Here is a 54981-nt window from a genome sequence, read left to right on the forward strand (position 1 = left end):
TAGCGTGGGCCACGGAGACCTCCGGTTGGGAAAAGCGACGTCAGACATCGCCACTCCTTCCGGAGGTCTCCTTCGTGATCAAGCCACCACGCCGACTGTCAACAACGTCCGTGGTCGCGACACCTAGCGCGCCGGGGCCTCCCGGCCCTGCGGACGGCGCCGAGGGACGAGCTCGGGGGTGGACGGGCGTCCGGGGTCAGATCGTCAGCAGGCCGTTGGGCTGTTCGGTGAGCTTGCCGCGGTCGATCGCTGCGGTCAGCGCCTTCTCCAGCACCGCGGTCACCGCCGGCGAGCGGCGCTTGTGCCCGAACACCGCCGCGGTCTGGGTGAGCAGTTCGCCGCGGCCCATCCCGGCCGACGACCGGCAGAGCGCCGCCATCGCGTTGGCGATCTCCTCCGGCGCCACCTGGTCGATCGGCCGGTCGGTGCTGGACACCTGCCGACGGAAGCCCTCGTAGGTCTCCGGCGGAACGCCCTCGGGCCACAGGTGCTCGCCCTGCACGGCCGACGGCGGCAGCAGCGACAGCAGCATCGACCTCCGCGACTCGGTCGCCCGGTTGAGCCCGAACGCCCCCACGGTGAGCTTGGCCAGCCGGTCGACGTGGATCGGGCCCTCGGCCTTGATGCCGGCGGCGAGCACCCGGCGCACCACACGGGCCGCCTTCGACGCCGGCAGCTCGTCGAGCACCGACTTCTCCCCGGCGACCTTTGGGATCCACGGCACGAAGGCGGTCTCGCCCTCCATGACCACCGGCCCGGCGGGCTTCGGCGCGACCGGCTTCACGGGGGCCTTGGCCGCCGCGGTCGTCGGCAGGGCCACCGACGCGGTCACCGACGAGCGCAGCGCGGCCACGCCCTTGAACGACTCGAGCGCCGCCGTCGGCAGGGGGATGGGCGCGGGGGCGGTGGCGGACGGGGCCGGTGCGGCGTCGACCGCCTCGACCAGCCGGTCGATCACCCCCGACGGGCGCAGCAGCCACGAGGGCAGCCACACCCGCTCGACGACCGGCCAGCGCAGCAGCCCGCCCAGCACCTCGACCGGCAGCCCGTCGCGGTCGCCGACCGTGCCACGGCGGGCCCACGCGGGGCCGTCCAGCAGCACCGCCGCCACCGGGGTCTCCGGGTCGACAGGTCGGGAGATCGACAGGTCGACACGGAACTCCGACAGCCCGACGTCGGTGCGCACGACCAGCCCGCGGTCGCGCAGGACTGCGGCGATCTCCTCGCGGTGCCGGTCGACGACGGCGACCGACCGCGGCGAGCGCGGCAGCACGTCGGTGCCCCGCTCAGCCATGTCGAGGTAGGCGCGCAGGTGCTTGATGCCCACCGAGCTGGTCTCCTCGGCCCGCAGCTGCGCCGGGTCGAAGGAGGAGAAGACGACGACCTGCCGCCGGGCGCGGGTGATGGCGACGTTGAGCCGCCGCTCGCCACCGCTGCGGTTGAGCGGGCCGAAGTTCAGCGGCAGCGTGCCGTCGGCGGTCGGGGAGAAGCCGGTGGAGAAGAAGACGACGTCGCGCTCGTCGCCCTGCACGTTCTCCAGGTTCTTGACGAACAGGCCCTCGCCGTCGGTGCGGTCCAGCGCCGCGGCCAGCCGCTCGTCGTCGGCGTCGCGCAGCAGCGACTCGATGTAGGAGCGCTGCTGGGCGTTGAAGGTGACCACACCGATGGAGGGCACCGCGTCCACGCCGTCCCACTTGGGCACCGCGTCGAACCGGCGGCGGATCTCCGCGACGATCGCCTTGGCCTCGATCGGGTTGGTGCGCAGCAGCCGCCCGGCGCCGGACCGGTGGAAGGTGCCGGGCACCCGCACCAGCGAGACGCCGCGGCCGTCCGGCTCCGACGACGCACGCCCGTGCGTGGGGGCGGGGAACGACGACAGCCGGTTCTCGTAGTACTGGGCGTTGGAGAACGCGATGAGCGACTCGTCCTGGCTGCGGTAGTGCCACGACAGCCAGTGCCGCGGCACCCGCGCCTGCACGCACTCGCTGAGGATCGACTCCTCGTCCTCGACGGCGGTCTCCACCTCGACGACGTCGTCGGAGACCGAGGCGGTCGGCTCGAGGAAGGACGTCGGCGGCATCTGCTTGGAGTCACCGACGACGACGGCGGCCTTCGCGCGACCGAGCGCACCCACCGCGTCGGCCACCCGGATCTGCGAGGCCTCGTCGAAGACCACCAGGTCGAACTGTGCGGCGGCGGCCGGGAAGAAGCGGGCCACCGAGTCCGGCGAGACCAGCACGCACGGCATGACCGAGGTGATCAGCTCGCCGTACTGCGCCAGCAGCTGGCGCACCCCCAGCCCGCGGCGCTGCTTGGCCAGCTCGCGCTGCAGCGCACCCACCTGGCCGGCACCCGCCGCGGCGTCGAAGGGCCGCGAGGCCAGCACCGCCGCCGGCAGGGCCTGGGTCAGGTGCTCGCGCACGGCTCGCGAGGCGGCGGTGAAGCGGGCGATCGCCAACTCATGCATGCCCTCGTCGAACAGGTCCAGGCCGGTCGCGTCCAGCCGCTCGGTGACCGAGGCCATCGCCATCCCGCGGTCCAGCGCCCGGACGGCGTCGTCGGCCGGGATCGCGCCGGTCACCAGCAGGCGCCGGGCGTCGAACAGCCCCGCGTAGCGCAGCGGCTCGAGGGTGTCGAGGAAGGTGACCCAGCGGCGCAGCGACATGAGCACCGAGCCGGGCCCGCTGGACCCGTGCGGAGCAGTAGAGCCGCGCTCGGGCCGGGTCATCGACCAGCGCAGCGTGAAGCCGTCGTCCCCGGTCCAGGCGGCGAGCTGGTCGGCGCTCGCACCGCACACGGTCAGCAGCGTCGTCACCGAGTCGTGCAGTCGGGCGACGGCCGCGGCCGCCTCCGGGCCCACCGGCATGCCGGCGACGATCAGCTTGCGCAGCGCCACGTGGAAGGACGACGACCCGTCGACCGCCTGGCCCGCCCGGCGCAGCCAGGTGACCTGGCGCTCGGGCTCCTGCGGGTCGACGAACGGGTTCCAGTCCTCCGGCGCCTCCATGCCGGGGAGCGCCGAGACCCGGCCGGCGATCTGCTGCACCGCCGTCTGCACCCGCCACAGGTTCTCCACCAGCGCGGGGACGTCCTTCGGCTTGACCGTGGCGTCGGCGCGCAGGTGCGGGGCGAGCCGGTCGCGCACCGCGATCAGCCGGCGCCGGCGGCCCCACCAGGACGAGGCCGCGGCGGTCTGCGCGGCCACGTAGATGTCGGCCAGCGGCAGCGCGAGCACCTCGGGGTCGACCAGCTCCATGCCCGGGTGCCGGAAGGCGAGGAACGCCGCGATCTCACCGAGGACCGCGCCGGTCGCCGTCGTCCACCGGCCGGAGAACGTCTCGTCGAGGACGTCGAGACCGACGGCCGGACCGGCGAGCAGGTGCCCGAGGGCGGCGAAGTCCTCCGGCGTGCGCGCGTGCCGCAGCACCTGGGTCAGCTCGGGGTGGCCGACGACCGCGCGCACCGCCGCGTCCACCGCGGTGGCCGCGGCCTGCGTGGCGGGCAGGTCGATGGCGGGCGAGTCGACGAAGGCCCAGGGGTGGCGCAGCGAGGGCCGGGTCAGGTCGGCGATCTCGGGCAGCAGCGCCAGGGCGCGGCGCAGCTGGGTGAGCACCTCGGCGGGTGCGTTGGCCACGAAGGGCAGCGGGATCGGCAGGGGCTCGACGTCGGTGCCGGCGGTCAGCTCGGCGGTCCGGGCGGTGTACAGCGACAGCCCGGCGGCGTTCTCGGTGTGCAGCCGGTCGGCGTAGCGGGCCAGCAGGCGGCGGGCCGAGCGCAGGTTCTCGGAGTCGGCGGCCAGTCCCTGCTCGTCGACGGCGACCGCGTGCTCCAGCGCCAGCCGGATCTGCGCCCGCACCATCGAGGCGCGGCTGCCCTTGTCGTGCAGGTCCAGGGCGAACATGCCCATGCCGACGGCGTCCAGGCGGCGCGCGACGACGTCCAGGGCTGCCCGCTTCTCCGCCACGAACAGCACCCGCTTGCCCTCGGCGACCGCACGCGTGAGCAGGTTGGTGATGGTCTGCGACTTTCCCGTCCCGGGCGGGCCCTCGAGCACGAAGGTGCGCCCGGCGCTCGCCTCGGCGATGGCCCGCAGCTGCGACGAGTCGGCGGCGGCCGGCAGCTGCCCCGCCAGGTCGTCGAGGTCGACGAAGGCGCCGGTGTCCAGCGCCGGGTCGACGAAGGGCTCGGTCGGCGCGTGCACCAGGTGGGAGACCAGCGGGTTCTCCGCGAAGTCCGCCCAGTGCTCGTCGAGGTCCTTCCACAGCCGGTACTTCGCGAACTGGAGGACGGCGAGGTCCGCCGTCGCCTCCACCCGGTAGGGCAGCCCGTGACCGACCAGCGCGACCCGCATCGCCTCCAGCGCCGCCTCGACGTCCATCGTGCCGTCGGCGGTCTCGGTCAGCGTCGGGATGCTCAGCCCGTGCAGCTGGCGCAGCTTCTCCAGCAGGCAGTGGTTCGGGGTGCTCGTGCCCGACTCGTCCAGCGCCAGCCGGTAGGAGCCGGTGCGGCTCAGCGGCGTCAGCGTGACCGGGATGAGCACCAGCGGGGAGCGCAGCGGCCGTCCGTCGAGCTCCCACACCAGCGAGCCCAGCGCCAGGTACAGGTTGTTGGCGCCGGTCTCCTCCTGCACGGTCTTGGCCCGGTAGGCGAGGTTGCGCAGCCGGGGCAGGTAGCCGCCGGTGGTGACGTCGGCGTGCACCTCGCGGCGCTCGACGAGGAGGTCGGCCAGCTGCGCCGAGGGCAGGTCGCCGGCGTCGGCGAGGCCGCGCTCGGTCTGGACGGCGGCCAGCAAGGCGGCGGGCAGCAGGGTGATGGGGGTGCCGTCGTGGACGAACCGCTCCAGCACCGGCAGCGAGCCTTCCGGCACGGTCAGCGCCAGGCCGGTGCGGTCGGTGTAGTTGATCAGCCGGTTGCGCAGGCTGAGGTCGAGCAGGGCGTTCTTCCACTGCTGCACCCGGGCCGGCGCCTCGGGCCGGGGCGCCGACGTCGTCGTCGCCTCGGGAGGCGCGGGGACGCTGTGCACCGCGGTGCGGTACTCGACGACCTGCAGCACGCCGTGGCTGTCCCGGGCGCGCGCCGGCAGCGGCACGATGCCGTCGCGCCGGGCGCGGTGCACGTCGGTGACGCCGACGATCCGGTCGAGCTCGCCGGTGAGCCAGCCGTCGTAGGCGGGGCGGTGCAGGTCGGTGCCCGGCTCACCCATGCCGGTCAGCAGGGTGGTCTCCACCAGGCCGATCAGCCCGAGGTCGACCAGGTTGACCAGGCCGGCGGCGTCGGTGGTGGCCGCGGACTCCGCGCTGCGCTCCTCCCGCCAGTACCCGAGGAAGGAGTGCCCCTCGGCGAGCCACAGCAGCGGCCGGATGCCGGCCTGCTCCAGGGCCGCGGCCAGCAGCACCACGGTGTCCAGCGGCGTGCCGACCTTCCAGGTCAGGACGTCGCCCGGCGTCCGCACCTGCTGGCCGACGTCGGACCAGGTGGCCGGCGGCTCGCTGTAGCGGAGGCCGCGGCCGCGCAGCGTGTCGGTGATCGCGGTGACCACCTCGTCGACCCGCTCGGCGGTCGCGGCGTACCCGACCAGGGCGCCGCTGCCGGTGCTGGCCTCGAGGTGGTCGGCGGCCTCGGCGACCAGTGCGGTGACCGCGGGGTGGTTGGGCATGACGTGCGCGGCGAGCATCTCCAGCGCCAGCGGCAGGGGAGAGGCCAGCCACTGGTTGGCCGCCAGTACCTGCACCGGGCGGAAAGCCTCGCCGGCGAGGACGGGACCCTCGCCGTCGTCGCCGTCGACCAGGACCTCGACGTCGATGACGCCGGGCCGCTGCTCCTCGACCTGCAGCATCGCGGCCGGGTCCATGACCAGGCCGACGTCGGCGAGCACGGTCGTGCGGCCGGCGTCGATGTCGGCCAGCAGCTCCACCGGACGGGCGATCGGCCCCTCGGCGTCGCGCACCGACAGTCGCACGGTCGCGCCGCGGACGGTGCGGTCGGCGGTCAGCGCCAGCCGCGGGACGACGGGGATGCCGTTGTGCGCCAGGGCGTAGCTGAGCACCGGCGTGGAGGTGATCTCGATGGAGATCGCCGCCGTCTGCGGCGCCACGGCGTCGCGGAGGTCGAGATCGGCAGTGCTCTCCATGTCACCTGTCTACCGGGTAGGACGGAATGGTCCCTCCATGCTCCCCGACGGGTGGGGCGCATGTGACACCTGCGTCGACAAGCCGGTGGGAATCACAGCGGTGGGCCGTCCGTGGCTCCGGGTCGTTCCGGAGCGGGGCGTTCCGGTGCGACGATGACGGCGACGGCGACGTCCCCGATCCGGAGGTGGCATGGCGCACGCACCCGAGCTCCGGGCGGGCGACGCCGACCGGCAGTCCGCAGCCGACCGGCTGCGCGCCGCCCACGACGAGGGCCGGCTCGACCTGGCCGAGTACGACCGGCGGCTGGCCGAGGCGTACGCGGCGGTCACCTACGGCGACCTCGACCGGCTGTTCACCGACCTCCCGGCGCGCTCGTCGTCACCGGTGCCGGCGTACTCCATGGCGTCGGCTGCGGCTGCGGCTGCGGGGGTGGCCCGGGCGGCCGGCGCCTCGGTGGTCCGGCGCCCGGCCGGTTTCCCGCTGGCGCTCACGATCCTGTGGACGATCTGGGCCAGCGTGGTGGCGATCAACGTGACGGTGTGGCTGCTGGTCAGCTTCGCCGCGGACGACCCCGTGCACTTCTGGCCGATGTGGCTGGCCGTGCCGGGCGTCGCGCTGGGCATCGGCACGGCGATCACGATGCGGGTGCGCGGCACCTCCGACTGAGACGCCGGTCGCCCGTCAGCGCCGACGCAGGTGGCGGCCATCGGCCAGGCTGCGTCCGCTCAGCAGGGCCACCAGCTCGCCGGTGTCCGCGCGGATGGGTTCGCCGTCGCCCCAGGACCAGTCGGCGTCGGCGGCCTCGAGTCGTAGGCCGGTGAGGTCGATGCCGAAGAACGCCCCCTCCGCGGCGGAGAGGTGGTCGAGGACGGCGGTCACTGCCTCGGTCGGTGCGACGGGCGGTCCGTCCATCGGCAGGGCCACGTCCAGCGAGTGGATGACGGCGTGGCTCAGGGCGCCGGCCGCGCCGCCGCCCGGTGGCTGCCACGCGTGCAACGCGGGGGAGCGGAGGGCGTTCTCGAGGTCGGTGGTGGGGAGAGCTGCGTCCCGAGCGGCCACCGTGTCGGAGAGCCGGGTGAAGTCGCCACCCGCCGCCGCCAGCTCGGCGCCGAACTGCTCCGGCGTCAGGTGTACGGGCATCGTGACGTGGGCGACGACGTGCCGGACCTGCCAGCCTTCGCAGAGCGTCGGGGCGTCCCAGATGTCGGCGGGGCCGTCGGCCAGCAGGGCGGCGAGACCCTCGTACGTCTGCGCGACCCACGGCTGGAGGTCGCGATCGGTCCGGTCGTGCCTGGTCCCGGTCATCGCATGCCCTTCCGTGTGCGCCACCGGTCGATGGCCGTCGTGACGTACGCCGTCCTGACGTAGACGCCCCGCGGCGCCGGAACTGATCTCCGGCCGCGGTGTCGGGACGGATCGCCGGCTGTTCGGCACCTCAGGTGACCAGGAGCCGCTGTGTGCCAGGCAAGCTCATCCGACAGTTGCGGCCGGCAGCGTAGCGCCCACGGTGCTCGATCCGGTCCGCTTGCGGAGCCCTGACTGGAGCCCCCTCGGGGACGGGTTAGCACGGGACGACCGCGCGCGGTGGAGTCTGCGCAACTCTGTGAATACGCCTGCGACCTGGGGATTCACCCCGGCAGACGACCTGTCGGAGCGGTAAAATTCGTACATGTGTTCGACCGACTGCGAGACTCCGCTGACGTGCCTCACCGGCGCGCTGGAGGCGCTGGCCGGGCAGGACCTGAAGTCGTCGTTCGGGCCGGCGATGCTCGAGCGGTCCGGTGTGCTGGTGGTGGCGCGGAACAGGCTGGATGCGGAGCTGACGCGCACGGTGCGCGAGGGTGAGCTGACCCAGGCCGCCGAGCACGACGGCAAGGCGTCGATGGCGTCCTGGCTGCGCGGGCACCACCGGCTGTCCAAGGCCGAAGCGGGCCGGCTGGTGCGCACCGGGCGGGCACTGGAGCAGCTCCCGACGCTGGCCGCGGCGGCCGCCGCGGGCGCGGTGACCGCGGAGGCGGTGAACGCGATCGCCCCGGTCGCCGCACCGGAGACGCTCGCCGCCGCCGACGCCCAAGGCGTCGATGTCGCGGAGATCGACGCGGCCCTGACCCGGGCGGCGATGACCGCACCGCACGCCGACCTGCGCCAGGCCGTCGGGCACTACCTGGCCCGCCTGGACCCCGACGGCCCCGAACCGGACCCCACCGAGTGGCGGTCGCTGACGATCACCCGGCACACCGACGGGTCGGTGTCCTTCCACGGAACCCTCGATGCCGTGGGTGGGGAGAAGTTTCAGGCCGCGGTCGAGTCGATCCGGCAGGCCGACCGCCCCGCCGGGGACACCCGCACCCGCGCCCAGCAGGGCGGCGACGCCCTCGTCCAGCTGGCCGACAACGCACTGGCCGCCGGCAGCCTGCCGACACTGCGCGGGCACAAGCCGCACGTCGTGGTGACCATCGACCTGGCCGACCTCGTCGACCCCAACGCCGGGACCGGGGCCGGGCGGACCGGGTTCGGTGGCATCATCTCCGCCGCCCGCGCCCGCTGGCTGGCCTGCGACGGCAACATCACCCGCATCGTCATCGGCCCCGACAGCCAACCGCTGGATCTGGGCCGCAACACCCGCCTGTTCCCACCGCACCTGCGCCGCGCGGTCGAGACCCGCGACCGCCACTGCGTGTTCGCCGGCTGCGACGCCCCATCCCACTGGTGCGACGTCCACCACCTCGTGCACTGGATCGACGACGGCAACACCGACCTCGACAACTCAGCCCTGCTGTGCGAACGCCATCACACCAAGGTCCACCACGGGTTCCGGGTGGAGCGACAACCCGACGGCCGATGGCGCACCTGGCGCCCCGACGGCACCGAGATCGTCGTCTTCGAACCGTTCCTCGTCTCCGCCTGACCGGCGCACGGCTGTCTGCGCGCACGGCTGTCTCGGGCGCGCGGCTGTCTGCTGCGCACGGCTGTCTGCGCGCGCGGCTGTCTGCTGCGCACGGCTGTCTCCTGCGCGTGGAGGGTGCGGGCCCGGCAGTGCTGGCTGCAGCCGGGACCGGTACGAATGGGCCGTGAGCGAATCGCAGCGGTACGAGTCGGGTCTGGTCGTGGAGAACCGGGGGCACGTCCGCGTGCTCACCCTCGACCGGTCGGAGCGGCGCAACGCGCTCTCCTCCGACGTGCAGGCCGACCTGGTCGACCAGCTGCTCGACGCGGGGGAGGGCGGCGAGGTCCGCGCCATCGTGCTCACCGGCAACGGCCCCGCGTTCTGCGCCGGCTTCGACCTCAAGGAGATCCGCGAGAAGGACGAGCGGGGGGAGCGGTTCCGCCCGCCGATGAACCGGCCCGGTCGCTCGCTGTTCGAGGTGGTCACCGAGACGCCCGTGCCGATCGTCGCTGCGCTGCAGGGGCACGCCGTCGCCGGGGGGTTCGAGCTGGCGCTCGCCTGCGACCTCCGCGTGGCCGCACCCGGGATCAAGCTCGGGCTGCCCGAGGCGACCATCGGCATGGGCGCCAACTTCGGCTCCGTCGTGCTGCCCAAGCGCATCCCGATGGGCATCGCGCTGGAGATGCTGCTGGTCGGCGAGTACGTCACCAGCGAGGAGGCCGCCCGCTGGGGCCTGGTCAACCGCATCGTCGCCGCCGACGCCGTCCTGCCCACCGCGCTCGACCTCGCCGAGCGGATCGCGGCGAACGCGCCGATCAGCGTCCGCCGGATGAAGGAGACGGCCGTGAAGGGCGTCGACCTGCCGCTGTGGCAGGCCCTGCGCCTGGACGTCGGCCCCAACCCCTACCTCAGCGAGGACCGCCGCGAGGGCATCGCCGCCTACCTGGAGAAGCGCCCTCCGGAGTGGCGCGGCCGGTAGCCCCACCACCGTCGCGCAAGGATCGTCGCCTGTCCTGGGAGCCGTCGTCCGGTCGGTGGTCCGGGATCGCTGACGCGGCCGGTGAGCTGGGACGAGTGGGGCGTTGTGCCCCGGGCGGAACGGCGTCGGCGAACCGCCCGACGGGTTCTGGTGCGGCGTGTGCCGGTCCCCTAGGTTCCGCGCCGACGCCGGAAGTGCCGGTGGCATAGACAGGAAGCGGGCGCATGTCCACGCCAGGCAGTTCCTCAGGTCCCGACTACGGCCAGCCGTACCCGGGCGCGCAGCCCAGCCAGCCCTACGGCTACGGCGGCCAGCCCATGCCGAACGCCCCCGTGCACGCGCAGTACGCCACGCCGCAGGGCCCCGTCGGCACGGTGCGCCCGACCGGCATCGCGATCCTGCTGTTCGTCGTGACCCTGGGCTTCTACAGCTGGTACTACGTCTACGTCACCCACGAGGAGATGAAGAAGCACAGCGGAGAAGGCATCGGCGGTGTGCTCGCCCTCGTGCTCGCCGTCTTCGTCGGCCTGGCCTCGCCGTACCTGCACAGCCACGAGGTGGGCAACCTCTACGACCGTCGCGGCCAGGCCAAGCCGGTCAGCGCGATGACCGGTCTCTGGGTGTTCCCGGGCATGTTCATCCTCGTCGGACCGATCGTCTGGTTCGTGAAGAGCAATGGCGCGCTCAACGACTACTGGCGGAGCCTCGGCGCTCAGGGCTGAGCCGCCCCGCGCACCACCTCGACCGGCCGTGTCGTCGCACCCGACGGCACGGCCGGTCCGCGTTCCGCGGGGCGCGCGCAGACGGAGAGGTCGAGCGGCGCAGCGCTCGAGCGGGCCAGAGGTCGAGCGACGCCGGTGGTGGAGCGGCGCCCGTGGTGGCGCACCGGGGGCCGCGCGCCGGCGGCGGTCCGGCGGCGATCTGGCGCCCCGCCCGGCAGAATCGCCCGGTGCCGAGGACCAGCGCCGGGATCCTGCTGCACCGGCCGGCACCCGTCGGCCGGGAGGTGCTCCTCGGGCACATGGGCGGTCCCTTCTGGGCGCGCAGGGACGACGGTGCCTGGTCGATCCCCAAGGGCGAGCACGGGTCGGATGAGGACCCACTGGCCGTCGCGCACCGCGAGTTCGCCGAGGAGCTCGGCTCGCCGGTCCCGGCCGCCGACCTGCTCCCGCTCGGCGAGCTGCGCGCCTCCGGCAAGGTGCTCACCGTGTGGGCGGCCGAGGGCGATCTGAATGCGGCCGCGTGCACCAGCACCACCTTCGAGCTGGAGTGGCCGCCCCGGTCGGGGCGCATCCAGGAGTTCCCGGAGATCGATCGGGCGGCCTGGTTCGGCATCGAGGATGCCCGCAGCAAGCTGGTCCGGGGGCAGGTGCCGTTCCTCGACCGGCTGCTCGCCGCCGTCGGCGGACGCTGACCCCACCGGGCCGCGAGCCGGCGCCACCGCTCGCCGCCGTCCGGCGGACGCTGACCGCACGGAGCCGCGAACCGGCGCCGCTGCTCGCCTCGCCGCGGACCCCGACCGCACCGGGCCACGGACCGACTCCGCCGGTCACGCCCGGCGCGCACCGACCGCGCCCAGCCACGGACCGACTCCGCTCCGTGCATGACGGTTCGATTACTAGTAGTCCCACCTCGCCCGGAACGGCCCGCGGCGACTCCAGTCCTGCCAGTGTTCGGCGTCCGGTTCCACCAGGCCCAACGGGGAGGCATCCATGACCTGCACACACTGCGAAGCGATCGAGCAGCGCGGCCGGTTCTGCGTCGGCTGCGGCAAGCGGCTGCCGCCCTCCCCGCTGCCGCCCCGTCGGCAGCGGCTCGCGCCGCAGCACCTGCGCGACGACGACACGCAGCCGGTGCTCCGCTTCAACGTGACCCCGCGGACCCCGCTGGAGCGACAGCAGGGCGCGTTCGTCTGATCGCGTGGCCGTGGAGCCGCGTCGCGGCCGGGCGGCCGTGACGGGCCTCACTGCTAGCAAATCGCTTGCAAGAGTTAGCACCCCGCCGGATCGGGGCATGACCAGAACAGTCAGGTCATCCCCGATCCCACGGAGTTGTCTCAGTCATGACCGACACCACCACGAAGATCCAGAACCAGCTGCGCGCCCTCGTCCTGCTCACGCAGACCGAGGAGCAGGTCGCCCGGACGCGGATCTCGCAGGCGCGGACCGACGCCGTCCGGCGTGAGCTGACCCAGAACGCCGACAACGCGGCCGCCCGCACCATCGAGATCACCGAGGCGCTGCGCGCCGCCGGAGGAGTCCCCGACGTCGTCACCCCGGCGATCGGCCGGCTCTCCGCGACGCTCAAGGCGACCTTCGAGCAGGCCGCCCCGCTGGAGGAGGCGCTGCTCACCGACCTGCTGCTCGAGCACCAGCTGCTCGACCGGGCCACCTACGTGAAGGTGCTGGCCGAGAAGGCCGGCCAGACCACGGTGCAGCGGCTGGCCGAGAAGCTGATCGACGCCCACAAGGCCACCGTCGAGTGGCTGACCGTCGTGCTCGCCGAGGAGGCCATGGGCGGCCCGGCCGCGCTGGTCGCCACTCCGCTGCAGAAGGTGGCCGGCACCGTCGCCCGCGCCGCGGGTGCCCCGGTGCGCTTCGTGCACAACACGGTCAACAGCGCCGTCGACACCGTGCAGCACGCCGGCGAGGAGACCACCGAGCGCCTCGGTGCCGTGGCCGACCGGGCCGCTGCCCTGACCGGTGCGGTGCGCGAGACGCTGATCGTCAGCCGGTCCGCCGGCCTGCGCCGCGCCGAGCGGATCGCCGAGCGCGAGGGCAACACCCAGGCCGCCGACGCCGCCAAGGCCGCCCGCGAGGAGCTCGGCGACGTCACTGCCGACGAGCTGCCGATCAAGGGCTACGACTCGATGGCGGCCACCGATGCCGTGAAGGCGATCAAGCAGCTCTCGACGCCGCACGACATCAACGTGATCATCCGCTACGAGGAGACCCACAAGAAGCGGTCGAACGTGGCCAGCGCCGCGCAGACCCGCCTGGCCGACCTGGCCAAGGAGGCCGTCGGCGTCTCCAGCTGACCGGTTCCCTCGAGGGCCCGCATCCCGTCGAGGGGTGCGGGCCCTCGGCACGTGCGGATCGTGCACCGGCGACGCCGGTCGGGTGACATGCATCCCCTCCCGGTTTGCCACGCCGGGGCAGCGGGGGACTCCCGGACGATGAGCATCACCCCCGAGGCCCTGGGAGCGGAGTTCACGCTGACCACGGCCGCCACCCGACTCGACTTCCTCAGCCGCCGCGACAACGGCGATACCGCGCTCAACACCGTCCAGGACGACGGCGAGGACTCCTGGGCGTCGTTCAAGGACGCCAGCACCCAGCTCGACGTGCACGAGTCCCTCGAGCTGCTCGCCCTCGGCGAGGTCGTCGCCCGCAAGGCGCACGACAGCCGGCTGGTCGGCATCCGGGCCGCACTGCGCGGTGGCGCCGACTGGGAGCAGATCGCCCAGGCGCTGGGCGTCACCGCCGAGCAGGCCTGGGACACCTTCCTGGGTTCGATCGACCGCCAGCTCGACGACGACGCGGCCGCAGCCGCAGCCGCGCGCGAGCTGGCCGGCACCCGCCCCGGCCGCTGAGGCCGGGCGCGACGCACCCGATGGACGCCCCGAGCCGGGACGCCCCAGCCGGGGAGGACCCAGCCGGGGGTCCTACCAGCGCAGCGGCTGGATGGAGCGCGAGTTCGCGGTGTGGCAGGGCCGGCAGTGCCCCCAGGTGACGATGTGCACCGGGGTGGCCGGGCCGCCGCACTCGGGGCACTCGACCGGGTCCTGTGCCTTGGCGCGGGCCTCCGTGATCTCCACGGAGCGCTCCTCGTGGATCGCGGCGTCCCCGCGGCAGGGGCACCCGAGGTGGGCTTCGGCGCATCGTCCGTGCTGAGCGGGAACGGGGTGCCTCCTGGACGCCGACCGCAGCGGAGGACCGTGCGGACTGAGGCCAGGATACCGACACGTAGCGGCACAGGAACCCGTGAGTGACGACAAAGCTGGTGGGCATGACCCCATCGGGGTCCCGCCGCCACTGCCGGACCGCCCGTCACACCCCGTCGACCCGACGGCGGAGCCGCTTCCGAGGAGTAGCCATGTCCACGCCCGCACACGACCCGCACGACGACGCCGACCAGCCCACCGGGCGTTCCACCGAGGAAGGCCGCCGACGCGGCCGGCTGCTCATCCCCGGGATCTTCGTCGGCGCGATCGTGCTGATCTTCCTGTTCATCCTGCTGGTGAGCTACTTCGCCGGGTGACCCCAGAGCCGGGGGCGCCGTTACGCCCCTGGCTCAGCGGTGCAGCAGGGCGAACGTGGCGACGGCGTGCCCGATGGCCTCGCCGCCCTGCTCCACCTCGGCCTCGCAGACGGTCAGGTGCTCGCCCCGGGTGCGCAGCCGCCCGGTGACCACGAGCGGCCCCGTCGTGCCGGGCCGCAGGTAGGTCACCGTCAGCTGGCTGGTCGCCGGGACGTCGTCCTCGCCGGTGGCGCTGCGCACCGCCGTCCCCATCGCGGTGTCGACCAGCGTCGCGAGCACGCCGCCGTGCAGGGTGCCCGCCGGGTTGAGGTGCTCGTCGGTCACCTCGAAGGTGATGCGGGCCGACCCGTCGTCGGACGCCTCCACCCGTGCGCCCAGTCGTCCGGCGAACCCACCCGATGCCCCGTCGTCAGCCATGGGGCGCAGCTACCCCGCCGGCACGCCGGCACACCCGCGGCCGGCGGTCACGAGGCCCGGCGCACGCCCTCGAGTGCCGAGCGGTTCCCGGCCTTGGACGAGGAGATGACGCTCAGCGAGCCGTCGGACTCCAGGACGACCGCGGCGATGTCGGCGAGGTCGCCGCTGCCGGTGGAGCGCACCGCCTGCCGGACCTCGTCCTCGGTCACCCGTTGCTCCTGCAGGGCCTCGGCGAGCAACCGGCCTTCGTCGACCAGCAGGGTGGGCCGCGCGGTGACGATCGACCGGCCGCCCGGGAGGTGGGTCGTGGTCCAGGCGACCGCGAACTGCAGGCAGGCCAGCAGCGCCAGCGCGGTCGCGCCCTCGGCCCACGAGACGTCGCTGCTCAGCAGGATGGTGGCCAGCGTGGAACCGAACGCCACGCTGACGACCAGGTCGAAGGCGTTGAGCTTGCTCAGCGTCCGCTTGCCGGTGAGCCGGAGGACCACCACGAGGGTGACGTAGGCGGCGGTGCCCACGGCGAGCACGCGGGCGATGTCGAACCAGGAGTCGAACCACATGCCCACAGCCCTACCCCGTCCGGCCGGATCACCCCTCCTTTGGCAGGGTGATCGGAATGGTGTTGCTGGACTGGTCGATCACCGCGCTGGGCGTCCTCGTCGTCCTCGTCGCGCTGCGGGACATCTTCCACACGTTGTGGCACCCCAGTGGACGAGGCTCGATCAGCTCGTGGGTGATGGGGACCGTGTGGCGGCTGGGCCGGCGGCGCCGGGAGCGCGGCGCCGGGGGCGTCCTCACCGGGCCCACCGCCCTGCTGCTGGTGATCGTCGTCTGGATCACGCTGCTGGTGGGCGGCGGCGCCCTCGTCTACGCACCGCACATCCCCGAGGGGTTCGTCTTCCAGAGCGGCCTGGACGTCAGCGAGCGCAGCGACGTCCTGGACGCGGTGTACCTGTCCACGGTCACCCTGGCGACGCTCGGCTTCGGTGACATCGTGCCGGCCAGCGGCTGGCTGCGGGTCGCGATGCCGGTGCAGGCGCTCGTCGGCTTCGCGCTCCTGACCGCCTCGGTCACCTGGGTCCTGCAGGTCTACCCGGCGCTGACCCGGCGGCGGGCGCTGGCCGTGCGGCTGGCGCTGCTGCGCGCGGTCCCGCGCGAGGAGCTGCTGCACGACCCGCACTCCTCCGCGGCCGCGCCGCTCCTCACCGACCTCGCGGTCGCGCTCGCGCAGGCGCGGGTCGACCACACCCAGTACATGGAGACCTTCTACTTCCGCGACGGGAGCGAGGAGGCGTCGCTGCCCGCGATGCTCGGCGTCGCCTCGGACCTGGCGGCCGCCGGGCGGACCGCGCCGCGCACCGACGTCCGGACCGCCGCGGTGCTCCTGAGCAGGGCGCTCGACGACCTGGCCGTCGTCGTCGACGCGCAGTTCCTGCACGTCGGTGGCAGCACCGACGACGTCCTGGCCGCCTACGCCCGGACCCACCACTACACAGGTCAGGACCGGTCGCCGGCCTCCTGACGCTCGACCGCGCGGCGGTAGAGGACCCGCCCGGGGGACGCGGTGACGCCGTGCACCAGCGTGCTGGCCGCCACCACCATCGTGCCCGCCGCCAGCACGACGGGGTCGATGCTGCCCAGCCGCTCCGCCTCCATCGCCAGGTAGAACAGCGCGGAGACGCCGATCGGGCCGAACCACCCCAGGTGGACGGCGTCGGGCACCCCCAGCCCGAGCGGCCGGCGCAGCAGGAGCAGCACCGGGAGCCGGCGGAGCAGCAGGACGGCCACGGCCAGCGCGGGGCCCTGCCAGCCGAGCTCCGCCCAGGCGGACCAGGGCAGGGCCGCCCCGATGCCGATGAACAGCGGCACCACGAGGAACCGGTTGATCGCCTCGTCGATCGGCACGTCGGTCGTCCGGTCCGACCCGGTGGCCACCAGGTTGAAGGCGAGCCCGCCCACGAACACCGCGAGGATGCCGTCCACGTGGATGAGCCCGGAGAGGCCGAGGACGGCGAAGGCGAGGACGACGGTGAACAGCGCCTGGGGGCCCGGGTCGGTGGCGCCGTGGTGCTCGCCGTAGCGCAGCGCCCTGGCGCCGAGCCACCCGAGCGCGGCACCGACGGCGATCGCACCGAGCACCGCCCACAGCGACTCCAGGACGGCGTCGGTCCCGCTCAGGGGACCGGCCACCGCCACGGCGACCAGGACGAGCGGCAGGGCGAGCCCGTCGTTGGCCCCCGACTCGAGGGACAGGATCTGCCGGTCCCGGGCGGGCAGGTCCTCCTCCGCCGGCGTGCCGGTGACGACGTTCGACGCCAGCACCGGGTCGGTGGGACACAGGGCGGCACCCAGCAGTGCGGCCGCACCCACGCCGACGCCCAGCAGCGCCGCGGACAGCCCCGCGGTGATCAGCGCCATGGCGGGCATCACCACCGCCAGCAGCAGGAGGACCGGACGCAGCCGGGACCGCGCCTCGCCGAACGGGAAGCGCAGGGCGATGGCCATCACCGAGACCGCCAGCAGCAGCCGGGCCGCGGTGTGGACCCAGGTGTGGTCCTCGGTCAGCGGGGCCACCTCGAGCAGGTCCAGGAGCTCCGGGCCCAGGGCGATGCCCGCGAGCAGACCGACGAGGGGTTCGGAGATCGGCAGCCGCCGCAGCCGCGTGGACAGCGCCGCGATCCCGATGCCCAGGAGGCCGGCGACGACCAGCAGGAGGTCGATCATCATGCGACCGCCCTGCCCGGCGGCGTGCGGGATTATTCCGCCGGTCGCTCGGACGTGGGACGGTTCCGGTCCAGGAAGTACGCCCCCAGGGCCCCGGCCACCGTGGCGAAGACGGCCACCGAGTAGACCGCGAGCAGCACGTCGAGAACGCGCGCCGGACCGCTGTCGGCCGACAGCGGCTCACCGCTGACCGTCGCGAGCGCGGCGTCGTACAGAGCCACGGCGTAGTCGTCGTAGTCGCCCAGCACGTACAGCAGCTGGCTGGTGGCGAGGACGACGACGCCGGTGACCGCGGCCAGCCAGCCGATCCGTCCGGACAGGAGCCGGCCGGCCGACCGGGAGCCGCGGACGGCCGCGGAGAGGACCCCGCCCACCCGCGCGACCCGCGCCACCCGCAGGAACGCGAGCGCACGGAAGAACCGGAGGAAGGGCACGGCGAGGAAGATCAGCTGCCACCAGTTGCGGGTCCAGAACCGCCGCTTGTCCCGCGCGGACACCGCGCGGTAGGCGAACTCGGCGACGAAGACGGCCCACGCCAGCCAGCCGAGCACGGTCAGCGTGGTCACGAGCCAGGGTTCCCGGGCGAGTGACTGACCGAGCACGATCAGCACGAAGACGAGCCCGAGGACCCCCATCGGCTTGTCGAGCCGCCGGGCCAGTCCTTCGGCCTCGGGGGTCTCCTCGTGGACCGTCTGCTGCTTCTCCATGGGGTGCGCCTACCCCGCGGGAGCGCTTCGGCAAGTTTTTCCGTGGTCGTGTCGATTCCGGCGCGGCCCGATCGACGGAAAGGTGTGGCGGGGCCGCGCCGGTCGGGAGGACCGGCCTCCGCTCCACTGGACAGGAGAACTCCGATGCGCTTCATGGTGATCGTCAAGGCGACCGAGGACAGCGAGAAGGGCGTCATGCCCAGCCAGGACATGCTGGCGGCGATGGGCGCCTACAACGAGGAGCTGGTCAAGGCCGGCATCATGCTCGACGGCGACGGGCTGCGGCCCAGCTCGCACGGTGCGCGGATCCGGTTCGACGACACGGGCGAGACGACGGTGATCGACGGCCCGTTCGCCGAGACCAAGGAGCTCGTCTCGGGCTACTGGGTCTTCGAGGTGTCCTCCCGCGAGGAGGCGATCGAGTGGGCCCGCAAGGCACCCTTCCGCGGCGGCGAGCTGGAGATCCGTCCCTTCTCCGTCCCGGAGGACTTCGGCGAGGCGTTCACGCCCGAGCTGCAGGAGCGGGAGAACCAGCTGCGGGACACGCTCGGCGCCCAGCGCGAGGCGTGACCACCCCTCCGCCCCCGACGGCGTCGGCGACCGCGGACCTGCACCGCGTCGTCGACGCCGTCTGGCGCATGGAGTCCGCCCGCATCGTCGGCGCGCTGGCCCGGGTGACCGGCGACGTCGGGCTGGCCGAGGAGCTGGCGCAGGACGCGCTGGTCGCCGCGCTCGAGCAGTGGCCGGACACCGGCGTGCCCGCCAAGCCGGGTGCCTGGCTGATGGCCACCGCCAAGCACCGGGCCATCGACACCTTCCGCCGGGCGCAGAACCTGCAGCGCAAGACGCAGGAGCTGGGCCGCTCGCTGGTCCAGGACGAGAGCGCCGAGGAGGACTGGGCCGCCGCGCTGGACGAGGTCGTGGAGGACGACGTCCTGCGGCTGGTGTTCATCTCCTGCCACCCGGTGCTCTCCCGCGAGGCCCGGGTGGCGCTGACGCTGCGGCTGGTCGGCGGCCTGTCCACCGACGAGATCGCGCGGGCCTTCCTGGTGCCGGAGAAGACGCTGGCCCAGCGGGTGGTGCGGGCCAAGCGGACCCTCACCGCCGCCCGGGTGCCGTTCGAGATGCCCACCGGGACCGACTTCACCGCCCGGCTCTCCTCGGTGCTCGAGGTGCTCTACCTGATCTTCAACGAGGGGTACGCGGCGACCGCGGGGGAGGACCTGACCAGGCCCGCGCTCTGCCAGGAGGCGATGCGGCTCGGGCGCATCCTCGCCGGTCTCGTGCGGGGGGAGTCGGAGGTGCACGGCCTGGTCGCGCTGCTGCAGCTGCAGGCGTCGCGGTTGGCCGCCCGGATCGGCCCTGGCGGGGAGTCGGTGCTGCTCGCCGACCAGGACCGCGGCCGCTGGGACCGCGTGCTGATCACCCGGGGGCTGGCCGCGCTGGAGGAGGCGGAGCGGACGGCGCGGGACGCACTCGGCCCCTACGCCCTGCAGGCGGCCATCGCGGCCTGTCACGCGCGCGCCCGCAGCGTCGAGGAGACCGACTGGGCGCGGATCGCCGGGGCCTACGAGGCGCTGGCGGCACTCTCGCCGTCGCCGGTGATCGAGCTCAACCGTGCCGTCGCTGTCTCGCGCGCCTACGGCCCGGCAGCCGGCCTCGAGCTGGCCGACGCGCTGCTCGGTGTCCCGGCGCTGAGCAGCTACCACCTCCTGCCCGCGGTCCGCGGCGACCTGCTCCACTCGCTGGGGCGCGACGCGGAGGCCCGGACCGAGTTCGAGCGGGCCGCCGGGCTCACCCGCAACGAACGGGAACGGGCGCTGCTGCTGGGCCGGGCCGCCGACTGCGGCGGGTCCGCCGGGCTCCCGACGCCCTGACGCGACGGCCGTCCCGGCGCTGCCGTGGTGCCCCGCTGCGGCGTGGAGGGGCCCCGGGCGCCGGCGGTTGCACGGGCACGTCATGCTTAGGTGTGCCTTGCCATACCGACAGGGTGCCGGGCCCGATGCAGGAGGACTTCCACACGTGACCAGGCCGCGCCGGGCGCTCCCCGCTCTGCTGACCTCCGCCACCATCCTGTCCGCGCTCGCCGCCTGCGGGAACTCGCAGGCGTCGGACGCCGAGACGCTCACCGTGTACAGCGCCCAGCACGAGAGCCTGGTCCGGACGATGCTCGAGGGCTTCACCGACGAGACCGGCATCGAGCTGGAGTTCCGTGACGCCAACGATTCCGAGCTGGCCAACCAGATCGTGCAGGAGGGCGACTCCTCGCCGGCGGACGTGTTCCTCACCGAGAACAGCCCGGCGATCGACGTCGTCGACCAGGCGGGGCTGCTGGCGCCCATCGACCCGCAGACCCTGGAGCAGGTCGAGGCGGCCTACCGGCCCGAGTCGGGCAACTGGACCGGGTTCGCCGCCCGGTCGACCGCGCTGATCCACAACCCGGACGAGATCGCCGAGGACGAGCTGCCCGCCTCGATGCTCGACCTCGCCGACCCGGAGTGGGAGGGCCGGGTCGCCATCGCGGCCGGCGGCGCCGACTTCCAGGCGATCGTCAGCGCAGTCCTGGCGCTGGAGGGCGAGGAGGCCACCCGCGAGTGGCTCACCGGCCTGGAGCGCAACGCCGAGATCTACGCGAGCAACACCGCGATCATGAAGGCCGTCGACGAGGGCGAGGTCCCGGTCGGCATCACGTACCACTACTACTGGTTCCGCGACCAGGCGCAGGACGGCCTGGTCGGTGACGACGCCGAACTGCACTACTTCCGCAACCAGGACCCCGGCGCCTTCGTCAGCGTCTCCGGTGCCGGTGTGCTCGCCTCCTCCGACCAGAAGGACGACGCCCAGCGCCTCGTCGAGTGGCTGACCGGGACCGAGGCGCAGGAGCGGCTGGCCGAGAGCAGCGCCCTCGAGTACGCCGTGGGGGTCGGGGTCGACTCCGCCGACGCCCTCCCGCCGCTGTCCGAGCTGCAGGCACCCGACGTCGACCCCGGCTCGCTGGACGCCGAACGGGTCACCGAACTGATGCAGGAAGCCGGACTGCTCTGAGCACACCCACGCTGCCTCTCCCGGGCCCCGGGGCGCCGATCGTCCCGGCGGCCCGGGGTCCTCGGCCGTCCCAGGAGCAGGGGCGCCGGCTGCGCCGGTCCCCGGTGACCCTGGCGCTGGCACTGGCCGTCGCGGCGCTCGCGCTGCTCCCGCTGGGCTACATCGCCTGGTACTCGGCCGACCTCGGCTGGTCGGGCATCCGCGAGCTGGTCCTGCGTCCCCGCGTCGGTGAGCTGCTGTGGAACACCGTCCGCCTCGTGCTGGGGACCGTGCTGTGCTGCGGGGTGCTCGGGGTGGGCGCCGCCTGGCTGGTCGAGCGCTCGTCGGTGCCGGCCCGCCGGACGTGGCACGTCCTGCTCGTCGCGCCGCTGGCCGTGCCGGCGTTCGTGAACAGCTACGCGTGGATCTCGCTGCTGCCCGGGCTGGACACCTATGCCGGCGCGCTGCTGGTCGTGACGCTCTCCTACTTCCCCTTCGTCTACCTGCCGGTCGTCGCCGCCTTCCGCGGGCTGGACCCGGCCCTCGAGGACACCGCCCGCGGCCTGGGGCTCTCCACGTGGGCGGTCTTCCGCCGGGTACAGCTGCCCCAGCTGCGGGTCGCACTGCTGGGCGGCAGCCTGCTGGTGGCCCTGCACGTCCTCGCCGAGTTCGGCGCGCTGCAGATGCTGCGCTACCCGACCTTCACCACCGCGATCTACGACCAGTACCGGGCCACCTTCAACGGCCCGGGCGCGACCATGCTGGCCGGCGTCCTGGTGGTGCTGTGCCTGGTGCTGCTGCTGGCGGAGATCCGGCTGCGCGGGCGGCGTAGCTACGCGCGCAGCGGTCGTGGTGCGCCGCGCCCGCTGCGGCCGATCGCGCTCGGACGGCTCACCGCGCCGGCGTTGCTCGCGCTCGGGGCACTGGCCGCGCTGGCCGTGGCGGTCCCGCTCTGGAGCCTGGGCTACTGGATGGCGCGCGGTGCCTCCTCCGCGCTCGACTGGGCGGACCTCACCTCCACGACGTCGACCACGCTGGCGCTGGCCGCGGCCGCGGCGGCGATCACCACCGCGATGGCGCTGCCCACCGGCTGGCTGGCGGTGCGGGCCCGCGGGCGGACCGCGACGCTGCTCGAGCGCAGCACCTACCTGGGCAGCTCCGTGCCCGGCATCGTCGTCGCCCTCGCCCTGGTGACGGTGAGCATCCGGGTCACCCCGTGGCTGTACCAGACCGTGCCGGTGCTCCTGGCCGCCTACGCGATCCTCTTCCTGCCGCGGGCCATCGTGACCGTCCGCTCGGCCGTCGAGCAGGCCCCGCCCCTGTTCGACGACGTCGGGGCGTCGCTCGGCGCCTCGGCTCCCGACCGCCTCCGTCGCATCACCCTGCCCCTGCTGGCTCCCGGCATCGGCGCCGGCGCCGCGCTGGTCTTCCTCGCCGTCGTCACCGAGCTGACCGCCACCCTGCTGCTAGCGCCCACGGGAACGCGCACGCTGGCCACCGCGTTCTGGGCGGCGAGCAGCGCCGTGGAGTACGGCGCGGCGGCCCCCTACGCCGTGGTCATGGTGCTGCTCTCGGTGCCCGCCACCGTCCTGCTGTCCCGAGACGCCCGACGAGGTCTGACCCCATGAGCTCCCTGACCGTGACCGGCCTGGCGAAGTCCTACGCCGTCGGCGTCCCCGTGCTCGGCGGGGTGGACCTGCACGTGCCCAGCGGCAGCTTCACCGCGCTGCTGGGCCCGTCGGGCTGCGGGAAGACGACCCTGCTGCGGCTCATCGCCGGGTTCGAGGACCCCGACGCCGGCACCGTCGTGGTGGGGGACCGGCTGGTGGCCGGCGGCCCGGGGCGCAGCGTCCCCGCACGCCGGCGCGGCATCGGCTTCGTGCCGCAGGAGGGCGGGCTGTTCCCGCACCTCACCGTGGCCGGCAACATCAGCTTCGGGCTGCCCCGGCGCCAACGGCGCGAGGGCAGCCGGGTGCGCGAGCTGCTCGCCCTCGTCGGTCTGGACGGCGCGCTCGCCGACCGGTCGCCGCACCAGCTCTCCGGCGGCCAGCAGCAGCGGGTGGCGCTCGCCCGGGCCCTGGCGCCCGAGCCGTCACTGGTGCTGCTCGACGAGCCGTTCTCCTCGCTCGACGCGACGCTGCGGGAGGAGACCCGGCTCGCCGTCTCGGCCGCGCTGGAGGCGACCGGCGCCACCGCGGTGCTGGTCACCCACGACCAGGCCGAGGCGCTGTCGATGGCCGACCAGGTCGCGGTGCTGCGGCACGGGCGCCTGGTGCAGCTGACCGACCCCCGCACCCTCTACCGCAGCCCGCAGGACCTCGACGTGGCGGCGTTCGTGGGGGAGGCCGTCGTCCTCGATGCCGAGGTGCGGAGCGGCACGGCGCACTGCGCGCTCGGGGCGGTCCCGGTCGAGGGCGGGTACCCGGACGGGCGGGCGCGGGTGCTGCTGCGACCCGAGCAGCTGCGCCTGTCGGACCCGTCGGCGGCGCCGGGGGCGGTCGTGGCGCGGATCGGCGGTGTGGACTTCTTCGGCCACGACGCCCGGGTCCGGCTGGTCCTCCCCGAGGCGGGCACGGTGAGCGCGCGGCTGGTCGGGGCGGACCTGCCCGCGCCCGGCGAGGAGGTCGCCGTGACGGTCCGCGGCCCGGCCCAGGCCTTCCCGCCGGCGGCGACCGGCGAGCTGCCACGGCCGGTCGTTCCGGCCTGAGCGGCCCGTCCCCGGCACGGCGGCGCACCGGCCCGGCTTAGGCCAACCTAAGCTCACCCGCGTGGACCTCTTTCTCTTCTCCGTCGATCCCCAGTGGGGCGGCGAGGTCGTCGCCGCAGGAGCGGCCGGGATCATCGTGGACTGGGAACGGCGGGGCAAGGAACGGCGGCAGCTGGGCGAGGGCACCCAGATCAGCACCGACACCCCCGAGGACCTGACGCGGATGCGGTCGGCCACCGACGGCCGGCTCATCTGCCGGCTCAACGGCTACGGACCCTGGACCGCGGAGGAGGTCGAGGACGCCGTCGCCCGCGGCGCGGACGAGTTGCTGCTGCCGATGGTGCGCACGGCGGAGTCGGTGGACCGGACCCTCGACATGGTCGCGGGGCGGTGCGGCCTGGGCGTGCTGATCGAGACCCAGGACGCCGTCGACGCGGCCGCCGCCATCGCGAGCCGGCCGCTGTCCCGGGTCTACATCGGCCTCAACGACCTGCGCATCGACCGCCGCTCCGACCAGCTGTTCCGGCCCCTGGTCGACGGCACCGCCGACGCCGTCCGCGCCACGGTCTCCCAGCCCTTCGGCGTCGGCGGGCTGACGCTGCCCGGCGGGGGCTTCCCGGTGCCCAGCGAGGTGCTCGCCGCCGAGCTCGTCCGGCTGCGCACCGACTTCACCTTCCTGCGCCGGTCCTTCATCGCCGACATGCAGGGCCGCGACCCGGAGGTGGAGGTCCCACGGCTGCTCGGGTACCTGGACGACGTGCGGCGCGCCGACCCGGCCGTGGCCGAGGCGAACCGGCAGCGGCTCCTGGCGGTCACCCGGCCGGCCGTCGCGGCGCCGGTCGGGGCGGGCTCCCCGGCGTGAGGGCGGTCGTCACCGGGGGCGGCGGCTTCGTCGGCCGTCACCTGGTGGACCGGCTGCGGAGAGAGGGCTGGGACGTCGTACCGCTGGGTCGCGGCCAGGTGGACCTGGCCGATCCGGTGGCGGCGTCGGCCGCCGTGCGCGCGGCCGACCCGGACGTCGTGTTCTCCCTCGCCGCGGGGCGTGCGAAGGCGACGGCCGGGGAGCGGGCGGCCACCGTCGCGGTCAACACCAGCCCGTGGCTGGTGGACGCCCTGCCCGACCGGTGCCGCACCGTCGTCCGGCTGGGGTCGTCCACCGAGTACGCCGCCTCCGCCGCGCCGCTCACCGAGCAGGCCGCCCTGGAGCCGCGGGGCTTCTTCGGCGCGACGAAGGCCGCGGGCTCCCTGCTCCTGCAGGCGGCGGCTGCCGAGCGCGGGGTCCGGGCGGCGGTGCTGCGCGCCTTCCAGGTCTACGGCCCCGGGGACCACCCGACCCGGCTGGTCCCCGTCGTCCTCGAGGCGGCGCGCACCGGCGGGACCGTGGCCCTGCCCCCGCACGTCAGCCGGCGGGACTGGGTGTGGGTGGGCGACGTCGTCGAGGCCTGCCTCCGCGCCGCCGGGCAGGAGGACCTGCCGCCGGGCGTCGTGCTCAACATCGGCACGGGGGTGCAGACCAGCACCGAGGAGCTGGTCGAGACCGCCTCCCGGGTCACGGGCCGGCCGATCGCCACCGCCCCCGGCGCCCATCCGGGCCGGCACTGGGACACCGCGGACTGGGTCTGCGACCCGTCCGCGGCACGCCGGCTGCTCGGTTGGGCGCCCACGGTCGACCTGGCCGGGGGGCTCGCCCGCACCTGGGCGGAGTCGTGACGCCACGGATCGCCGTCGTCGTGCCGGTGTACGGCAACGCGGCGACGCTGGACCCGCTGGCCCGGCGGGTGGCCGCGGCGCTGGAGGGGCGGGACTGGCGGCTGCGGCTGGTCATCGACGCCTCGCCCGACGACAGCGCGGCCGTCGCCGGGGCCCTGGCGGCGCGGGACCGGCGGATCTCGGTCAGCGGTCTCACCGTCAACGGTGGCCAGCACGCGGCGATCGCCCACGGGCTGGCCGCCGAACCGGACGCCGATGTGTGGGCCTGCCTCGACGCGGACCTGCAGGACCCGCCCGAGGCCCTGCCGCTGCTGCTCGACCGCCTCGCCCGGGGCGACGTCTCGGCGGTCTTCGCCGGGCGCCGGGGCCGTTACGAGTCCGCGGCCCGGCGGCTCACCGGCGGCCTGCACCGGTGGGTGGCGGCGCGGCTCACCGGGCTGCCGGCCGACGCCGGCGCCTTCCTGGCGATGGATCCGGCGGTGCGCGAGGCCGTCGTCACCGCGGTGCGCGACGAGGGCGCGCCCAGCGTCGTCCTCGCCGTGGCCCGGGCCGGTCGCCCGGCGGTCAGCGTCCCCGTGGAGCGGGACCTCCGCACCGAGGGCCGGTCCGCCTGGACCGGCCGTGCGCGGCTGCGCCAGTCGCTGCGCTCGCTGAGCTGGGCGCTGCGGTTCCGCCGCTGAGCCGGTCGCTCAGCCGGCGTCCTCCCAGCGCTGCAGCACCAGGCGGGTCTGCGTGCCGCGGAAGGTCCGCTCCTCGACCAGCCGGAGGCCGGCGGCCCGCAGGATGTCGTCGTCGTCGGTGGGCACGGGCACCCCGTCGATCAGCCGCCGGACCAGCCACACCCGGTCGGCGTCGGTCGGCGCGTCGTCCGGCGGCAGCACCACGTCGGCCCGCAGCCGCGGGGCAAGGGTGCGCACGTAGTGGTCCAGCCCGATGGCCGCGCGCTGGTCGGCAGCCACCACCGGCTCACCGGCGACCTGGAGCTCGGCGAGCGTGCGGACCAGGTCGTCGGCGCGCTCCCGGGGCGCGCGGTCGGCGAGGGACACGCTGCTGAGCAGGGCGCAGGCCAGGAGCAGCCCGGCCAGCGGTGCCCGGGCACCGCGCGGCGCCGCCATCGCACCCGCGGCGGCCAGGACGCCGAGCCCGAGCAGGCCGGCGAGGAGGTAGCGCGGGTGGTAGACCGGCCGGAGGAACTCGGCCCCCACCAGGAGCAGCAGGGGCACGCAGGTCCACGCCAGCCCGAGCACCCGCAGCTCCCGACCCCGGCGGCCGCCGCCCCGCACCGCGCCGATCACCGCCAGCCCCACGGCGAGGACGAGCAGCGGCGTCCGCCCTCCGGCCCACGCCTCGATGGCGTAGCCGACCAGCCGGCCGTCGGTGTCGTCCAGGTGCTCGGCGTTGCGCGACCCGGTGCCGTTGAGCACGTTCAGCCCGACCAGCAGGCACGCCGGCAGGGCGGCGGCCGCGCCGATGAGGACCACCGGCAGGGCGCGGCGCCCGCGCAGCACCGCCGCGGCGACGACGAACGCCGCGAGGACCGTGACCGCGTACCAGTGGCCCAGCCCCATGCCGGCGCCCGCGAGGCCGAAGAGCACCAGCCCCCGGGGCGGGTCCTGGAGCCAGCGCACGAGGCCGAGCGCGGTCGCCCCGGTCGCGAGGACGGTCAGCCCGTAGCTGCGGGCCTCGACCGAGTGCACGACGAGCAGCGGGCCGGCGGCCAGGAGCAGCCCGGTGAGGACGCCGGTCGCCGCCCCGCCGAGCCGGGTGACGGCCCGGGTGATGAGGGCCAGGCCGCCGGCGGCCGCCAGGAGCGAGAGGACCCGGAGCGAGGTGTCACCGCCCAGACCCGGCACGGACATCCAGGCGTGCACCACCACGTAGTACGGCGCGTTGTACGACGGCGGGACGCCCTCGAGGTAGCTGGTCACCCCCTCGCCGCGCACGATCGCCGTCAGGATGTCCCCGAGCGGCAGCCGGCCGACCTCCGCGGTGAACAGCTCGTCGAACCAGAGCCCGTGCCCCGGGAGCAGCAGCAGGACGCCGAGCGCCACCATGAGCGCGGGCGGGAGGAGCTCCACCGGGGACCAGCGGGTCGGCCGGCCCCCGTCGATCGATGCGGGCGTCGCGGGGGCGAGGTCCTCCCGGGTCGCCGTCACGCCCCGAGGTTAGGCGACGACCGGCCGGCGCCCGGGCAGCACGGGGCGGTCGTCTCAGGCGGGAGGCGGGCCGGCGGCGGCGCCCAGCCGCTCCAGCGTCGTCCGCATGCCCTCGCGCAGTGCGGCCTTCCGGTCGCCGGCGCGGAAGACCCGCTCGATCACGAACCACCCGACCCGGGTGACCGGGCGCTCGACGTCGTAGCTCTCGGTCACCCGGGTGCCGCCCGCCACGGGTTCGAAGCGGTAGCGCCACAGGATCGTGCCGGCGAAGGGTTCGGTGCGGGCGAAGGCGAACTCGCGGCCGGGGTCCGCGGTGCGCACCACCGGGCGGTTCTTCCACGTCCTGCCCTCCGGGGTGGTGTTCACCGCCTCGAAGCGGGCACCCGCGGCCGGGCCCGTCGCGCCCCCGAGCCATCGGCAGCGGACGACGTCGGGACTGAACTCGGGGGTGCGCGTGACGTCCGCGACCAGGTCGTAGACCTGCTCGGGCGGGGCGGGGACGACGAGGCTCACCTCGTCGTGCTCGAGGACCTGCACGGCGACTCCTCGGGGTGCGGTGCCGGTGCGGCGAACCGTCTTCCCCCTGGAGGGTGCGAGCCGTGTTCGTCCCGGTCAAGGGGATCGCACCCGGCGCCCGACACCGGGTAGGGCGGTCACGGCAGGCGCGCGGCCAGGACCCGGGCGACATCGAGGGCGGTCGGGTGCACGGGGCCGTCGGCGGCGGCCGCCCGCAGCCATGCCGCCAGCGGAGCGGCGAGCGCGGGGGAGAGGGCGGTGATCCAGCACGCCGACGCCGCCCGGGCCTCGGCCACGTGCTCGGTGCCGCCGTCGGGACCGTGCGCGACGACCTCCGGCCGGGAGGCCAGCAGCCCGGCCGGCCGCCAGTCGCCCGCCGTCGTCCGGGCCGCCAGGCCCTCGAGCCGGTCGGCCACCGACCGCAGCAGCTCGGCGTCGGTCACCGGGCGTCCGGCTCGCGGCGCATCGGCACGTGCGGGATGCCGTCCTCGTCGTAGCCCGGACCGCTGCGCCGGAAGCCGAAGCGCTCGTACCAGCCCTCCAGGTGCGCCTGGGCGCCGAGGGTGAGCGGGACGGCGCCGTGGTCGGCGATGCCCTGCTCGATCAGGCGGGCGGCCAGCCCCGCGCCGCGGAAGGCCGGTGCGGTCACCACCCGGCCGATCGCCTTGGTGGCCCCGTTCTCCAGCACCCGGATGGTGGCCGCGACCTCGCCGTCGGCCTCGAACCACAGGTGCTCGGTCGAGGGCTCGAGGTCCCGGCCGTCCAGCTCGGGATAGGGGCACTGCTGCTCCACGACGAAGACGTCGACCCGCAGCCGGCACAGCCGGTACACCTCGAACGGGGACAGGTCGGCGAACCGGGCCCGGCGCAGCCGTGGCGCAGCATCACGTGGAGCGTTGGACATCCGGCCATCCTTCAGGGTCCCGCGCCGAGCCTGCGAGGCGTGGGGGGAAGGGTGGTCCTTCCTCGGCTGCGGTTGCCGTACCGCCGCACGGTCAGCGGCCCGAGCACCGCCACGAGCAGCGCCGACCAGAGCAGCACCATGCCGACGTCGCCGGCCATGGCCTCCCCGTGCATCAGGCCGCGCACCGCCGTCACCAGGATCGTCACTGCGCCTCCTGTGCTCGTGCGCCGGCCGCCAGGCCGCACGGGAGCTCGGACGGAGGAGGGCGGGACAACTCATCGGCCGGGGCGGCAGGTGTCCGGCGGGTGACGGGATGCCGAACGGTGGGCCGCGTGCGCGCATGACCCGCGCGGCGTGGGTAGTGCGAGGCCATGTCGATGTGGACGCCGATGGAGCCGAACCTGGGAAAGCCCGACGAGGGCATCCCCGCCGCCGATCCGGGAGCCGGTGCGCCGCCGCCCGCCGAGGGGTTCGGCGTCGGCGGGGAGGAGCCCGACCGCCCCGAGGACACGTCGTCGGACGAGGCGGGGGAGGGCGTCGCCGGATCGTCGGAGGACCCGCCGTTCCGGACGCCGGACCCCGACGAGGTCGGACCGGCCTGAGCCGCGGTAGGGGCTATCCGCCGAGCGCGGTCGTGACCTTGTCGACCAGCTCGAAGTGGCCGACTGCCCAGAACGCGATGCCGGCCGCAGCCAGGCCGCCGACGGTGATGGCCAGGGAGCTGACCGGGTGCTGCTTGGCGTGCGCCCAGGCCTCGGATGCCTTGCGGCGGAACGTCGCGAAGAACTGCGCCGCCCACGCGAACTCGGTCGACCAGATCCACAGGCCCAGCAGCACCGGTGGGATGGTGAGCGGCCCGGGCAGCACGGCCAGGGCGACGCCGAGCGCCACGCACAGCAGGCCGACGAGGAAGACGCCGATCCGCCAGGCCAGGGCGACCTGGCTGTTGCGGTGCACGCGCTCGCGGAACGACCCGGGGCGCACCTCACGGGGCTGGCCGAGACCGTCGGTGCAGTGGACGCACCGGCTCGCGCCGGAGGCAGAGGGGTGCGCGGAGGTGGGGGCCGTGGTCGGGGCGGCCTGGGACGTCGTCACGAATGGAATGGGTACCCGGCGTCGCGGTGGGTCATTCCTGTCGTGCACGACCGATCGGTGCGGGGCGGGTCACCCGACGGGACGACGTCAGGTGCCGTAGCGCAGCGCCGCACGCTCGCGGGCCTTCGCCGCCTCGACCTCACGGTCCTTGGGCGGTGCCGTCGTCACCAGTTCGGCGAGCAGGCGGGCGGAGATCCCGGCCACCTCCTCGACGGCCCGGTCGAACGCGTCGGCGTTGGCCCGGGACGGCTTCGTCGTCCCGCTGATCTTGCGGACGTACTGCAGCGCGGCGGCACGGATCTCGTCGTCGGTCGCCGGCGGCTCGAAGTTGGAGAGCGGGCGGATGTTCCGGCACATGGGCCGGAGCGTAGGAGCGCCCGGCCGGCCGGGGAAGGCCGCGCGCGGTGGTGACGGTTGCCGGGTAGGGCGGACGGGCGACTCCGGCGGACCGGAGCGGAGGGGGCGACGATGGCGGTGCTGCTCGTCGACGTGGCGAACGTGGTGGGCGCGCGGCCGGACGGCTGGTGGCGGGACCGCGCCGGCGCCGCGACCCGGCTGCTCGACCGGCTGGCCGTGCTGCCCGGCCGCACCGTTCCCGGCCCCGACGGCGAGCCGGTGACCTGCGAGGCGGTGGTCGCGGTGGTGGAGGGCCGGGCGCGGGACGTGCCGGCGCCGGCGGCGGTGCGGGTCGTGCGTGCGCCGGGCAGCGGCGATGACGCGCTCGCCGCCGAGGCCGCCGATCTCGCCGCGGACGGGCGCACCGTGCTGGCGGTCACCGCCGACCGCGGGCTGCGCGCCCGGCTGCCCGCGACGGCGCGGACGACGGGGCCGGGCCGGCTGCTGGCCCTCCTGGACGAGGTGTCGCCCGCCGGTTGACCCGACCTGGGTCCGGGTAGCCCTGCGCGGACGTGCGCCAGCCCAGCCGAGGAGCTGATTTCCACCCATGCCGATCCCCACCGACGACGCACCGCTGACCGTGCTGGTCACCGGCGCCTCCAGCGGCATCGGCCGTGCGACCGGCCTGGAGCTCGCCGGCCGCGGTGCGCAACTCGTGCTGATGTCCCGCGACCGCGGGTCCCTCGAGGAGGCGGCGGCCGAGATGCGGGCCGCCGGTGCGGCCGAGGTCGTCGTCTGCGCCGGCGACGTCACCGACGAGGACTCGGTGCGGGCCGCCGTCACCGCCGCCACCGGTCGCTTCGGCCGGCTCGACGTCGTCGTCCACTCCGCCCAGGTGATGGCCTACGGGCGGATCGAGGACGTGCCCCGCGAGGTGTACGAGACGGTGGTCGACACCGCGCTCCACGGCACCGCCAATCTCGCCCGTGTCGTGCTGCCGGTCTTCAGGGAGCAGCGCGCCGGCCACCTCACCGTGGTGAACTCGCTCCTGGGCAACGTGACCGCCCCGACGATGGGCAGCTACGTCGCCGCGAAGTGGGGCCAGCTGGGGCTGGTGCGGACGCTGCAGCTGGAGACCCGCGACGAGCCGGGCATCTCGATCTCCATCGTGCAGCCCGGGGGAGTGAACACCCCGATCTACAGCCAGGCCGCGTCGTGGACCGGCAACACCGGCCGTCCGCCGCCGCCGGTCTACTCGCCGTTCCGGGTCGCCCGCAGGGTGCTGTCCACGCTGGACCGGCCGCGACGGGTGGTGCAGGCCGGCGTGTTCAACCCGCTCATCACCGCGGGCTTCCGGATCGTGCCGGGCATCTACGACCTGCTCGTGGGCCCGCTCCTGCAGCAGCTGGCGGTGTCCCGGGACGAGGTTCCGCCCACCCCCGGCAACGTCCTCGAGAGCAAGCCCGACGGCAACGCCACCGAAGGCCGCTGGCGCAGCATCTGACGCGCGCCGGGGGTGCGGGCCCCGCACCCGTCGTCGACCGCGCCCGGGCGGCGGATCGACGACGGCGTGCGCGGGGTCAGGTCGCCGAGAGGCCCCGGGCCACCTCGCTGGGGCGCTGCTGCTCCCCGGCGTAGGAGCTGATCGCGACCAGCGTGCCGGTCAGCGCCGGGATGACCCACTGCAAGGTGTCCAGCTGCTGCTGGGCGGCGGCCACGTCGGCCCGGGCGGCCTTGGTCCGCTTGCTCGGCCGGGTCCCCGACTTCGACGGCACCCCGCCCGCGGCCGAGACGCGCTGGCCGAGCACCCGGCTGTAGGCGGTGGCGCCCAGGGCTGCGGCGGTGACCAGCGTCTTGAGCGTCGACATGCCGGCGACGCCCTGCTGGGCGGCGACTCGCTGCTTGTTCGCGCGGAGCTGGCCGACGCTGCCGACCAGGTGGGCGCCGATGGCCGCGGCGTTCACCGGCGTCCACCGGTCCCATCCGGCGTTGGCGACGCGGCCGGTGGCCGAATCGGTGCCGGCCTCGGCTGCGGCGGCGTTCAGGGCCACCGCGTTGGCCAGCGTGCCGCCGAACCAGGCGGACAGCCCGAGGTCGTGCAGCGTGCGGGAGAGCGAATTGCGGGCCATGAGGACTCCAGAGCAGTGGACGGAAGGTCGTCCGTCCCTACCCGGCCCCGACCGGCGCATACCGGTCGCGCACGACCGGACGCCGGCGCGGGGTCAGCGCCGGCGGAGCAACCGGGCCGCGCGGTGGGTGCGGCCGGCGCGCAGCTCGTCCGCCGTGGGCGGCGCCGGGTCGGGGACCGCGGCCAGCGCGGCGTGCCGCTCGTGCAGCCGGGTGCGGACGTCGTCCGGCGTGAGGGCACGGCGCTGGCGCTCGCTGCGGGCCAGCACCGCACCGGTCGCGGCGACACCGGCCAGGCCGGCCAGTCCGAGCAGCTTCCAGGGGCGCACGTCCGTAACGTAGCGCCCCGTGCCTGCGCTCTCCCTCGAGGATGCCGTCGAGCTGACCCGCACCGGTGACGTCTGGATCTTCCGCGGCGTCTCGGTCGCCGACCGGGCGATCCGCGCGGTGACCAACGCGCCGGTCAACCACGTCGGGATGGCCGTGGTGCTGGAGGATCTGCCGCCGCTGCTCTGGCACGCCGAGCTCGGGCGCTCGCTGCCCGACGTCTGGTCCGGGGAGCACCAGCGCGGGGTGCAGCTGCACGACCTGCGCGACGCCGTCGTCACCTGGCGGCAGAAGTACGGCCAGCAGCCGTTCCTGCGGCAGCTGGTCGGCCCGGCCGACGACGGCGGGGTGCCGCCCGAGATGGAGGACGCCGTGCTGCGCACCGTGGCCCGGCTGGACGGCAAGCCGTTCCCGACCACCCGCGGTCTGGCGAAGGGCTGGATCAACGGGCGGCTGCGCCGGCGGACCTCGGCCGAGGCGGTCTACTGCGCGGAGCTGGTCGCGGCGACGTACACGGCGATGGGGCTGCTGCCCGCGTCGCGGCCGCAGAACTGGTACGACCCGGGCAGCTTCTGGTCCGGCGACGACCTGGAGCTGCTGCAGGGCGCCCGCCTCGGCGAGGAGATCCCGGTGGACGTGCCGCCGGCGTGAGTCAGCGCCGCACGCGGTAGGTGCTCTGCACCATGCCGCCGGCGAACGACCGCGTCCGGACGTGCTCCAGCCGGATGTCGGCCGCCAGCTCGCCGAACGGGGTGTGGCCCGTGCCGATGAGCACCGGGACCCGCGAGAGCGTCAGGTCGGCGATCAACCCGGCGCGCAGGAACGTGTGCACCGTCCGGCCGCCGTCGACGTACACCCGCCGGTACCCGGCCGCACCGAGCGCCTGCACCGCGTCGTCGAGGGAGCCGTGCACGGTGATCCGCTCGTCGGCGCCCGGCGCCAGCGTCGTGCTGAGCACGTGCACCGGCCTGCCCTGGTAGGGCCACTCGGCGAAGGGCGCGATGAACTCGTAGGTGCTGCGGCCCATGACGAGCGCGTCGACGCCGCCGACGAACTCGGCGAACCCGAAGTCCCCGCCCTCGCCGTCGTCGGGCAGTGGCGCGCTGCCGTCGTCGGGCGCACCACCGCCCCCGCTGTCGCTGCCGTTCCCGCCCCCGTCGAGCCAGGAGACGTCGCCGTCGAGGCGGGCGATGAACCCGTCGACGCTCATGCCGAGGAACACCGAGCCGGTGAAGGTCGCAGTCATGCCGGCAGCGTCCCGTACCCCTACGACAGAAGGGACTGCTCAGCCGACCCAGCGGTAGCCGTTCTCCGGCCTGCCCGTCCCGCCGTACCGCGGCAGCACCGCCGCGCGGCCGGTCCGCTCCAGGTGCTCCAGGTACCGGCGGGCGCTCACCCGGGCCAGCCCGCACCGCTCCGCCACCTCGCCGGCGGACAGGTCCACGGCCGGGTTGCCGCGCAGGGTGCGCGCCACCGCCTCCAGGGTGCGCGGGGACAACCCCTTCGGCAGGTCGGTGACCGACGCCCGGCCCCCGCCGCGCCGACGGCCGCCCAGCATCCGGTCCACGTCGCTCTGCTCCAGCCCTCCCGGCGGGTCCTCGCTGCGGCGCAGCAGCTCGGTGCGGTGGGCGCGGTAGACCTCCAACCGCTCGCGGAAGGTGGCCAGGGAGAACGGCTTCACCAGGTAGTCCACGACGCCACCGGTCATGGCACCCCGGACCGTGTCCACCTCCCGCGCGGCGGTGATCGCGAGGACGTCGGGCTGCGGTCCGGGCGACGACCGGATCCGTCGCAGCACCTCCAGGCCGGAGATGTCGGGCAGGTACACGTCGAGCAGGACCAGGTCCGGTCGCAGCACGTGCACCGCCTCCACCGCCTCCGCTCCGCGGTGCACCTCGCCCACCACCTCGAAGCCGGGCAGCGATTCGACGTACCCCCGGTGCACCGAGGCAACGGCGAAGTCGTCGTCGACCACGAGCACCCGCACCGGGGCGCCGCCGGTCACGGAGCCACCAGCTCGTCCCGCGCGGGCCGCCTCGACCCGGGCAGCTCCACGGCGACCCGGGCGCCACCGGCGGGTGAGTCGCTGACCGTCGCCGTCCCGCCCCGGCGGCCCACGATGCGGGAGACCAGCGCCAGGCCGATCCCGCGGCCGTGGTTGCCGTCCGGGCGGCCCTTCGACGTCACGCCCACGTCGAAGACCCGCTCGCGGTCGGCCCGGGCGATCCCCGGGCCGTCGTCGTCGACCTGCACCAGCACGGTGCCGTCGCCCTCCTGGCGAACCAGCACGTGCACCTCGCCGCCGTGACCGGCGGCGTCGACCGCGTTGTCCACCAGGTTGCCGACCACCGTCACGACGTCGTCGCCGAGCCCGGCCGGCAGCCGGCTGCCGGCGGCGAGCACCAGCCGGACACCCTGCTCCCTGGCCACCGCCGCCTTGGCCAGCAGCAGCGCGCTCGTGCCCGGATCGGCCACGTCGGACAGCGGGGCCCCGCCGAGGAGGCGGCCCCCACCGATGCGCTCGATGAAGGCGACCGCCTCGTCCCGCCGGTCCAGCTCGATGAGCCCCTGGACGACGTGCAGCTGGTTGCTGAACTCGTGCGCCTGCGCCCGGAGCGTGTTGGTGAGGTTGCGCTGACCGTCGAGCTCGCGCATCGCGCCGAACAGCTCGGTGCGGTCGCGCAGGGTGAGGACCTCGGCGACCCGCCGGCCACCGACGACGGCGGACGTGCGGTTGGCGACCAGCAGGCGCTCGCCGGAGAGCACGAGTTCGTCGGCGACGTCCCGGTCCCCGAGCACGAGCGGGAGCACGGCCGTGTCGAGGACGTCGGCGGCCGGGCGGCCCGCGGCGTCGGGCGGCAGGTCGAGCAGCCTGGAGGCCTCGTCGTTGACCAGGACGACCCGGCCCTTCTCGTCGACGGCGACGAGCCCCTCGCGGATGCCGTGCAGCATCGCCTCCCGGGTCTCCAGCAGCCGGGCGATCTCCTCGGGCTCCAGACCGAAGATCCGCCGGCGCAGCAGCCGGACGAGCAGGACCGACCCCAGGGCGCCGACGAGAGCAGCGCCGCCGAACCAGGCGACGACGACCGGTGCCTCGCGGTTGAACTCCGCGGCCAGCTCCCGCTCCAGGATGCCGACCGACACGGCACCGATGACCGACCCGTCCGGGTCGCGCACCGGGACCTTGGCGCGCAGCGACTCGCCGAGGGTGCCGGTCTCGGTGCCGACGAACACCTCGCCGGCCAGGGTCGTGCTCGGATCGGTCGACACCCGCTCACCGATGCGGGACGGGTCGGGGTGGGAGAACCGGACGCCGGCCTCGTCGGTGATCACGACGAAGGTGACCGCCGACGCCTCCCGGATGAGCTCCGCCAGCGGCTGGAGCGTCTCGCTGGGGTCGGCGGTGCCGTAGGCGTCCACGACGCTCGGCAGCCGGGCGGTGCTGTTGGCGACCGTGAGGACCTGCTGGCGGTAGGCGTCCCGGATCTGCTCCTGCTGGTGGTGCACGGCCACGGCGCCGGCCAGCAGCAGCGTCACGAGCACGATGCCCACCTGCAGCAGCAGGAGCTGGGCTCCCAGGGTCATGGTCCGGCGCACCGGTCCATTGTCACCGCGGGAGCGAGGGATGTGACCGCGACCACAACGACCAATACGACCGCTACGACCGCAGGATGTCCCCGCCGTTCCGGCGCTCCTAGCGTCCCCCGCACCACGAGCCGCACCGGCTCCGGGACGAGGAGGTCCTCCATGACAGTCACCCATCGAGCGGTCCACCGGGCCACGCGCAGCCGTCTGCGGTCGGCGGGCGTGGCGGCCGTCGCCGCGGTCGCCGTCGTCGCGACCGGCTGCAGCGACGGGGGCGGCAGCGGCGGGGGTTCGGGTGGTGCCGACCGGATCAACCGGCTCGCGGTGATGGCGCCGGCCGACCCCGGCGGTGGCTGGGACCAGACGGCCCGCGCCATGGCCGAGGCGCTCGAGGAGGAGGAGCTGGTCGGCAGCACCCGCGTGACCAACGTGGGCGGCGCCGGCGGCACCGTCGGTCTCGCGGAGCTCGCCAACGAGCGCAGCGAGGACTTCCTCATGGTGATGGGGCTGGTGATGGTCGGCGCCATCGAGACCAACCAGTCGCAGGCCACCCTCGACGACGTCACGCCGCTGGCCCGGCTCACGACCGAGGACGAGGTCATCGTCGTCCCGGCGGACTCGCCGTTCCAGACCGTCGACGACCTGGTCGAGGCGGTCCGCAGCGAGGGCCGCGGCGTCGCCATCGCCGGCGGCTCGGCCGGCGGCACCGACCACATCGCGGCCGGGCTGCTCTTCCAGGCCGCGGACCTGCCGATCGAGGACCTCAACTACGTGGCCTTCTCCGGCGGCGGCGAGTCGCTGGCCGCACTGCTCGGCAACCAGGTCGACGCCGGCATCTCCGGCGTCGGTGAGTACGCGCAGCAGATCGAGGCGGGGGAGCTGCGGGCTCTCGCGGTGACCGGCTCCGAGCCGGTCGAGGGGGTCGACGCACCCACCCTCACCGAGGCCGGCTACGACGTGGAGCTGACCAACTGGCGGGGCGTCGTCGCGCCGCCGAACATCTCGGACGAGGCGCGCGAGCGGCTGCTCGGCCTGGTGGCGGAGATGCAGGAGTCCCAGGCCTGGCAGGACCTGGTCGAGGAGCGCGGGTGGTCGGACGCCTACCTCGCCGGCGACGAGTTCGAGACCTTCCTCGCCGAGGAGCGCCAGCGCGTCCGTGGCGTGCTGGAGGACATCGGGCTCGTCTCGTGAGCACCCCATCCGGCTCCGGCGCCCTCCCTTCCGGGGGAGCGGCGCCGGAGGGGGGGACCCGGACCTGGTCCTGGGGTGAGGCCGCCATCGCCGTGGGGTTGTTCGCCCTGGGGGTGTTCACCCTCGTGGAGACGACGACCATCACCGTCCCCGGTTCGGCGAACGTGCTGGGGCCGCGGGCCTTCCCCTACGCGGTCGGCGTGCTGCTGATCGGCGCGTCCCTGGCGCTGGCGGTCAGCCTGGCGCGCGGGCAGCACGGGTTCGCCGAGGAGGGCGAGGACGTCGATGCCGGCGCCCGCACCGACTGGGTCACCGTCGCCAAGCTGGTCGCCTCGTTCGCCGCGCTGGTGCTGCTGATCGAACCGCTGGGCTGGCCCATCGCGGCCACCCTGCTGTTCGCCGGCACGGCGTGGGCCCTCGGTGCCCGCATCCTCCGCGCCGCCGCCGTCGGCGCCGTGCTCAACGTCGCCGTCCACGTGCTGTTCGTGCAGTTCCTCGGGCTGTTCCTGCCCGCGGGGCCGCTGGAGGGGGTGCCCTTCTTTGGGTGACATCGGCCTGCTGATGGACGGCTTCGCGGCCGTCATCCAGCCGCTCTACCTGCTGTACGCGCTGATCGGCGTCACGGTGGGCACCGCCGTCGGCGTGCTGCCGGGCATCGGGCCGGCCATGACGGTGGCCCTGCTGCTGCCGCTGACCTACAGCCTGGAGCCTGCCGCCGCGCTCATCCTGTTCGCCGGCATCTACTACGGCGGCATGTACGGCGGGTCGACGACGTCGATCCTGCTGAACACCCCCGGCGAGGCGGCGTCCATCGTCACCGCGCTGGAGGGCAACGCGATGGCCCGGGCCGGGCGGGGGGCCTCGGCGCTGGCGACGGCGGCGATCGGCTCGTTCGTCGCGGGCACGATCGCCACCATCGCGCTCACCTTCCTGGCCCCGGCGGTGGCCGACCTCGCCGTCCAGCTCGGACCGCAGGACTTCGTGGCGCTCACGGTGCTGGCCTTCCTCACCGTGGCCGCGATGTTCGGTGCCTCGCCGGCGCGCGGGATCGCCGCCCTGGCGGTCGGGTTGCTCCTGGCGATGATCGGCACCGACTCGCTCACCGGGCAGCAGCGCTTCACCTTCGGCCTGCCGGCCCTGGCCGACGGGATCGACGTCGTCGTGGTGGCGGTGGGGATCTTCGCCGTCGGGGAGGCGCTCTACGTGGCATCCCGGATGCGGAAGGGGCCGCTGCCCCTGGTGCCGGTGGGCGGGAGCTGGATGAGCCGCGAGGATCTCCGGCGTTCGTGGAAGCCGTGGCTGCGCGGCGCCGCCGTCGGGTTCCCGATCGGCACCATCCCGGCCGGTGGCGCGGACGTCGCGACGTTCCTCTCCTACTCGATGGAGCGGAAGCTCTCCAAGCACAAGGAGGAGTTCGGCCACGGCGCGATCGAGGGCGTGGCCGGCCCGGAGTCGGCGAACAACGCGGCGGCCGCCGGGGTGCTGGTGCCGCTGCTGACCCTCGGCCTGCCGACCTCTGCGACGGCCGCGATCATCATCGTGGCCTTCCAGAGCTACGGCATCCAGCCCGGTCCGCTGCTCTTCGAGCAGGAGTCCTCGCTGGTGTGGACGCTGATCGCCAGCCTCTACATCGGCAACCTGCTGCTGCTGGTGCTGAACCTGCCGCTGGTGGGGATCTGGGTGAAGCTGCTGCAGATCCCGCGCCCGTACCTGTACGCCGGCATCCTCACCTTCGCCGCGCTCGGCAGCTACGCGGTGGGCGCCTCGACCGCCGACATGATGCTGCTGTTCGCGGTGGGCGTGCTCGGGTGGGGCATGCGGCAGTTCGGCTTCCCGGTCGCGCCGGCGGTCGTCGGCCTGATCCTCGGGCCGATCGCCGAGGAACAGCTGCGGCGCACCCTGGCGATCAGCCAGGGGGATCCGTCCGCGCTGGTCACCAGCCCGTTCGCCGCGGCCGTCTACACCCTGCTCCTCGTCTTCCTGGCCGTCGGCATCTACCTCAAGCGCCGGCAGGTCCGGACCGAGCAGGAGCTGCTCCGCTCCCGGTCGGAGCCCGTCATCCAGGAAGGAACGTCGTGACGATCGTCGTGGGATACGTCCCGAAGCCGGAGGGGCGCGCCGCGTTGCGCGCGGCGGTCGAGGAGGCCGACCTGCGCGACCAGCCGCTGTACGTGCTCAACACCTCCCGGGGGGACGCCTACGTCGACCCGACCTTCGCCCCTGCCGAGGACCTGGCCGAGGTGCGGCGGATCCTCGAGGAGTCCGGCGTCCCGTTCGAGCTCGAGCAGCGCGTCGGCGGACGCGACGGGGCCGACGAGGTGGTCGCGGCCGCGGACCGACTGGGCGCCTCGCTCATCGTGATCGGCCTCCGGCGGCGCACGGCGACGGGCAAGCTCATCTTCGGCAGCGCCGCCCAGCGGATCCTGCTCGATGCCTCCTGCCAGGTGCTGGCCGTCAAAGCGGGGGAGGCGGACGGCCCCGGGTGAGCGGGGCGGGTCGGGCGTCACGTCGCGATGGGGTATCGGCGCGCCAGCTCGGCAGCCGCCCGGCGCAGCCACCTCGGCGGGTCGGCCATCGCCGCCGGCGTCCCGCCGGCCAGGTCGGCGAGCGAGGCGGTCCCGGCGAACTCCCTGGTCGTGGCTGCGATGCTGCCGGCGACCAGGAGTGCCGGTGTCCCCGATCGCCGGGCGAGGGCCAGTACGTAGGACGGCACCTTGCCGGCGGCGCTCTGCTCGTCGTACCGGCCCTCGCCGGTGAGGACGACGTCCGACGCGCCGACCAGTTGCGGCAGGCGCAGGGCGTCGCCGATCGCGGCCGCGCCCGTGGACAGGTCCGCGCCCCACAGCCGGAGGCCGAAGCCGGCGCCTCCGGCCGCGCCGGCACCGGGAACGTCGGGGTTCCCGCCCGTGAGCGCGGCGAGCCGGAGGAGACCGGCCTCGAGCTCGGGGACGTCGGCCGGGGAGGCGCCCTTCTGCGGGCCGAACACGGCGGCCGCGCCACGGGACCCGAGCAGCGGCGCGGCGACGTCGCCGAGCACCACCGCGCCACCGGGCGGGAGCGGCCGGAGGCCGACGAGGTCGACGCGGTCGAGCGCGGCCAGCCCGACGTTGCCGAGTGGCACCGGCCGGCCGGCGGCGTCGAGGAAGCGCGCGCCGAGGGCGGTGAGCAGTCCGGCGCCGCCGTCGGTGCTCGCACTGCCGCCGAGGCCGAGCAGGAGCCGGTCGACGCCGTGGTCCAGCGCAGCGGCGATCGCCTGGCCGAACCCCAGCGTGGAGGCGCCGAAGGGGTCGGGCCGGCGCATCAGGGGCAGGCCGCTGGCCGCCGCCAGCTCCACGACCCCGGTGCCGTCCGGCAGGAGGAGCCAGCTGCACCGCACCCGCCGCCCGTCCGGGCCCTCGACCTCGAGCGGTACTCGCTGGGCCCCCGGCACCGCGGCCGCGAAGGCGTCGAGCGTCCCCTCGCCGCCGTCGGCCATCGGCGCGAGCGCCAGCTCGTCCGTGGGGCGCACCGACAGCCACCCGTCGTGGAGGGCAGCGGCGACCTGGCCGGCGGAGGCCGAGCCCTTGAAGGAGTCCGGTGCGACGAGGACGCGCATCGGCCCTCTCCCGCTTCCGCGCGCGGCAGGGTCCGCATGGGGTGCCGTGCGCGTTCGCGGACCCGGTCGGCGATCGTCCGGCCCCTGCTCCATGCGGGACATCCTCGCCGCACGGGTGCGGGAGACGCACGGGTCGGAGCCTCCGCAGTGCGAGGTCGATCTCCGGCTGGCCGCCGCTCCGTGGCGGTGGTCAGCGACCGGTCACCGCCAGGGCCGTCCCGGCGGCGAGCTGCACGACGGTGTCGCCGGGCCGCTGCACGTCGTCGTCGTGGGTCACACAGACCACGACGCGGCCGGCCAGGGCGGTCCGCAGGTCGTCGAGCAGGGCGCGGGCCGTGGGCGGGTCGAGGTGCGCGGTCGGCTCGTCGAGCAGGACGACGTCGCGGTCGGCCAGCAGGGCGCGCGCGGCGGCCAGCCGGCGACGCTCGCCGCCGGACAGCGCGGTGCCGCCGGCGCCGACGGGGGTGTCCAGCCCCTCGGGCAGGGCCGTGAGCAGCGGGCGCAGGCCGGTGGCGGTGAGGGCGGCGGTCATCCGCGCCTCGCCGTCGGCCCCCGCGAGCACGCCGCGCGGTGCAGCGGTGGCCAGGTTGGCCCGGATGCTGGAGGCGAACACGTGCGCCTCCTGCGGCAGCCAGGCGATGCGCGAGCGCACGTCCGCGCCGGTCAGCCGGGCGGTGCCGACGTCGCCGAGGGTGTACCGGCCGGACCGCGGGCGGAGCGCGGCCATGAGCACGGCGAGGAACGTCGACTTCCCGATGCCGGAGGGCCCGCGCAGCACCAGCCAGCCGTCGCCGGCACCGGCCGCGCAGGTGAGGTCGCGCAGCACATCGGGGCCGCCGGGCCACCCGGCGGTCAGCCCGTCGACCGACAGCCCGTCCACCAGGGCCGGTGCCGGCAGCGGGCTCGCGGGGTCCGCCGGCAGCGGGGCGGCCAGGACGGCGTCCAGGCGGGCCTGCGCGTCGGCGAGCGCGCCGCGCCGCTGGAGAGCGGGAACGAGGCCGGACAGCGGCTCGGCCAGCGCGAGCGGGGCGAGCGCCAGGACGGCGAGCACCGGCCCGGCCAGCCCGTTCCGGGAGGCGACCGCGGTGGCCAGCACGGCGGCCAGGCCGGTGCCGAGGAGGACCAGCCCGGTGCCCAGTGCCGCGGCGCGCTCCCCGGTGCGGGCGCACGCCGCCTGCCGGTCGGCGATCGCCGCGAGGTCGCCGGCCGTCCGGGCGGCGAGCCCGTGCGCCCGCAGGTCGGCGGCCCCGTCGAACGCGGTGGTGGCTGCCTGCAGCGCGTCCACCCGGAGCGTGCTCTGCGCGCGGGCAGCGCCGGCGTCGAGCCGGCGGTGCACCCCGACGACGGCCGATGCGGTTCCGGCGAGCACCGCGGCGACCGTCGCCGCCGCGGCGAGGTCGACCAGGGCCAGCGCGGCGACGGCCGCTGCCGGGACGGCGGTGGCCACGACCAGTGCCGGGCGGACCCGAACGGTCAGATCCTGCACGACGCCGACGTCACCGACGACCCGCGCCAGCGCGGCGCCGGGGCGGCGGTCGGCGGCCATGCCCTGCGCGGCCAGCGCCCGCCACACCCGTACGCGGGTCACGGCGGCCAGCCGGAGCGCGGCGTCGTGCGCGGCGAGCCGCTCGAGCCAGCGCAGCACCGCCCGGCCGACGCCGAAGAAGCGGACGCCGGCGGTGGCGACCAGCAGCGTCAGCACGGGCGGCATCTCGGCCGCGCGCACGATCAGCCAGCCGGACAGGGCGGTGAGCGCGACGCCGGCCCCGGAGGAGAGCGCCCCCAGCAGCCCGGCCCGGGCCAGCGCCCCGCGGGTGGACGCGACCTCCGGATCCGGAGGACCGTCCGTCCGCGCCCCATCGGCGATCCGGTCGCGGAGAGCGCCCTGTGGCGACGAGATCGGCGATGTGGTCGGACGTGACGCGGTCGCCAGGGGCGCGGGGGAGGCGAGCGCGACGACGCGGTCGGCGAGGGCGGCCAGTGCGGGGTCGTGGGTGACGAGCACCGTCGTCACGGTGCCGCGCAGGTCCCGGAGGATGCCGGCCACCAGGGCGTGCGCCTCGTCGTCCAGGTGCGCGGTCGGCTCGTCGAGCAGGAGCAGCCGGGCGCCGCGCCGGATGCGGACCAGCGCCCGCGCCAGCGCCACCCGCTGGAGCTGACCTGGGGAGAGGGATTCCGGCACGCGTCCGGCGAGGTCGGTCGCGCCGACGCGCGCCAGCGCTTCCACCACGTACGCCTCGCCGACGACCTCGTCGGTGCCCGGCGCCGAGGCCGCGTGCCGGCGCAGCTCGTCGGCCACGGTCGCCCCGGTCGTGCGCGGGAACTGCGGCACGAACGCGACCGCACCCCGCCCGGTTCCGGTCCCCCCGTCGACCGCGTCGGGGCCGAGCACCCCGGCCAGGGCGGCCAGCAGCGTCGACTTGCCGCACCCGCTGGGTCCGCTCAGCGTGACGAGCTCACCCGGGCGCACCACCAGGTCGGTGGGCGGCAGCGCCGCGACCGCCCGCGCGGGGTAGCGCACCGTCAGCCCGTGGACGGCGACGTCGGCACCGCGCGGGTCGTCGTCGGCCGCCGGAGCGGGCGGGGCGGGGGCCGGCGCCGCCAGCACCGCGCGCGCCTCCGCGGCGGCGAGCGCGGCGTCCTCGGCGGCGTGGTGGGCCGCGCCGAGCGCCCGCAGCGGTGCGAAGGCCTCGGGCGCCAGCAGCAACGCGGTGAGCCCGAGCGCCAGGGCCAGATCGCCGTGCACGAGGCGCAGGCCGACGGTCACCGCGACCAGCGCCACCGACAGCGTCGCGATGAGCTCGAGCACCAGTGCGGAGAGGAAGGCGATCCGCAGCGTGGCCATCGTGCGCGTCCGGTGGGCCTCGCCGAGCCGGGCCAGCGCGGCGGCCTGGTCGGCGGCACGCCCCAGACCGACCAGCACGGGCAGGCCGCGGACCAGCTCGGCCACGTGCGCGGCGATCCGGTCCAGCGCCCGGGCGGAGTCGGCGGTCGCGCTCTGCGTGTGCTTCCCGACCAGGACCATGAACACCGGCACCAGCGGCAGGGTGGCCGCGACGAGCACCGCCGACAGGAGGTCGGTCGCCGCGAGCACGAGGAGCAGCGCGGGCGGCACCACGACGGTCTGCGCCAGCGCGGGCAGGTAGGTGGTCAGCGCCGGGCCCAGGTCGTGCAGCCGCGTCGTCGCCAGCACCGCCGCCGTGCCGGGGCCACCGGCCGCCGCCACCGCCGACGGGGACGCGGCCAGCCGGTCGAGCAGGTCGCGGCGCAGCCGGTCCTCGGCGCGTCGGGCGTCGCGGGCGGCCAGCACCTGGCCGACGGTCGCGGCCACCGAGCGCAGCGCCACGCCGCCGAGCGCGACGGCCAGCGGCCCCGCGACCGACCCGTCGGCCAGCCCCGAACCGCGGGCCACCGCGTGCGCCAGGCCGGCGGCCAGCATCACCAGACCGGCGGTCTGGGCCAGCGCCGCGAGCCCGGCGCGCACCAGGGCGCCGGTGAGATCCGGCACCCCGGCCAGCGCGCCGAGCGGGCCCCGCGGGGTGTCGGCACTCATGCCGGCAGCTCGCTCGGTGCGGGGGCCTGCCCGTTGCCGGGGGCGTCCTCGTGCTGCGGCTCGGCGGTCAGCCGCGTGCGGAACACCCAGTACGTCCAGGCCTGGTAGGCCAGTACGACCGGCAGCCCGACGCCGGCCGCCCAGGTCATCACGGTGAGCGTGTAGTCGCTGACCGATGCCTCGGCGATCGTCACGTCGAAGGCCGGGTCGATCGTCGAGGGGACGACGACGGGATAGGCGGCCCCGAAGATGGTGGCGGCCGAGCTGACCAGCATTCCGGCCCAGCCGGCGAAGGCCGGCCCCTCGCGGTCCACCCGGATGGACGCCCAGGTGACCAGGACGGCCAGCGCGCCCACGACCCACAGCACCGCGGTGACCGGCGTCCCGGAGCGCAGGTGCACCCAGCCGGCCCAGGCCAGCAGCGGCAGCGCGGCCACCGGCGACCAGCGCAGGGCGAAGGCCCGGGCGCGCAAGCGGACGTCGCCGTCGGTCTTCAGCGCCAGGAACAGCGCGCCGTGCACCACCGAGAAGGCGAGCACCGCGACCGCGCCCAGGAGCGCCGCCCAGCCCACGCCGGCGAAGCTGCCGCCCACCCGGATGCCGTCGCCGTCGATCGGCAGGCCCAGCGTGGTCGTGCCCAGTGCCGCGCCCACGCCGAGGGCGGCGATGAGCGAGCCCACGGTGATCACGTGCGTCCAGGTGCCGTCCCAGCGCGGGTCGTGCGACTGGTGCCGCCACTCGAAGGCGACCGCCCGGATGATCAGGCCGAACAGCACGAGGACGAACGGCAGGTACAGCGCGGGCAGCCAGGTGGCGTACCAGCCGGGGAAGGCGGCGAACACCGCGCCGGCCGCGGTGATCAGCCACACCTCGTTGCCGTCCCACAGGGGGCCGATGCTGCGCAGCATCAGGTGCCGGTCGGCCGTTCTGCGGCCCAGCACCGGTAGGAGCGCGGCGACGCCGAAGTCGAAGCCCTCCAGGAGCAGGAAGCCGATCCACAGCACGGCGACGGCGGCGAACCACAGGGTCTGCAGGTCCATGACGGGTCCTCGGGGTCTACGGGGTCGGTTCGGGGCGGGAGGGGCGGGGCCGTCAGGTGCCTCAGTAGGCGAACTGGAGGACGTCGTCGTCGGCCCGGCGGTCCTCGCCGGGGCGGCCGGCACCCTCGGCGTCGCCGTCCGGGCCGGAGCGGCGGTCGTCGTCCCTGCCGGTGCCGATCGGCGGCTCCACCACGGTGTCGCTCGCCGTGACGCCGGAGCGGATGAACGTCGTGAGCAGCCCGAGCTCGATGACCGCGAGCACGCCGTACACCAGGGTCAGCGCGACCAGTGACGTCCAGACCTCGCCGGCGGTGACGCCGGGGGAGACGGCCTGGGCGGTGAAGAACCAGATCTGCTCGTCGACCGGCACGTCGGGATTGGGGACGACGACGAAGGGCTGGCGGCCCATCTCGGTGAAGATCCACCCCGAGGCGTTGGCCACGAACGGCGCGCCCACGGCCGCCAGCGCGCCGTACACGCCGAGCCGCGAGGTCGGCACCCGGCCGCGCCGCGTCGACCACAGCGCGTAGGCCGCCACCCCGGCCGAGACCGCGCCCATGCCGATCATCAGCCGGAAGCTCCAGTAGGTGACCGCGAGCACCGGCTGGTAGTCCACCGGCTCGCCGGCCAGGTTGCCGAAGCGGGACGGGTCGTCGGGGTAGGTCGCGCCGTAGGCCTCGGCGTACCGCTCCTGGATTTCGTTGACGCCGGGCACCTCGCTGGTGAAGTCGCCGTGCGCGAGGAAGGAGAGCAGCCCCGGCACGGTGATCGAGTGCACGTCGTCGCACTCGTTGGAGCCGAGCTTGTTCCAGGCGAGGATCGAGAAGGACGCCGGCGCCTCGGTCTCGCACAGCGCCTCGGCCGAGCTCATCTTCAGCGGCTGCTGGTGGTACATCAGCTTGGCCTGCCAGTCGCCGGTCACCGCGACGAGGACGAAGGCCGCGAGCGAGACCCAGCCACCGATCCGGACCGAGCGGCGCCACACCCCGTGGTCGATCTCGTCGGCCGGCTTCCCGGCCAGCTTCCGCTTCCGCAGGTGGTGGAGCCCGACGCCGACGAGCAGGGCGCCGGCGACCATCAGCGCGGCGACGATGGTGTGGGTGAAGGCGGCCAGCGCGGTGTTGTTGGTCAGCACGGCCAGGAAGTCGACCTGCTGCGGCCGGCCGGTCGCGTCGTCGGCGACGACCCCGACCGGGTGCTGCATCCAGGAGTTGGCCGCGATGATGAAGTACGCACTCACGACCGAGCCGATGACCGCCGCCCACAGGGTGGCCAGGTGCAGCTTCTTCGGGATCCGGCCCCAGCCGAAGATCCACAGGCCGAGGAAGGTCGACTCGAGGAAGAAGGCCAGCAGCGCCTCCAGGGCCAGCAGCGAGCCGAAGACGTCGCCCACGAAGCGGGAGTACTCGCTCCAGGCCAGGCCGAACTGGAACTCCTGGACCAGCCCGGTGGCCACGCCCAGGACGAAGTTGATCAGGAAGATCTTGCCCCAGAAGCGGGTCATCCGGAGCCACTCGGGGCTGTCGGTGCGCACCCACATGGTGTGCATGACGACCAGCAGGATCCCCAGGCCGATGGTCAGCGGGACCATCATGAAGTGGTAGACGGTGGTGATCCCGAACTGCCAGCGTGCGATGTCCAGGACGTCCACGGCACCTGCTCCTCGTGTCTCGGCGGCGACCGTCGTACGATCGACACGTTCTTTCTACGCCGAGTAGAAGAGACTTTCTACGACACGTAGAAGAGTTGGCTGTGAGCCGCACGACAGGAGGACCGATGGCGTCGCTGGGTGAGCTGGAGCGGGCCGTCATGGACCGGCTGTGGACGGCGGACGCCCCGGTGGCCGCGACCGCGCTGCGCGACGGCCTGGCCGACCGCGGCGTCGCGCTGACCACCGTGCACACCGTGCTGACCCGGCTCGAGCAGAAGGGCTTCGTCACCCACGACGACGCCCGGCCGCGGCGTTTCACCGCCCGCGCCAGCCGCGAGGACCACGCCGCCGAGCTCATGCACGAGGTACTCGGGCAGGCCGCCGACCGGCAGGCCGTGCTGGCCCGCTTCGTCGGCAGCGTGAACGACGACGAGGTGCGCCTGCTGCGGGAGCTGCTGGCCGGCGACGGCCGCTGAGCCGCTCGCTGCCCGCCGCTCCCCGTCCGAGCTGATGCTGCCCGTCACCGCGGCCGTCCTCGCCGTCCTGGCCGCACTGCTGGCGTGGCCGGTGCCCGCGCTGCTGGGCCGGGCGCGCTGGCCGGGCCGGGATCCGCTGGTCGCCCTGGTCTGCTGGCAGGCGATCGGGCTGGCCGGTGGGTTGTCCATCATCGGCGCGCTCCTGGTGCACGGCCTGGCCCCGTGGGGGCACTCGCTGCCGGAGGCATGGTGGTCGTGGATCCGCGGCGAGCCGGTCGGCGGCCCGGTGCGCGGCGACCACTGGGTCACCCTGACCCTGGCCGCGGTGCTGGCCCTCGAGCTGGTCGGCGTGCTGGCGTTGTCGTGGATCCGGACGGCCCGCACCCGGCGCCGGCACCGGCAGCTGCTGGAGCTGGTCGTCGCGCCGGGCGCCGCCCCCGACACCCGGCTGCTGGAGCACCCCGTCCCGGTGGCCTTCTGCATCCCCGGCGCCCGGCCGCTGCTGGTGCTGTCCTCCGGGATGGTCGCCGAGCTCGACGAGGCGGAGCTGGCGGCGGTGGTGGCGCACGAGCGGGCGCACCTGCGGGAGCGCCACCACCTGTACCTGCTGCCGTTCGTCGCCTGGGAGGCCGCGCTCCCGGTGCTGCCGGCGGCCGGGCGGGCGCACGGCGCCGTCCGCGAGCTGGTCGAGATGCGGGCCGACGACGTCGGGCTGCGCGAGCTCGAGGGCGCGGATCCGCGCCGCACGCTGGCGCAGGCGATCGTCGCAGCAGCCGGGCGGCCCGGGGGAGCGGAGGTTCCCGGCGGAGCGCTGGCGGTGACCGGGGGTGCGGTGCGCGCCCGCGTCCTGCGGCTGCTGGAGCCGCCGTCCCCGCTGCCGGCGCCCGCCCGGGCCGCGGCCCTGCTGAGCGCCGGGCTGCTGCTCCTGCTGCCGACGGCGCTGCTGGTGCTACCGGCGCTGTGAGCCGGCGAGCACCCGTCCGGCCACCGCGGAGCCGAGTGCGACGGCAGCGCTGATCCGGGCCGCCCGGCCGTACCGGCCCGGGCCGAGGAAGGGCAGCATGCTCGCGGCCTGCAGCAGGTCGACGGCGGCGCCGGCGGTGCCAACGGCCGCGTCGAGCACCTGCCGCGGCCGGGCGAGCAGGAGGAGCCCCGCGGTGGCGCCGGCGGCGGCTCCGAGGCGGGCCGGCCGGCGGGCCGGGGCGGTCATCGGACGGGCTCCCCGGTGCGCGCGCGTCCTGACGGCAGCGCCGTGGCGGCGTCGCGGTTCTCCGGCAGCGGCGCGAAGCCGCGCAGCCGCAGCGAGTTGGAGACGACGAACACCGAGCTGAACGCCATCGCCGCGCCCGCGATCATCGGGTTGAGCAGGCCCGCCATCGCCAGCGGCAGCGCCGCCACGTTGTAGCCGAACGCCCAGAACAGGTTGCCCTTGATGGTGCTCAGCGTGCGGCGGGCCAGCCGGATGGCGTCCGCGGCCACCCGCAGGTCGCCGCGGACCAGCGTGAGGTCGCTGGCCTCGATCGCGACGTCGGTGCCGGTGCCCATCGCCAGGCCGAGATCGGCCTGGGCGAGGGCGGCCGCGTCGTTGACGCCGTCACCGACCATGGCCACGGTCCGGCCCTCGGCCTGCAGCCGCTTCACCGCGTCCACCTTCTCCTGCGGCAGCACCTCGGCGATCACCTCGTCGATGCCGACGGCGGCGGCGACCGTGCGGGCGGCGCGCTCGTTGTCCCCGGTGAGCAGGATCGGGGTGAGCCCCAGGCTCCGCAGCTGCGCGATGGCGGCGGCCGAGGTCGGCTTGATCGCGTCGGCGACGACGAGCACCCCGCGGGGAGCGCCGTCCCAGGCGACGGCGACCGCGGTGCTCCCGGCCTCCTCGGCCGCGTCGACGGCCCGCTGCAGAGCGGGGGGCAGTGCTGCCGACCAGTCGGCGAGCAGCCGCGGCCGGCCGACGACGACCGCCGCACCGTCGACGACGCCGTGCACGCCGAGGCCCTCCACGTTGGTGAAGCCCTCGACGGCGGGGAGCGCGCCCCGTTCCGCGGCGGCCCGGGCGACCGCCTGCGCGATGGGGTGCTCCGAGGCGGCCTCCAGCGCACCGGCCAGGTGCAGCAGCCGGTCGGCGTCCTCGCCGTCGGCCGGGACCACGTCGAGCAGGGTCATCCGGCCGGTGGTGACCGTGCCGGTCTTGTCCAGGACGACGGTGTCGACGCGGCGGGTGCTCTCCAGCACCTCGGGGCCCTTGATGAGGATGCCCAGCTGGGCGCCGCGGCCGGTGCCGACCATCAGGGCGGTGGGCGTGGCCAGCCCCAGCGCGCACGGGCAGGCGATGATCAGCACCGCGACGGCCGCGGTGAACGCCGCCGGCAGTCCGGCCCCGGTGCCGATCCATAAGCCGAGCGTCGCGGCGGTGAGCGCCAGCACGACCGGCACGAAGACGCCGGAGATCCGGTCGGCCAGCCGCTGCACCTCCGCCTTGCCGTTCTGCGCGTCCTCGACCAACCGGGCCATCTGCGCCAGCTGGGTGGCCGAGCCCACGCGGGTCGCCCGCACGACCAGCCGGCCGCCGGCGTTCACGGTCCCGCCGACGACGGCGTCGCCCGGCCGCACCTCGACCGGGACGGACTCACCGGTGAGCATCGAGGCGTCGACGGCCGAGGAGCCCTCGGTCACCTCGCCGTCGGCGGCGAGCTTCTCCCCGGGACGGACGACGAACTCCTCGCCGACCGCGAGCTGGTCGACCGGCACCCGCACCTCGGTGCCGCCGCGCAGGACGGCGACCTCCTTGGCGCCCAGCTCCAGCAGCGCGCGCAGCGCGGCACCGGACTGCCGCTTGGACCGGGCCTCGAAGTACCGGCCGGCCAGCAGGAAGGTGGTGACGCCGGCGGCGGCCTCCAGGTAGATGTTGGCACTGCCGTCCGAGCGCTCGATGGTGAGCTCGAAGGGGTGCACCATGCCGGGGATGCCGGCGGTGCCCCAGAACAGCGCGTAGATCGACCAGCCGAAGGCGGCCAGCGTGCCGAGCGAGACCAGGGTGTCCATCGTGGCCGCGCCGTGCCGCAGGTTGGTCCAGGCGGCCCGGTGGAACGGCAGCCCGCCCCACACCACGACGGGCGCGGCCAGGGTGAGCGAGAGCCACTGCCAGTACTCGAACTGCCAGGCCGGCACCATCGCCAGAGCGATCACGGGCACGCTGAGCAGCGCGCTCACGACCAGTCGCGTGCGCAGCTGGAGGACCCCGTCCTCCTCACCCCTCGCAGGCTCGGGGTGAGCCTCTGGACGGGGCCGGGGGAGGGTGGCCGTGTAGCCGGTCTTCTCGACGGTGGCGATCAGGTCCTCGGTGCTGACGTCGCCGGTGACGCTGACCTTCGCCTTCTCGGTCGCGTAGTTGACGGTGGCGGTGACCCCGTCGAGCTTGTTCAGCTTCTTCTCGACGCGGGCCGCGCACGAGGCGCAGGTCATCCCGCCGATGAGCAGCTCGACGTCGGTCAGCGACCCGGGAGGGGTGGTGGTCATGAGCCGTGCTCCTCGTGTCCGTCCACGGTCACCGTGAAGGCGGCCGTGCGGACGGTGTCGCCGTGCCGGAAGTCCAGGAACAGCCGGTAGCTGCCGGCCGACGGCGTCGTGGTGGCGAAGGTGATGCGGGGGCCGGGCGCGGTGACGCCGTCGCCGGGCTCGCCGGTGGGGTGGACGTGCAGGTAGGCGAGGTCGCCGGTGCGCAGCGCGACCAGGTGCCCGTAGGCCCCGAGGTAGGGCTGCAGGTCGGTCACCGGTGCGCCGTCACGGGTCACGGTGAGGCTCAGCTCGGACTCCTCGCCGGCGACCAGCTCGCCGTCCAGGGTGACCTCGTAGCCGTCGACCTCCGCGGTGCGCGAGGGGGCGGGCAGCGGCTCGGGGAAGTAGTCGCCGGCCACCTCGAGATCGGCGCCGAGGGTGCGGTCCGCGTCGTCGGCGGTGGCGGCGAAGTCGGCGAACACCCGCCACGAACCGGGGGAGAGGTCCAGCGGCGCCTGCCAGACGCCGTCGGCACCCAGCTCCGGGTGCACGTGCTGGTAGCCGGTCAGGTCGCGGCGCACCGCGATCAGGTGCAGGTCCTCGTCGTGCCGGACCGCGTAGTCGGTCACGGCGGAACCGTCGGGCCCGAGGATGCGGAAGGCCAGCGGGACGTCGTCGCCGGCCGGCAGGGCGGGCCGGTCGAGGGCCAGCGTGTAGCCGTCCTCGGAGACCGCGAGCCCGCCGGGCAGGTGGGCGGCGTCGCCGTCGTGGGGCGTGGCGTCGTCGTGGGGCGTGGTGTCGTCGTGGCCCTCGGCCGGGCCGGCCGCCATGTCGTGCCCGGCGGGGGAGGTCTCCTCCGCCGCCGGGCCGACCGGGCCGACGACCGCGCCGAGGCCGGTGGCGGCGCCGAAGACGGCGACCAGGCCGACGCCGAACGCGGCGAGTCTGACGGGGGTGTTCATGGCGATGCGGTTATCGGGGGACCGGCCGGGATCAGCCGGCCACCGAGTAACCGGCCTCCTCCACGGCGGCGCGGACGGCGGCCTCGTCGACCGGCGCGTCACTGGTGACGGTGAGCCCGCCGGACTCGAGGTCGACGTCGACGGTGCTGACGCCGGGGACGGCGGACACCTCCTCGGTGACGGCGTTCACGCAGTGGCCGCAGGTCATGCCGACGACGGTGTAGCTGGTGGTGGTCATGGGGGGTGTCCTCATCGGTCGGGGGTGGGATGGGTCAGGACCGCACGAGGCGGGCGATGGCGTCGGTGGCCTCGCGGACCTTCTCGTCGGCCTCGCGGCCGCCGGCGCGCGCGGCGGCGACCACGCAGTGGCTGAGGTGCTCCTCGAGCAGGCCCAGCGAGACCGCCTGGAGCGCCTTGGTCATGGCCGACACCTGGGTGAGAATGTCGATGCAGTACTTCTCGTCCTCGACCATCCGTTGCAGCCCGCGGGCCTGGCCCTCGATGCGCCGGAGGCGCTTGAGGTACTCGTCCTTGCGGTGGATGTAGCCGTGCTGGTGGTCGGGGTGCGTGCACTCGCCGGACGCCGTCGCGGCACCCGCCTGGTCGGCACTGGTCACTGCGGTCCTCCTGATCGGGCGGCTCGGACCGCCGCCCGATCAGGAACTATACCCCCCTAGGGTTCTCGCGCAAGGCGTCGCCCGGCGGTGCGGACGACCGTGGCCCCGCCAGGTCGGCGCGCAGGCGGGCAGCGTCGTCCCGCAGCCGGTCGGCATCCGCCCGCGCGGAGGCCAGCTGGTCCTGCAGGCCGACGATCGTCTCGGCCGAGGCGAGCGAGTGGCCGTCGTCGAGCAGGCCCCGGAGGCGGGCGGCCAGGCCGAGCTGGCTGCGCGAGTAGCGCCGGTGCCCGCCGGGGGAGCGGAACGGCTGGAGGGCGCCGGAGGAGTCGAGGCTGCGCAGGAAGGCGGCCTGCACGCCGAGCAGCTCCGCGGCCTGGCTCATGGTCAGCGCCGGGAAGTCGGGGTCGTCGAGGCGGTGCAGCGGATCGCCGGCGTCGGTCATCGCCGTCCTCCTCGGGGCGGGTCGCGGATCGGGGGCGTGGGGATGTGTCGTGGGGTCGCGGGAACGCGGAGGGGCCGGACCCGCCGGGTCCGGCCCCTCCGGTCGCCGTCGTCAGCTGTTGACGGCCTGCTGCTCCGAGGACGACGAGTCGCCCTCGATGGTGCGCCCCTCGACCGCGGCCGGGGTGTCGGCGCGGGTCACGCTGATCCTGCGGGCCCGGGCCTTCTGCTCGATCGGGATGCTCACGGTGAGCACGCCGTCGTGGTAGCTGGCCTCGAGCCGGTCGGTGTCCAGACTCCGGCCCAGCACCAGCTGCCGGGTGTAGCTGCCGTAGGGGCGTTCGGCCGCGACCCACGCGGCGTTCTCCAGCTGGGGCGCGGAGCGCTCGGCGCTGATGGTCAGCGTGGTGCCCTCGACCGACAGGTCGATCGAGCCGGGGTCGACGCCGGGCAGGTCGAAGTGGGCGACGAAGTTGTCGCCGACCTTGTAGGCGTCCATCGGCATGCCCGAGAGCGGGCGGGCGGTCGTCGAGCCGCTGCGGCCGGTCAGCTGGTCCAGCGCGCGGAAGGCGGCGGACGTGGCGGCGAACGGGTCGTAGGCGGTCAGCATCATGTCGATACCTCCGGTATGTCGCTGTGGTGTTCGCTGCCCGAGGTCGGAACCTCTAGTGGCAACTAGAGACTATCTCGGTCATGTGCCGGAGTGAACATCTCAGTGCGCTGGATGTTCCTGCTTCCACGCGGCGCTCAGGGCACTGCTCCGGGCGATCGCCGCCGCGATCCCGAGCGGCACGACCCCGAGGATCGCGGTAGCCCAGAGGCTGTTGCCGATGCCGTCGGTCAGCGACTCGCGCGAGCTCAGCAGCGACCAGCCCAGACCGAACAGCGGAGCGGTCACCACGCCGGTGCCCAGCGCCGCGGCGACCGCCCGGCCCGCACCCCTGCTCCGCGCCGCGAGTCCCGTCAGCAGCGCCGGCACGAACGTGAACATCCAGTGGAAGACCGGGATCATCGCCCCTGTCTCGAACTCCGCGTTGGCGGCCATGAACAACCCGTCCCAGATCAGCGCCGCGGAGGCGAGCAGCGACACGACCGACCAGACGACGAAGACCGGGTCGCTCGGGCGGAGCGCCGCGTCCCGCCGCACCGCCCACGCGCCCACGAGGAGGCAGACCGCGGTGAGGCCGAGGATCAGCGCGGTCAGCGACAGGGGCACGTCCGCCACCTGCCAGTCGCGCAGCACCCGCTCGGGCACCGCCCAGTCCCGTTGCCCGACCAGGACGGCGACGACGGTGAGGACCACCGTCGCCGCGAGCGTCGGCCAGGGCAGGCGGGCGCGCAGCGGGGCGGGGTCCGAGGAGGAGGGAG

General features: G+C 74.9%; 59 protein-coding genes (1 of these 59 only partly in view). 28 read left to right on the top strand and 31 right to left on the bottom strand.

Annotated elements, in window-relative coordinates:
- Positions 1 to 196: 196 nt before the first annotated feature.
- On the bottom strand, positions 197 to 6130 hold the full coding sequence (locus RM425_RS19170) for a DUF4011 domain-containing protein (RefSeq protein ID WP_311346824.1): 5934 nt from the start codon (positions 6128 to 6130) through the stop codon (positions 197 to 199).
- A gap of 190 nt (positions 6131 to 6320) precedes the next feature.
- Here RM425_RS19170 and RM425_RS19175 point away from each other — a divergent pair, with 190 nt between their 5' ends.
- Positions 6321 to 6797 (top strand): DUF1707 SHOCT-like domain-containing protein, encoded by a 477-nt coding sequence (locus RM425_RS19175; protein ID WP_311346825.1) that lies wholly within the window; start codon positions 6321 to 6323, stop codon positions 6795 to 6797.
- A gap of 15 nt (positions 6798 to 6812) precedes the next feature.
- Here RM425_RS19175 and RM425_RS19180 read toward each other — a convergent pair whose 3' ends face one another.
- Positions 6813 to 7436: a maleylpyruvate isomerase family mycothiol-dependent enzyme gene (locus tag RM425_RS19180; protein ID WP_311346826.1), complete on the bottom strand. Its 624-nt coding sequence runs from the start codon at positions 7434 to 7436 to the stop codon at positions 6813 to 6815.
- 364 nt (positions 7437 to 7800) lie between these two features.
- On the opposite strand from RM425_RS19180, the gene RM425_RS19185 reads away from it, so the two are divergent.
- The 7 genes from RM425_RS19185 to RM425_RS19215 all read left to right on the top strand — a co-directional run bounded on the left by RM425_RS19185 (position 7801) and on the right by RM425_RS19215 (position 13589).
- Positions 7801 to 9039: an HNH endonuclease signature motif containing protein gene (locus RM425_RS19185; RefSeq protein WP_311346827.1), complete on the top strand. Its 1239-nt coding sequence runs from the start codon at positions 7801 to 7803 to the stop codon at positions 9037 to 9039.
- 163 nt (positions 9040 to 9202) lie between these two features.
- Positions 9203 to 9997: an enoyl-CoA hydratase/isomerase family protein gene (locus RM425_RS19190; protein WP_311346828.1), complete on the top strand. Its 795-nt coding sequence runs from the start codon at positions 9203 to 9205 to the stop codon at positions 9995 to 9997.
- A 224-nt stretch (positions 9998 to 10221) separates the two neighbouring features.
- Entirely contained in the window at positions 10222 to 10719 is a 498-nt protein-coding gene (locus RM425_RS19195; RefSeq protein WP_311346829.1) for a DUF4234 domain-containing protein, read from the top strand.
- Positions 10720 to 10946: 227 nt separating this feature from the next.
- The gene (locus tag RM425_RS19200) at positions 10947 to 11411 is read left to right on the top strand and encodes an NUDIX domain-containing protein (RefSeq protein ID WP_311346830.1); all 465 of its coding nucleotides are present in this window, start codon (positions 10947 to 10949) and stop codon (positions 11409 to 11411) included.
- Between the two features lie 298 nt (positions 11412 to 11709).
- Positions 11710 to 11913: a hypothetical protein gene (locus RM425_RS19205; RefSeq protein WP_311346831.1), complete on the top strand. Its 204-nt coding sequence runs from the start codon at positions 11710 to 11712 to the stop codon at positions 11911 to 11913.
- A gap of 146 nt (positions 11914 to 12059) precedes the next feature.
- Positions 12060 to 13034, top strand: coding sequence for a ferritin-like domain-containing protein (locus tag RM425_RS19210; protein WP_311346832.1), 975 nt, complete (start codon positions 12060 to 12062; stop codon positions 13032 to 13034).
- 138 nt (positions 13035 to 13172) lie between these two features.
- Positions 13173 to 13589, top strand: a complete 417-nt coding sequence (locus RM425_RS19215) for a hypothetical protein (RefSeq protein ID WP_311346833.1) — start codon at positions 13173 to 13175, stop codon at positions 13587 to 13589.
- A 72-nt stretch (positions 13590 to 13661) separates the two neighbouring features.
- Here RM425_RS19215 and RM425_RS19220 read toward each other — a convergent pair whose 3' ends face one another.
- Entirely contained in the window at positions 13662 to 13814 is a 153-nt protein-coding gene (locus tag RM425_RS19220) for a hypothetical protein (protein ID WP_311346834.1), read from the bottom strand.
- 278 nt (positions 13815 to 14092) lie between these two features.
- On the opposite strand from RM425_RS19220, the gene RM425_RS19225 reads away from it, so the two are divergent.
- The gene (locus tag RM425_RS19225) at positions 14093 to 14257 is read left to right on the top strand and encodes a hypothetical protein (protein WP_311346835.1); all 165 of its coding nucleotides are present in this window, start codon (positions 14093 to 14095) and stop codon (positions 14255 to 14257) included.
- Between the two features lie 33 nt (positions 14258 to 14290).
- Here RM425_RS19225 and RM425_RS19230 read toward each other — a convergent pair whose 3' ends face one another.
- Together RM425_RS19230 and RM425_RS19235 are read right to left on the bottom strand one after the other, a co-directional pair.
- Positions 14291 to 14674, bottom strand: coding sequence for a PaaI family thioesterase (locus tag RM425_RS19230; protein ID WP_311346836.1), 384 nt, complete (start codon positions 14672 to 14674; stop codon positions 14291 to 14293).
- Between the two features lie 47 nt (positions 14675 to 14721).
- Positions 14722 to 15234 carry a DUF421 domain-containing protein gene (locus RM425_RS19235; RefSeq protein WP_311346837.1) on the bottom strand — a complete coding sequence of 171 codons (513 nt, stop codon included), beginning with the start codon at positions 15232 to 15234 and terminating at the stop codon, positions 14722 to 14724.
- Positions 15235 to 15290: 56 nt separating this feature from the next.
- Between RM425_RS19235 and RM425_RS19240 the strand changes: the two genes are divergently transcribed.
- The gene (locus tag RM425_RS19240) at positions 15291 to 16196 is read left to right on the top strand and encodes a potassium channel family protein (protein ID WP_311346838.1); all 906 of its coding nucleotides are present in this window, start codon (positions 15291 to 15293) and stop codon (positions 16194 to 16196) included.
- Here RM425_RS19240 and RM425_RS19245 read toward each other — a convergent pair.
- Both RM425_RS19245 and RM425_RS19250 read right to left on the bottom strand, forming a co-directional pair.
- Positions 16172 to 17401, bottom strand: coding sequence for a cation:proton antiporter domain-containing protein (locus RM425_RS19245; protein ID WP_311346839.1), 1230 nt, complete (start codon positions 17399 to 17401; stop codon positions 16172 to 16174). The genes RM425_RS19240 and RM425_RS19245 overlap by 25 nt on opposite strands.
- Positions 17402 to 17430: 29 nt before the next feature.
- Complete coding sequence (locus tag RM425_RS19250; protein ID WP_311346840.1) at positions 17431 to 18105, bottom strand: hypothetical protein; 675 nt, start codon at positions 18103 to 18105, stop codon at positions 17431 to 17433.
- A 144-nt stretch (positions 18106 to 18249) separates the two neighbouring features.
- Between RM425_RS19250 and RM425_RS19255 the strand changes: the two genes are divergently transcribed.
- The 8 genes from RM425_RS19255 (at position 18250) to RM425_RS19290 (ending at position 26226) form a co-directional block, all read left to right on the top strand.
- Positions 18250 to 18675: a YciI family protein gene (locus tag RM425_RS19255; RefSeq protein WP_311346841.1), complete on the top strand. Its 426-nt coding sequence runs from the start codon at positions 18250 to 18252 to the stop codon at positions 18673 to 18675.
- The gene (locus tag RM425_RS19260; protein WP_311346842.1) at positions 18672 to 19982 is read left to right on the top strand and encodes an RNA polymerase sigma factor; all 1311 of its coding nucleotides are present in this window, start codon (positions 18672 to 18674) and stop codon (positions 19980 to 19982) included. Before RM425_RS19255 ends, RM425_RS19260 begins: the two co-directional genes overlap by 4 nt.
- Before the next feature lie 145 nt (positions 19983 to 20127).
- On the top strand, positions 20128 to 21150 hold the full coding sequence (locus RM425_RS19265; protein ID WP_311346843.1) for an iron ABC transporter substrate-binding protein: 1023 nt from the start codon (positions 20128 to 20130) through the stop codon (positions 21148 to 21150).
- A gap of 104 nt (positions 21151 to 21254) precedes the next feature.
- On the top strand, positions 21255 to 22757 hold the full coding sequence (locus RM425_RS19270; RefSeq protein ID WP_311346844.1) for an ABC transporter permease: 1503 nt from the start codon (positions 21255 to 21257) through the stop codon (positions 22755 to 22757).
- Entirely contained in the window at positions 22754 to 23836 is a 1083-nt protein-coding gene (locus tag RM425_RS19275) for an ABC transporter ATP-binding protein (RefSeq protein WP_311346845.1), read from the top strand. Before RM425_RS19270 ends, RM425_RS19275 begins: the two co-directional genes overlap by 4 nt.
- Before the next feature lie 61 nt (positions 23837 to 23897).
- Positions 23898 to 24698, top strand: a complete 801-nt coding sequence (locus RM425_RS19280) for an aldolase (protein WP_311346846.1) — start codon at positions 23898 to 23900, stop codon at positions 24696 to 24698.
- On the top strand, positions 24695 to 25546 hold the full coding sequence (locus tag RM425_RS19285; protein ID WP_311346847.1) for an NAD-dependent epimerase/dehydratase family protein: 852 nt from the start codon (positions 24695 to 24697) through the stop codon (positions 25544 to 25546). The genes RM425_RS19280 and RM425_RS19285 overlap by 4 nt, the downstream gene beginning before the upstream one ends.
- Positions 25543 to 26226, top strand: a complete 684-nt coding sequence (locus RM425_RS19290) for a glycosyltransferase (protein ID WP_311346848.1) — start codon at positions 25543 to 25545, stop codon at positions 26224 to 26226. Before RM425_RS19285 ends, RM425_RS19290 begins: the two co-directional genes overlap by 4 nt.
- A 9-nt stretch (positions 26227 to 26235) precedes the next feature.
- Here the strand turns inward: RM425_RS19290 and RM425_RS19295 are convergent, their stop codons facing one another.
- The 5 genes from RM425_RS19295 to RM425_RS19315 form a co-directional block, all read right to left on the bottom strand.
- A complete protein-coding gene (locus tag RM425_RS19295) occupies positions 26236 to 27702 on the bottom strand; it encodes a glycosyltransferase family 39 protein (protein ID WP_311346849.1) in 1467 nt (488 codons plus the stop codon).
- Between the two features lie 54 nt (positions 27703 to 27756).
- Positions 27757 to 28239 (bottom strand): SRPBCC family protein, encoded by a 483-nt coding sequence (locus RM425_RS19300; RefSeq protein WP_311346850.1) that lies wholly within the window; start codon positions 28237 to 28239, stop codon positions 27757 to 27759.
- A gap of 116 nt (positions 28240 to 28355) precedes the next feature.
- Positions 28356 to 28661: a hypothetical protein gene (locus tag RM425_RS19305; protein WP_311346851.1), complete on the bottom strand. Its 306-nt coding sequence runs from the start codon at positions 28659 to 28661 to the stop codon at positions 28356 to 28358.
- Positions 28658 to 29122, bottom strand: coding sequence for a GNAT family N-acetyltransferase (locus tag RM425_RS19310; RefSeq protein ID WP_311346852.1), 465 nt, complete (start codon positions 29120 to 29122; stop codon positions 28658 to 28660). The genes RM425_RS19305 and RM425_RS19310 overlap by 4 nt, the downstream gene beginning before the upstream one ends.
- Before the next feature lie 11 nt (positions 29123 to 29133).
- The gene (locus RM425_RS19315; protein ID WP_311346853.1) at positions 29134 to 29328 is read right to left on the bottom strand and encodes a hypothetical protein; all 195 of its coding nucleotides are present in this window, start codon (positions 29326 to 29328) and stop codon (positions 29134 to 29136) included.
- Between the two features lie 165 nt (positions 29329 to 29493).
- Between RM425_RS19315 and RM425_RS19320 the strand changes: the two genes are divergently transcribed.
- Entirely contained in the window at positions 29494 to 29724 is a 231-nt protein-coding gene (locus RM425_RS19320) for a hypothetical protein (RefSeq protein ID WP_311346854.1), read from the top strand.
- A 13-nt stretch (positions 29725 to 29737) separates the two neighbouring features.
- Here the strand turns inward: RM425_RS19320 and RM425_RS19325 are convergent, their stop codons facing one another.
- Positions 29738 to 30217: a PGPGW domain-containing protein gene (locus tag RM425_RS19325; protein WP_311346855.1), complete on the bottom strand. Its 480-nt coding sequence runs from the start codon at positions 30215 to 30217 to the stop codon at positions 29738 to 29740.
- Between the two features lie 87 nt (positions 30218 to 30304).
- Positions 30305 to 30574, bottom strand: a complete 270-nt coding sequence (locus RM425_RS19330) for a DUF2277 domain-containing protein (RefSeq protein ID WP_311346856.1) — start codon at positions 30572 to 30574, stop codon at positions 30305 to 30307.
- Positions 30575 to 30685: 111 nt separating this feature from the next.
- On the opposite strand from RM425_RS19330, the gene RM425_RS19335 reads away from it, so the two are divergent.
- Together RM425_RS19335 and RM425_RS19340 are read left to right on the top strand one after the other, a co-directional pair.
- A complete protein-coding gene (locus tag RM425_RS19335; protein ID WP_311346857.1) occupies positions 30686 to 31093 on the top strand; it encodes a hypothetical protein in 408 nt (135 codons plus the stop codon).
- Positions 31094 to 31160: 67 nt separating this feature from the next.
- Complete coding sequence (locus tag RM425_RS19340) at positions 31161 to 32057, top strand: SDR family NAD(P)-dependent oxidoreductase (protein WP_311346858.1); 897 nt, start codon at positions 31161 to 31163, stop codon at positions 32055 to 32057.
- 76 nt (positions 32058 to 32133) lie between these two features.
- On the opposite strand, the gene RM425_RS19345 is transcribed toward RM425_RS19340, so the two are convergent.
- Together RM425_RS19345 and RM425_RS19350 are read right to left on the bottom strand one after the other, a co-directional pair.
- Complete coding sequence (locus tag RM425_RS19345; RefSeq protein ID WP_311346859.1) at positions 32134 to 32682, bottom strand: hypothetical protein; 549 nt, start codon at positions 32680 to 32682, stop codon at positions 32134 to 32136.
- Between the two features lie 93 nt (positions 32683 to 32775).
- Positions 32776 to 33009: a hypothetical protein gene (locus tag RM425_RS19350; protein WP_311346860.1), complete on the bottom strand. Its 234-nt coding sequence runs from the start codon at positions 33007 to 33009 to the stop codon at positions 32776 to 32778.
- A gap of 19 nt (positions 33010 to 33028) precedes the next feature.
- Here RM425_RS19350 and RM425_RS19355 point away from each other — a divergent pair, with 19 nt between their 5' ends.
- The gene (locus tag RM425_RS19355) at positions 33029 to 33658 is read left to right on the top strand and encodes a hypothetical protein (protein WP_311346861.1); all 630 of its coding nucleotides are present in this window, start codon (positions 33029 to 33031) and stop codon (positions 33656 to 33658) included.
- A 1-nt stretch (position 33659) separates the two neighbouring features.
- Here RM425_RS19355 and RM425_RS19360 read toward each other — a convergent pair whose 3' ends face one another.
- From RM425_RS19360 to RM425_RS19370, 3 genes are read right to left on the bottom strand one after another with little or no spacing between them, the layout of a single operon-like run.
- Positions 33660 to 34253, bottom strand: coding sequence for a dihydrofolate reductase family protein (locus RM425_RS19360; protein ID WP_311346862.1), 594 nt, complete (start codon positions 34251 to 34253; stop codon positions 33660 to 33662).
- 39 nt (positions 34254 to 34292) lie between these two features.
- Entirely contained in the window at positions 34293 to 35012 is a 720-nt protein-coding gene (locus tag RM425_RS19365) for a response regulator (RefSeq protein ID WP_311346863.1), read from the bottom strand.
- Positions 35009 to 36604, bottom strand: coding sequence for a sensor histidine kinase (locus tag RM425_RS19370; RefSeq protein WP_311346864.1), 1596 nt, complete (start codon positions 36602 to 36604; stop codon positions 35009 to 35011). The genes RM425_RS19365 and RM425_RS19370 overlap by 4 nt, the downstream gene beginning before the upstream one ends.
- A gap of 150 nt (positions 36605 to 36754) precedes the next feature.
- Between RM425_RS19370 and RM425_RS19375 the strand changes: the two genes are divergently transcribed.
- From RM425_RS19375 to RM425_RS19390, 4 genes are read left to right on the top strand one after another with little or no spacing between them, the layout of a single operon-like run.
- Positions 36755 to 37783: a Bug family tripartite tricarboxylate transporter substrate binding protein gene (locus RM425_RS19375; RefSeq protein WP_311346865.1), complete on the top strand. Its 1029-nt coding sequence runs from the start codon at positions 36755 to 36757 to the stop codon at positions 37781 to 37783.
- Entirely contained in the window at positions 37780 to 38331 is a 552-nt protein-coding gene (locus RM425_RS19380) for a tripartite tricarboxylate transporter TctB family protein (protein ID WP_311346866.1), read from the top strand. Before RM425_RS19375 ends, RM425_RS19380 begins: the two co-directional genes overlap by 4 nt.
- Positions 38324 to 39862 carry a tripartite tricarboxylate transporter permease gene (locus RM425_RS19385; protein WP_311346867.1) on the top strand — a complete coding sequence of 513 codons (1539 nt, stop codon included), beginning with the start codon at positions 38324 to 38326 and terminating at the stop codon, positions 39860 to 39862. The genes RM425_RS19380 and RM425_RS19385 overlap by 8 nt, the downstream gene beginning before the upstream one ends.
- Positions 39859 to 40269: a universal stress protein gene (locus RM425_RS19390; protein ID WP_311346868.1), complete on the top strand. Its 411-nt coding sequence runs from the start codon at positions 39859 to 39861 to the stop codon at positions 40267 to 40269. Before RM425_RS19385 ends, RM425_RS19390 begins: the two co-directional genes overlap by 4 nt.
- A 17-nt stretch (positions 40270 to 40286) precedes the next feature.
- On the opposite strand, the gene RM425_RS19395 is transcribed toward RM425_RS19390, so the two are convergent.
- The 4 genes from RM425_RS19395 to RM425_RS19410 form a co-directional block, all read right to left on the bottom strand.
- Positions 40287 to 41378 (bottom strand): glycerate kinase, encoded by a 1092-nt coding sequence (locus tag RM425_RS19395; protein ID WP_311346869.1) that lies wholly within the window; start codon positions 41376 to 41378, stop codon positions 40287 to 40289.
- Positions 41379 to 41568: 190 nt separating this feature from the next.
- Positions 41569 to 44931 carry a thiol reductant ABC exporter subunit CydC gene (cydC, locus tag RM425_RS19400; RefSeq protein WP_311346870.1) on the bottom strand — a complete coding sequence of 1121 codons (3363 nt, stop codon included), beginning with the start codon at positions 44929 to 44931 and terminating at the stop codon, positions 41569 to 41571.
- Positions 44928 to 45971, bottom strand: coding sequence for a cytochrome d ubiquinol oxidase subunit II (gene cydB, locus RM425_RS19405; RefSeq protein ID WP_311346871.1), 1044 nt, complete (start codon positions 45969 to 45971; stop codon positions 44928 to 44930). Before cydB ends, cydC begins: the two co-directional genes overlap by 4 nt.
- A 61-nt stretch (positions 45972 to 46032) precedes the next feature.
- A complete protein-coding gene (locus RM425_RS19410; RefSeq protein ID WP_311346872.1) occupies positions 46033 to 47622 on the bottom strand; it encodes a cytochrome ubiquinol oxidase subunit I in 1590 nt (529 codons plus the stop codon).
- Between the two features lie 125 nt (positions 47623 to 47747).
- Here RM425_RS19410 and RM425_RS19415 point away from each other — a divergent pair, with 125 nt between their 5' ends.
- Together RM425_RS19415 and RM425_RS19420 are read left to right on the top strand one after the other, a co-directional pair.
- Positions 47748 to 48098, top strand: coding sequence for a BlaI/MecI/CopY family transcriptional regulator (locus tag RM425_RS19415; RefSeq protein ID WP_311346873.1), 351 nt, complete (start codon positions 47748 to 47750; stop codon positions 48096 to 48098).
- Positions 48099 to 48132: 34 nt separating this feature from the next.
- Positions 48133 to 49062 (top strand): M56 family metallopeptidase, encoded by a 930-nt coding sequence (locus RM425_RS19420; RefSeq protein WP_311346874.1) that lies wholly within the window; start codon positions 48133 to 48135, stop codon positions 49060 to 49062.
- On the opposite strand, the gene RM425_RS19425 is transcribed toward RM425_RS19420, so the two are convergent.
- The 8 genes from RM425_RS19425 to RM425_RS19460 form a co-directional block, all read right to left on the bottom strand.
- Positions 49048 to 49308: a hypothetical protein gene (locus RM425_RS19425; RefSeq protein WP_311346875.1), complete on the bottom strand. Its 261-nt coding sequence runs from the start codon at positions 49306 to 49308 to the stop codon at positions 49048 to 49050. The two genes, RM425_RS19420 and RM425_RS19425, sit on opposite strands and share 15 nt — an antisense overlap.
- Positions 49305 to 51614: a heavy metal translocating P-type ATPase gene (locus tag RM425_RS19430; RefSeq protein WP_311346876.1), complete on the bottom strand. Its 2310-nt coding sequence runs from the start codon at positions 51612 to 51614 to the stop codon at positions 49305 to 49307. Before RM425_RS19430 ends, RM425_RS19425 begins: the two co-directional genes overlap by 4 nt.
- Positions 51611 to 52555: a hypothetical protein gene (locus RM425_RS19435; protein ID WP_311346877.1), complete on the bottom strand. Its 945-nt coding sequence runs from the start codon at positions 52553 to 52555 to the stop codon at positions 51611 to 51613. Before RM425_RS19435 ends, RM425_RS19430 begins: the two co-directional genes overlap by 4 nt.
- Positions 52556 to 52586: 31 nt before the next feature.
- The gene (locus tag RM425_RS19440; RefSeq protein WP_311346878.1) at positions 52587 to 52793 is read right to left on the bottom strand and encodes a heavy-metal-associated domain-containing protein; all 207 of its coding nucleotides are present in this window, start codon (positions 52791 to 52793) and stop codon (positions 52587 to 52589) included.
- A 34-nt stretch (positions 52794 to 52827) separates the two neighbouring features.
- A complete protein-coding gene (locus tag RM425_RS19445) occupies positions 52828 to 53097 on the bottom strand; it encodes a metal-sensitive transcriptional regulator (protein ID WP_311346904.1) in 270 nt (89 codons plus the stop codon).
- A 121-nt stretch (positions 53098 to 53218) separates the two neighbouring features.
- Positions 53219 to 53614 (bottom strand): MerR family transcriptional regulator, encoded by a 396-nt coding sequence (locus RM425_RS19450; RefSeq protein WP_311346879.1) that lies wholly within the window; start codon positions 53612 to 53614, stop codon positions 53219 to 53221.
- Between the two features lie 111 nt (positions 53615 to 53725).
- Positions 53726 to 54226 (bottom strand): Hsp20/alpha crystallin family protein, encoded by a 501-nt coding sequence (locus RM425_RS19455; protein ID WP_311346880.1) that lies wholly within the window; start codon positions 54224 to 54226, stop codon positions 53726 to 53728.
- A gap of 99 nt (positions 54227 to 54325) precedes the next feature.
- Positions 54326 to 54981, bottom strand: the 3' portion of a protein-coding gene (locus RM425_RS19460; protein ID WP_311346881.1) for a hypothetical protein. 13 nt of this gene lie beyond the right edge of the window; only the last 656 of its 669 coding nucleotides appear in the window; its start codon lies off the right edge, out of view; its stop codon occupies positions 54326 to 54328.

This window comes from Blastococcus goldschmidtiae, from assembly GCF_031845325.1.
GTDB classification, from domain to species: domain Bacteria; phylum Actinomycetota; class Actinomycetes; order Mycobacteriales; family Geodermatophilaceae; genus Blastococcus; species Blastococcus goldschmidtiae.

What these genes read in the sequence shown, in the direction of transcription:
- RM425_RS19170 (WP_311346824.1), bottom strand. Translation starts at nt 6,130, where the DNA reads ATGGAGAGCACTGCCGATCTCGACCTCCGCGACGCCGTGGCGCCGCAG.
- RM425_RS19175 (WP_311346825.1), top strand. Translation starts at nt 6,321, where the DNA reads ATGGCGCACGCACCCGAGCTCCGGGCGGGCGACGCCGACCGGCAGTCC.
- RM425_RS19180 (WP_311346826.1), bottom strand. Translation starts at nt 7,436, where the DNA reads ATGACCGGGACCAGGCACGACCGGACCGATCGCGACCTCCAGCCGTGG.
- RM425_RS19185 (WP_311346827.1), top strand. Translation starts at nt 7,801, where the DNA reads ATGTGTTCGACCGACTGCGAGACTCCGCTGACGTGCCTCACCGGCGCG.
- RM425_RS19195 (WP_311346829.1), top strand. Translation starts at nt 10,222, where the DNA reads ATGTCCACGCCAGGCAGTTCCTCAGGTCCCGACTACGGCCAGCCGTAC.
- RM425_RS19205 (WP_311346831.1), top strand. Translation starts at nt 11,710, where the DNA reads ATGACCTGCACACACTGCGAAGCGATCGAGCAGCGCGGCCGGTTCTGC.
- RM425_RS19210 (WP_311346832.1), top strand. Translation starts at nt 12,060, where the DNA reads ATGACCGACACCACCACGAAGATCCAGAACCAGCTGCGCGCCCTCGTC.
- RM425_RS19215 (WP_311346833.1), top strand. Translation starts at nt 13,173, where the DNA reads ATGAGCATCACCCCCGAGGCCCTGGGAGCGGAGTTCACGCTGACCACG.
- RM425_RS19225 (WP_311346835.1), top strand. Translation starts at nt 14,093, where the DNA reads ATGTCCACGCCCGCACACGACCCGCACGACGACGCCGACCAGCCCACC.
- RM425_RS19230 (WP_311346836.1), bottom strand. Translation starts at nt 14,674, where the DNA reads ATGGCTGACGACGGGGCATCGGGTGGGTTCGCCGGACGACTGGGCGCA.
- RM425_RS19235 (WP_311346837.1), bottom strand. Translation starts at nt 15,234, where the DNA reads ATGTGGTTCGACTCCTGGTTCGACATCGCCCGCGTGCTCGCCGTGGGC.
- RM425_RS19240 (WP_311346838.1), top strand. Translation starts at nt 15,291, where the DNA reads ATGGTGTTGCTGGACTGGTCGATCACCGCGCTGGGCGTCCTCGTCGTC.
- RM425_RS19245 (WP_311346839.1), bottom strand. Translation starts at nt 17,401, where the DNA reads ATGATGATCGACCTCCTGCTGGTCGTCGCCGGCCTCCTGGGCATCGGG.
- RM425_RS19250 (WP_311346840.1), bottom strand. Translation starts at nt 18,105, where the DNA reads ATGGAGAAGCAGCAGACGGTCCACGAGGAGACCCCCGAGGCCGAAGGA.
- RM425_RS19255 (WP_311346841.1), top strand. Translation starts at nt 18,250, where the DNA reads ATGCGCTTCATGGTGATCGTCAAGGCGACCGAGGACAGCGAGAAGGGC.
- RM425_RS19275 (WP_311346845.1), top strand. Translation starts at nt 22,754, where the DNA reads ATGAGCTCCCTGACCGTGACCGGCCTGGCGAAGTCCTACGCCGTCGGC.
- RM425_RS19310 (WP_311346852.1), bottom strand. Translation starts at nt 29,122, where the DNA reads ATGTCCAACGCTCCACGTGATGCTGCGCCACGGCTGCGCCGGGCCCGG.
- RM425_RS19320 (WP_311346854.1), top strand. Translation starts at nt 29,494, where the DNA reads ATGTCGATGTGGACGCCGATGGAGCCGAACCTGGGAAAGCCCGACGAG.
- RM425_RS19330 (WP_311346856.1), bottom strand. Translation starts at nt 30,574, where the DNA reads ATGTGCCGGAACATCCGCCCGCTCTCCAACTTCGAGCCGCCGGCGACC.
- RM425_RS19335 (WP_311346857.1), top strand. Translation starts at nt 30,686, where the DNA reads ATGGCGGTGCTGCTCGTCGACGTGGCGAACGTGGTGGGCGCGCGGCCG.
- RM425_RS19340 (WP_311346858.1), top strand. Translation starts at nt 31,161, where the DNA reads ATGCCGATCCCCACCGACGACGCACCGCTGACCGTGCTGGTCACCGGC.
- RM425_RS19345 (WP_311346859.1), bottom strand. Translation starts at nt 32,682, where the DNA reads ATGGCCCGCAATTCGCTCTCCCGCACGCTGCACGACCTCGGGCTGTCC.
- RM425_RS19360 (WP_311346862.1), bottom strand. Translation starts at nt 34,253, where the DNA reads ATGACTGCGACCTTCACCGGCTCGGTGTTCCTCGGCATGAGCGTCGAC.
- RM425_RS19375 (WP_311346865.1), top strand. Translation starts at nt 36,755, where the DNA reads ATGACAGTCACCCATCGAGCGGTCCACCGGGCCACGCGCAGCCGTCTG.
- RM425_RS19395 (WP_311346869.1), bottom strand. Translation starts at nt 41,378, where the DNA reads ATGCGCGTCCTCGTCGCACCGGACTCCTTCAAGGGCTCGGCCTCCGCC.
- cydC (WP_311346870.1), bottom strand. Translation starts at nt 44,931, where the DNA reads ATGAGTGCCGACACCCCGCGGGGCCCGCTCGGCGCGCTGGCCGGGGTG.
- cydB (WP_311346871.1), bottom strand. Translation starts at nt 45,971, where the DNA reads ATGGACCTGCAGACCCTGTGGTTCGCCGCCGTCGCCGTGCTGTGGATC.
- RM425_RS19415 (WP_311346873.1), top strand. Translation starts at nt 47,748, where the DNA reads ATGGCGTCGCTGGGTGAGCTGGAGCGGGCCGTCATGGACCGGCTGTGG.
- RM425_RS19420 (WP_311346874.1), top strand. Translation starts at nt 48,133, where the DNA reads ATGCTGCCCGTCACCGCGGCCGTCCTCGCCGTCCTGGCCGCACTGCTG.
- RM425_RS19425 (WP_311346875.1), bottom strand. Translation starts at nt 49,308, where the DNA reads ATGACCGCCCCGGCCCGCCGGCCGGCCCGCCTCGGAGCCGCCGCCGGC.
- RM425_RS19430 (WP_311346876.1), bottom strand. Translation starts at nt 51,614, where the DNA reads ATGACCACCACCCCTCCCGGGTCGCTGACCGACGTCGAGCTGCTCATC.
- RM425_RS19435 (WP_311346877.1), bottom strand. Translation starts at nt 52,555, where the DNA reads ATGAACACCCCCGTCAGACTCGCCGCGTTCGGCGTCGGCCTGGTCGCC.
- RM425_RS19440 (WP_311346878.1), bottom strand. Translation starts at nt 52,793, where the DNA reads ATGACCACCACCAGCTACACCGTCGTCGGCATGACCTGCGGCCACTGC.
- RM425_RS19450 (WP_311346879.1), bottom strand. Translation starts at nt 53,614, where the DNA reads ATGACCGACGCCGGCGATCCGCTGCACCGCCTCGACGACCCCGACTTC.
- RM425_RS19455 (WP_311346880.1), bottom strand. Translation starts at nt 54,226, where the DNA reads ATGATGCTGACCGCCTACGACCCGTTCGCCGCCACGTCCGCCGCCTTC.